This window comes from Streptomyces sp. NPDC047108, assembly GCF_040643575.1.
Taxonomy (GTDB): Bacteria; Actinomycetota; Actinomycetes; order Streptomycetales; family Streptomycetaceae; genus Streptomyces.
In genome coordinates, this window is the sequence record NZ_JBEYUP010000001.1 from 469,087 (window position 1) to 515,901 (window position 46,815).

Genomic DNA, 46,815 nt, shown 5'->3' on the forward strand with positions numbered 1-46,815 from the left:
GACGACCGTCGATCCGTCGCGCAGCGTCGCCCGGTGCACCTGCGCGATCGAGGCCGCGGCGAGCGGCTCCCGGTCGAACTCCGCGAACACCTCGGCGAGCGGCGCGCCCAGCTCCTCGCGCAGGACGGTCTCGACCTCGTCCCAGGGCGCGGGCGGTACGTCGCTCTGCAGCCGGCTCAACTCGTCGACGAAGTGCGGGGGCAGGAGGTCGCGCCGCGTGGACAGCAGCTGGCCGAGCTTGATGAACGTGCCGCCGCACTCTTCGAGCGCGAGGCGCAGCGAGAGAGCGGCCTCGCGGCCCGCCGTGTCGGCGCCGACGGCCCGGTCGAGGCTGGTGCGGCCGCGGACGTACCGGCCGAGGCCGTGCCGCATGAAGATCCGGCTGATCTGGGAGTAGCGGCGGGCGTGGGTGAGCCGGCGCCGTACGGCGCGCGTCCACTGCACCGGACGCGGCCAACTCCCGGACGGGATCAGCAGCTCGACGACGACGAGGACGGCCATCGCGGCGAGGAGGGAGACGGTGATCGAGACCGTGGAGAGCGCGGTGCGGCTGTCGGTGTCGTGCAGGGACCGGTTGAACAACTGGAACGCGCTCATCCCGGCCGCGCACGCAACGAGCGTGCGCAGCACGCCGATACGGATCCCGAGCAGGCGCCGGGCGCCGACCGAGATGCCGGTGAAGAAGATGCCGACGGTCGCGAGGACGACGGCCCCGGTGAGGAACCAGTGGGCGGCCTGGTCGAAGGCGGTGGTGGCGGCGGTGGCGGTCGCATCGCCGCTCAGGGCGGCGGTCACGGCGCGATCCCGGCGGCCGTGGTGGGCTTGGTGCTGTCAGTGGTGTCGGGCGCGGTGTCACCCGCGGCGGCGTACGGGAATCCGTACCCAACGTTGACCTCGTGCGGGAGCGGCGCGCGGTGCGGCCATGAGCACATGACCGGGAGTTCCCGCGCGTACGGGAGCGCCTGCGGCAGCGGCGACAAGGGCAGCGGCAGCGGCGGCATGGTTGAGGTCCCCCTCCGGGGGAGGCAGCGGCGGCGGTGTCGGGTCCGCGGCCAGGGCCTCCGCGACGTCGGAATGCTCCCGAACCCTAGGGCATCGCTCGCGCCTCCCGTGCACCCCGCGCACGCCAGGCGCTGTGTGATGGACGGCCGGCGCGCTCGGTGCGAGCTCCACCCCGCGCAGCAACGGCTCGGTGGTGTCGTGGGTGTTGGTGTCGCGCGGGGCGGTTCATTGACGCGGACGCAGTGCCGTTCGGTCGCCCCCGTGACGTGCCCGGGGCTCTCGCGGTGGGCAGCCCGACAGACCCGGGTACGGCGGCAGGGGGCGCGAGCGGTGTCGAGACCCACGAGCCATCAGCAAGCACGCGGGTACGGGCCGCCTGCCGCGCCACCCGCGGAACCGCCGCTCGTCCAGCAACCGACGGACTGCCGTTCAGGCGCAACGCACCGCCCGCACGAGCCGATGCGGTCGGACGCGTTCCGGAGGGCCGTCCCTTCCCCGGGCGTTGCGGCCGTCCGCGCCGCCCCCGCCCGCGACGATCCGCCCGCCCGGCCGACGCGACCGATGCGCCCGCCCGGCCGGCGGTCCGATGCCCCCGATGCCCTCGATGCCCCGACGCGCCCGATGCGGCGGGCGGGCCGCGTTCAGGTGCGCAGGGCCGCTCGCAGGAACGGTTCCAGGGCCGTGCGCCACGACTCGGGCTGGTCGTAGTGGATCAGGTGGCCCGCTTCGGGGATCTCCGCGTACTCGCCGCGTGGGAGGACGCGGACCATCTCCTGGGCCTCCGCGCGGCCCAGTTCCCCCTCGATGCCGCGGACCACGAGGGACGGGCACTGGACCAGGGCCAGCTCCTCCCAGTGCGCATCGTGCACCCACGTCTCGCGGGCCATCAGCATCTGGCGCGGGGAGAACACCGGGCGCCAGCCGTCGGCCCGTTCGGCCATGACCTCGGCGTAGAACTCGCCGCGGGAGGGGCGCGGGCGTTCCAGCCAGGGGTCGTCCTCGCCGAACCACTTGCGGACGTCCGCGAGCGTGGCGAACGGCAGCGGCCACGTCGTGAACCACTCCGTCCACTCGCGCTGCGACTGCGCGCCCAGCGCCGAGGCCCGCATGTCGCAGATGACCAGGGCCTGGACGAGATCGGGGCGGGCGGCGGCGAGTTGCCAGGCGGTGAGGGCGCCCATGGAGTGGCCGATGAGGATGACCGGGGCGAGGTCGAGCTGCTCGATGGCGGCGACGGCGTCGGCGACGTACGCCTCGCGGGAGTACGGGCCGTCGGAGGGCTTCTCGCTGCGCCCGTGGCCGCGTTGGTCGAGGGCGACGGCGCGGTGGCGTGCGGAGAGCCAGCGGGCGGTGCCGGCCCAGTGGGAGGCCCGGCCCATCAGGCCGTGCAGTAACAGCACTCCGGGCGCCTTCGGCTCCTCCCTCCCGTCCTTGGGAGGGTCGGCGAACTCCCAGGCGGCGAGCCGCACGCCGTCGGCTCCGGTCACGTCGATGCGCCGCACCATGTGTCCTCGCACCCCCATTCCTTCCGGCCGCTCCGCGTCGTCGGCTGCAGGGTCCTCGCGCACGTGCTTCCGTACGTGTTGCTCGCGTACGGGGTGGTACACCGCCACATTATCGAACCCCTATTCGAACCACTGCAGTTGGCGCGTAACACCCCTCGTTCGAGTGACCACGCTCAAGGATTGACGATCCGCGCCGAGGGGAGACAGAGACCGGGAGACGGGCCCTGTGGGGAAGGGGGCTCGTGAGGAACGACCCGGAGAGCTCGGGGCTCCGGGTCACCTCGGGGGGACCAGGGGAGGCGGGGCCCCGGATGCCGGTCGGAGCGATCGCGCCGGGGCCCCTGCCATGGGCCCGACCAGCGCGTACGGCGACACCGACGCGAGAGGAACAGTCGGCATGGGGGACATGCCCGATGACCCCGCGTCGCGTCATCCGGACCCCCCTCCCCGACCGCCCGACTGCACAAGCACCCCCCATCGAAAGCCCGCGCGCCATATGCCGCAGCACCAGCGTCGCACGCCCCGCGCGCGAGCGCTGCCCTTCCGGCACGTTTGGCCGGTAAACCGGAGGATTCCGGCCCGCCTTCACGCCCCGGGCCTAAGCCTGTGCGTCAACTTGCCGCCCTCAAACGGGAGTTCAAGGGAGAGGGTGCGCAAGGGAGGCGGTACGGAGGGCAGTACGGAGGACGAGGCCGCGCCCCGGTGACGGCACGCCGGAGCCGCCCCCGGCGCAGCCGGAACGGCGTCGGGGATATCCGCGGTGCGTCTCCATGTCTGAGCGCGTCGGCCCCGTCACGGCAGCGCCAGGACGGTGGCCTGACCAACCGCCGTGACAGCCTCGGCAGTCACGGCGGCCCGACGGCATCGGCGAGCGGAACGCCGTGCCGGCCGCCGCTACGGCGTCAGCGCTTCGCGACGAACACGTGCGACGCGATGTCCGACGCCAACTCCGCCGCCTCGCCGCTGCTTCCGACCAGCACACCGCCAGCCGACTCCGTCACGCTCACCACCGCGCCCGGCTGCACACCGGCCCGCCGCAGCGTGTACATGAGCTGCGCGTCCGTCTGGATCGGCTCGCCGATCCGGCGCACGATGGCCGTCGCACCGTCCGAACCCGGCTCGAGGTCCATGAGGCTCACCATGCCCTCGTCGAGGAACGGGTCCGCCTCGGCCTTCTCCCCCAGCTCGTCCAGGCCCGGGATCGGGTTCCCGTACGGCGATTCGGTCGGGTGGCGCAGCAGCTCCAGCACGCGGCGCTCCACGGCCTCGCTCATCACATGCTCCCAGCGGCAGGCCTCGGCGTGCACCTGCTCCCACTCCAGGCCGATCACGTCGACGAGCAGGCACTCCGCGAGGCGGTGCTTGCGCATCACCCGGGTCGCCAGCCGCCGGCCCTCCTCGGTGAGCTCCAGGTGCCGGTCGCCCGCGACGTGGAGCAGGCCGTCGCGCTCCATGCGCGCCACGGTCTGGCTGACCGTCGGGCCGCTCTGGTCGAGCCGCTCGGCGATCCGGGCGCGCATCGGGACCACGCCTTCTTCCTCGAGCTCCAGAATGGTGCGGAGATACATCTCCGTGGTGTCGATGAGTCCGGACATGCGTGCCCCTCGGTATGTCGTGCCGTGGCCCTGAACTCAATTCTGACGCATCCCACCGACAACCGGGCCCGCCCTGCACGGCAGCACACCCCGGCGCCGGGCCGTACGTGACGAGCCGGGCACCCCCCGGTCCCCGGCCGCCGCACCGTGACCGGGCCTCCACCGGCGCCGAGACCCCGCCCGCCGCACCCCGCGGACGGCCGGGAGGCGGTATTGACAGGGCACCGGCGATGGCCCCAACGTGATCGGCGCCACTCTGGTACGTACCTATGGCGGTCCATACCTGTGCTGCGCCGGTTCCGCGTGCGACACCGCGCGCCCTCCGGACATCCGGGCCATCCCCCGGAGCCGTCACCGACTCACGAGAAAGGCCCCCGCGGCGATGAGCGAGAGCAAGCTGGCCGGGCAGTTCTTCGACGCCGCCATCGAGCTGCTGCGGCTGGTCCGCGACGAGGAGGCCGCGAACATCGCCGCCGCCGGGGAGATGGTCGCCGACACCGTGGCCGACGGCGGGCGGCTCTTCGCGTTCGGCGCCGGGCACTCCTCGCTGCCCGCCCAGGACGTCGTCTATCGCGCCGGCGGCCTCGGCCTGATGAACCTGCTCACCGTGCCGGGCGCCGTCGGCGTGGACGTCGTGCCCGCCACGCTGGGCAGTGCCCTGGAGCGCGTCGAGGGCCTGGCGTCGGCGGTCCTGGAGAACAGTCCGGCCCGGTCCGGGGACCTCCTGGTGATCATCTCGCTGTCCGGGCGCAACCAGCTCCCGGTGGAGATGGCCCTCAAGGCCCGGGAGACGGGCATCTCGGTGATCGGCCTGACCTCGGTCGCGTACGCGGACGGCACCGGCTCCCGGCATCCGTCCGGCACGTTCCTGAAGGACCACTGCGACCTCGTCATCGACAGCAGGATCGCGGTCGGCGACGCCGAGTTGAGCGCCGAGGGGATCGACGCGCCCTTCGCCCCCGCGTCGACCGTCGTCACCAGCGCCGTGATGCAGGCCGTCATGGCCACGGCGGCGGGTGAACTGTCGAGCCGGGGCATCGCGCCGCCCCTGCTGCGCTCGGGCAACGTGGACGGCGGGCACGAGTGGAACCGGCGGGTGTTCGCCGAGTACGCGGACCGGATCTTCTTCCGGCAGACGTGACCCGAGAAGGCGACGCGAGAGGCGGGCGCGTACGCGTACGAGCCCGCTCGCGCACAGCGGACGAGCCCGTACGGGATCCCGTGCGCGCCCGTCAGTCCCGCTCGCGCCCCTTGCGCACGTGGTCCGACAGGTCGAGCGCTCCGGCCACACGCGACGCGACGTCCTCCGCGTACGCCGCGTCGGCCCGGTCGAAGGAGCGCCGCCCCGTCGAGCGCAGGAACGTGAGGACACCCAGCGTCCGGCCGCGGCTGCGCAGCACCACGCACAGGGCGTGCAGCGAGTCCTCCGGCCACTGCCGCTCCCGCGCCCAGCGGCGGGCCCGCTCGGCCGCCGAACCGTCGTCCGGCGCGTCGCCGCGCCCCGGATCCGTACGGCCCTGGCGCCGCCCCCCGCCCCCGTACAGCGGGTCGGCGCTCGCCCGCACCGCCCCCGTGCGCTCCACCGCCTGCAGTGCGGGGTGTCCCTCGTCGTAGCGGACGGGGATACCGCCGTGCGTGATCGGGGAGCAGGGGCCGCCTGAGCCCGCGGGGGTGGCCGCGGCGCGGACGAGCCGGACCGGCTCGTCCTCCGTGGCCGCGAGGTCGAGCAGCGCGTGGTCGGCGAAGCCCGCGAGTGCGAAGTCGACGAAGACGGTGGCGGCCTCCCTGGGGTCCTCGCAGTCGGCGGCGGTACGGGCCGCGCGCTGCATCTGGTTGGCCCGGAAGCGGACGACCGAGTTCTCCTGCTCGAGGTGCTTGGCCTCGGTGACGTCCTGGAAGAACCAGCTCACGCCCAGCGGCACCGGTTCCTCCGCGAGCGGCGACGCCAGCCTCAGGAACCCGCTGCGCCAGCACCGGCGCTCCCCCTCGCCCTGCCCGTCGGGACCGCGCAGCGTGACCCATACGTCGGCGGGCGCGGCCGGGGCGCCCTCGGCCATGACGTGCTGGAACGCGCTCTCCAGCTCCTCGAGCCCCTGCGACAGCAGCTCGCCCAGGGGGCGCCCGAGGACCGCCGTACGCCCCACGCGCAGGGCGCGCGCCGCGTACGCGTTGGCGACGGCCGGGCGCAGATCGGCGTCGATGAGGACGGCGCCCCAGGGCGCGGCGTCGAAGAGGGCCTCGCTGAGCGCGATGGACCGCTCCAGGTCGATCTGGGCGTGCACCTCGCTGAAGGCGCAGTAGACGCCGGCCGCTCGTCCGTCGGCGCTGTGCACGCCCGCGAACTGGGTGCGGACGAGGACCCGGCCGCCGTCCTTGGTGACCAGCGCGAAGTCGTGGACCTGGCGCCCTGGGGCCGTCATCGCCGAGAACAGCCGGCTCTGGACCTCGTCGGCGTCGGCCGTCCGGACCGCCCAGCCGGAGAGGCCGTCGCGGCCGATCGCCTCCGCGGCGCTCCAGCCGAGGATGCGCTGCGCCTCGCGGTTCCAGTGGGTGACGACGCCCTCCGCGTCGAACGCGCAGAGGGCCGCGTCCATGCCGTCCAGCAGCGCGGTGAGCAGATCGGTGTCCTCGGAGTGCCGTGGGTGCGCGGGGGGCTGCTGCGCCGGTTCGGCGGGGTCGGCGGGCGCCGGGCCACCGTCGGGGGCGGCCGGCGGGCCGTCGGCGGCGGTCGCGTCGGGCGCCGCGGCGGGGTCCTGGGAGGGCCCGGCCGCATCGGCCGTGCCCGCGGTTTCCCCCTGGCCCGAAGCACCGGACGGGCCCGGGCCTGAGGACCCGGACGAGCCCTGGCCCGGCGAGCCGGAACCCCCGCCGGCCGGGTGCGTGGGGCCGGGAGGCCGGGAAGCGTTCACCTGGCACCTCCTGCTCGACGTGGCTGCGTGTGCTGCACGTCGGATCATTCAAGTGGAACGTGATGCAGCACACACCGTGTTCCTGGAAATTGTTGCGCGCCGGAAATGGGTTGTCGCGGGGCGGGGGGCCTGCCTAGCGTGTGGAGCACACGAGAAGGGAGGTGGTTCGGCAGATGTATGAAATCCGGACGCGTGAGGTGACTGCGGGCTAGCAGTCCGTCGTCGCGCTCAGCGCACCGCCGGACAGCGCGGAGATATCCGTGCATGCCGGCCTGATCCCAACGCAGTCACCCGACCCGCGGGCTGCCGGTACGTCCGACCGGCCTCCTGGCGCCTTACGGCGCAGGAGAAGAAGCCCGCGGGTCGTCTGCGTCTCCGGGCGGGGCGGGGCCGGTCGGGTCGGGTCGGGTCCGTACAGGGTCCTGTGGCGACTCCGAGCCGGCTGCTGCGGGCTTCGGCCCGGGCCGCGCCCCACGGACAGAGGCACCCCACGGACAGAGGCACCCCACAGGCAGAGGCGCCCTACGGGCAGAGGCGCTCCACGCGCCATGCGCCATCCGGCGTACGGATGTAGCGCAGGCGGTCGTGGAGGCGGTTCGCGCGGCCCTGCCAGAACTCGACGGTCTCGGGACGGACGCGGTAGCCGCCCCACTCCGGCGGCACCGGGACCTGGGCGTCCTCCGGGTAGCGGTCGGCGAGGTCGCCGTAGAGCCGGTCGAGTTCCTCGCGGGACGCGACGACCGAGGACTGCGTGCTCGCCCAGGCGCCGAGCTGCGATCCGTGCGGCCGGGTACGGAAGTACGCGGCCGTCTCGTCGCGGCCCGTGCGCTCCACGGTGCCGCCGACGATCACCTGGCGGGCGATCGGGTGCCAGGGGAAGAGCAGCGAGATCTGGGCGTTCGCGGTGAGTTCGCGGCCCTTGCGGGAGCCGTAGTTCGTGTAGAAGACGAAGCCGCGCTCGTCGAACTGCTTCAGCAGCACCGTGCGCGAACTGGGCCGCAGCGTGGTGGGGTCCGACGTCGAGACGATCATGGCGTTCGGCTCGAAGATCCCGCTCGCCGCCGTCTCCTCGAACCAGCGGCCGAACTGTTCCATCGGGCCCGCGGTGACATCCGATTCAGCCAGCCCCTCCGCCCGGTAGTGCTCCCGCATGGCGGCCGGGTCGAGTGACCGCCTGGTCGGGGGTGACTGGTCCAGCCTGATCGGGTGTTCCGGGTCGACGTGTGCCACGCACATATCTTGCAGCATCGGCCCGGACGGCCACCGGGCGGGCACCGCCCTCGGGCCCGCCCTCAGGCCCCGCCTCGGGCTGCCCACGGGCCCGCGCCCGGGCTCACGCTCAGGCTCCGGGCCCGCGCTCAGGCCCCGTCCTCTCGGGCCGCGCCGCCCCGCCAGCGGTGGATCGCGCAGCGTGCCCGCCCGCGGCACTCCGTGCACCGGCTCGTACTGCCGCACGGGCTGCGGCACGCACCTCCGCATCCGCGTCTGCACATGCGCCCGCCCGTGCACCGGCGGAGTTTGCCCGCCACGGGCCCGCGTGAACCCTCCTGGGCCGCTGCGGCACGGTGTGCCGCTTCTCACGCTTCCCCGTGCCCGCCCGACGCGCCAGACTCTCGGCTGGACCACTATCGCCGGTCGGAGACCCGAGCGATGGCGGGTCCGGCATGTACTGACGTGTACTGATTCATAAGGACCTGTAAGGACGCTCCATCGACCGGTGAACCGACCCGCCCGCCCTGGCCGGGATGAGCAGCATCCTCGCGGGGCATCACCGGGGTGACCGTACGGACCGCGAGCCGCCGCCGAGGCCGCGTACCCGCCCGGCGCCGACGACCCGGAGCCCGAACCCAGACCCCACCGAACCGGCCCCCTCCCGACCCCGGACGACCCCCGATCCGGACGACACCGAACCCGGACCCCTCCGAGCCCGTATCACCCCGAGCCGGGACATCCCCGGCCCGGGGCCACCCGATTCCAGACCGCCAGACCGCCTGGTCGCACCGCGCCGCACGCCACGAGCGAGCCCGGCCCGTGTGCCGGCCACACCACGAGGAGCCGCCAGATGTCCGACTTCGTACCCGGACTCGAGGGAGTCGTCGCGTTCGAAACGGAGATCGCCGAACCCGACAAGGAAGGCGGCGCGCTCCGCTACCGAGGCGTGGACATCGAGGATCTGGTGGGCCACGTCTCGTTCGGGAACGTCTGGGGCCTGCTGGTCGACGGCAGCTTCAACCCCGGCCTTCCCCCCGCGGAGCCGTTCCCGATCCCCGTCCACTCCGGCGACATCCGGGTGGACGTGCAGTCGGCGCTCGCGATGCTCGCCCCCGTGTGGGGCCTGAAACCGCTGCTCGACATCGACGAGGCCCAGGCGCGGGAAGACCTTGCCCGGGCCGCGGTCATGGCGCTGTCCTACGTCGCGCAGTCCGCGCGCGGCCAGGGCCTGCCGATGGTCCCGCAGAGCGAGATCGACAAGGCCGACACGGTCGTCGAGCGCTTCATGAAGCGCTGGCGCGGCGAGCCGGACCCGCGGCACGTCAAGGCCGTCGACGCCTACTGGACCTCCGCGGCCGAGCACGGCATGAACGCCTCCACCTTCACCGCCCGCGTCATCGCCTCGACCGGCGCGGACGTCGCCGCGGCCCTGTCCGGCGCCGTGGGTGCCATGTCCGGCCCGCTGCACGGCGGGGCCCCGTCCCGCGTCCTCGGCATGATCGAGGAGATCGAGCGGACGGGCGACGCCGAGGCGTACGTGAAGCAGGCGCTGGACAAGGGCGAGCGGCTCATGGGCTTCGGCCACCGCGTCTACCGCGCGGAGGACCCGCGGGCGCGCGTCCTGCGCCGTACGGCCAAGGAGCTGGCCGCGCCGCGCTTCGAGGTCGCCGAGGCCCTGGAGCGGGCCGCGCTGGAGGAGCTGCACAACCGGCGCCCCGACCGCGTCCTGGCCACGAACGTCGAGTTCTGGGCGGCGATCGTGCTGGACTTCGCGGAGGTCCCGGCGCACATGTTCACGTCGATGTTCACCTGCGCCCGTACGGCCGGGTGGAGCGCGCACATCCTGGAGCAGAAGCGGACGGGGCGGCTCGTGCGGCCCTCGGCCCGCTATGTCGGCCCCGCGGCGCGCGACCCGCGCGCCATCGAGGGCTACGAGGACCTCGCCCGCTGACCCCCTGACCCGTCCGGTCCGTTCGCTCACCCGCCTCCGCTCCCGGGGGCGGGTGAGCGCGTTCACGGCGGCTCCTCGCGGTGGCCCGGCGGCCCCTCCCGGTGTCCCGGCGGCTCCTCGCGCTGTGTCCCAGCGGCCCCTCGCGGTGTCCCAGCGGCCCCTCAGCACGGGCCCTGCCGGCCCCGGGCCGAATCAGAGGCCCCTCAGGCCGCCCCGGTCCAGCGCCCCGTCGAGGATCCCCGCCCACTGCTCGACGACGCGGGCCCGGCGCGCCGCGTCGTCCGTCAGCAGGTTCGCCAGGCCCAGGCCGCGCGCCATGTCCAGCAGTCCCTGCACGGTCTCCCGTACGCCGGGCCGGCTCTCGTCCGCGCCCAGCAGCTCCACGGCCATCCGGTGCGTCTCGCGGCCCACGCGGGCCTCCAGCGCGGTCACCCGCTTCTTCAGCGGCTCGCCGCCCGCCTCCGCCGGGGAGTCGTCCGGCAGCGTCGAGGCGGCCACCCAGAGCTGGAGCGCGGCGCGGAACAGCGGACCGGTGTAGAGGTCGACGAGCTGCTCGACGATCATCAGGGTGCGGGTGGGCGTCCCCGGCTCCGGCAGGTCCCTGGTGAACTCGCGCAGCGCGCCCGACCGCATCTCCGCCACGTGCCCGACGGCCGCCGTGAACAGGTCCTCGCGGGTCGGGAAGTGGTGCTGGGCCGCGCCCCGGGAGACCCCGGCCCGCTCGGCGACGACCATGACCGTGCTGCCGCTCCAGCCGTGCTCGGCCAGGCAGGCCACCGCGGCCTCCAGCAGGCGCTGCCGGGTGGCCCGGCTGCGGTCCTGCTTGGGGTCGCGTACGGCTGCCCGGCCGGTCACCGCGCCCATACCGGGCTCCGCCGCTCCAGGAAGGCCGTCATGCCCTCGCGGGCCTCCTCCGAGGTGAACAACCGGGCGGAGGTCTCGGCCAGTTCCTCGGTGTCCCGGTCGAAGGCGCGCAGCACCCCGGCGGTCGCGAGCTTCTTCGACTCGGCCAGGCCTTGCGGGGAGCCCTTGCGCAAGCCCTCGAGGACCGGTTCCAGCGCCGCGTCCACGTCGTCGGCGACCAGCGTCAGCAGGCCGATACGGGCCGCCTCGGCCGCGTCGAACTTCTCGCCTGTGAGGTAGTAGCGGCCCACCGCCCGCGCGTCGAGCCGGGGCAGCAGCGGCAGCGAGATCACGGCGGGGGCGAGCCCCAGCCGCGCCTCGGTGAACGCGAAGCGGGCGCCATCCGCCGCCACGGTGATGTCGCAGGAGCCCAGGAGGCCCATGCCGCCGGCCATCGCGTGGCCGGTCAGCCGGGCGACGACGGGCTTCGGCAGCTCCACGATGGTGCGCATGAGCCGGGCGAGGCCGAGCGGTGCGGCCGTCCCGGCCGCGCCCGACGTCGCCTCGCTGAGGTCGGCGCCCGCGCAGAAGGTGGTGCCGGTGTGGGTCAGGACGACGGCCCGCGTCTCCTCGTCGGCTGCGGCCGCCTCCAGGCCCGCGTACAGCTCGGTCACCAGGCGGGAGGAGAGCGCGTTGCGGTTGCGCGGCGAGTCGAGGGTCAGGGTGGTGATGCCGCGCTCGCGGGAGATGTGGACCAGCGGCCGGTCCGCATCGTCCGCGGGCACGGCCTGCTCCGCCGCGTCCTCCGGCCTGTTCGCCGCATCCGTCTTCCGTGTCATGAGGGCGCTGAACTCCTTTCCCGGTCCCGCAGTTCGCGCCGGAGCACCTTGCCGCTCACGGCGCGGGGCACCGTGTCGAGGAACTCGACCCGGCGCACCTTCTTGTACGGCGCGACCCGCTCGGCAACGTACGCCATGACCTCCTCGTCGGTGATCGCCGCCCCCTGCTGGGGCACGACGTACGCCTTGGGGATCTCGTTGCCGTCGCCGTCCGTCACCCCGATCACGGCAGCGTCCGCGATCCGGTCGTGGGTGAGCAGGACGGCCTCCAGGTCAGCGGGCGCGACCTGGTAGCCCTTGTACTTGATCAGCTCCTTGACGCGGTCGACGACGAAGAGCCAGCCGTCGTCGTCCACGCGGCCCACGTCGCCGGTGTGCAGCCAGCCGTCCTCGTCGACCATCGCGGCGGTGGCCTCCTGCCGCCCGAGGTAGCCCTTCATCACCTGGGGGCCCTTGATGACGATCTCGCCCTCCTCGCCGGGCCCGGCGTCCTGCCCGGGGTCGTCGAGGGAGACCAGCCGCATCCGCGTGCTCGGGATCAGCTTGCCGACGGTTCCGGGCGGGGCGTCGCGCGCGTGGCGGGGGACGACGTGGGTGCCCGGGGAGAGTTCGGTCATCCCGTACGCCTGCATGACCGGGGGGAGCCCCAGGCGGCGCGAGCAGGCCGTGGCCAGTTCGGCGTCGAGCGGTGCCGCCGAGCAGACGATGTACTCCAGCGACGACAGGTCGTGGCGGTCGACGGCCGGGTGCTTGGCGAGCGCGAGCACGATGGGCGGGGCGACGTAGAGGGCGTTGACCCGGTGCTTCTCGATGGCGGCCAGGAACTGGTCGAGGTCGAAGCGGGGCAGGACGACGACCGTGGCGCCGGTGCGCAGCGGTGCGTTGAGGAGGGCCGTGAGGCCGTAGATGTGGAAGAACGGGAGGACGGCCAGGGCCCGGTCGCCGGGTCCGCTGGGGACCAGCGCGCCGAGCTGGGTGAGGTTGGTGGCGATGTTGCGGTGGGTCAGCATCACGCCCTTGGGGATGCCGGTCGTCCCGGAGGAGTACGGCAGGGCGGCCAGGTCCTCGGCCGGGTCGATCGTGATCTCGGGCTCGGGCGCCGTCGAGGAGAGCATGTCGAGGACGGAGCGGTGTCCGTCGGCGGTGTCGCAGACGAAGATCTCCCGTACGCCGCCCGCCGCCTCGGCCGCCCGGCGGGCGGTCTCCAGGAGCGGCGAGACGGTGACGATCCACCGCGCCCGGCTGTCGCGGAGCTGGCGGGCGAACTCCTCGGCGGTGGCCAGGGGATGGACGGTGGTGACGGCGGCGCCGGCGCGCGTGGCCCCGTAGAAGACCGCGGGGAAGGCGATGGTGTTGGGACTGTGCAGGGCCAGGACGTCGCCCTTGCGCACGCCGGTCTCGGCGAAGGCGGCCGCTATGCGGCGGGTGAAGCGGTCGAGCCGGGCATGGCTGAGGGTGGTGCCGTCGACGCCGTCGATCAGCGCGGGCAGCTCGCCGAACTCGGCGGCCCGGCCGAGGACGGCGTCGTGGATGGGCTGGTCGAGAGGCGGGACATCGGCGTACTCACTGCGGAACACCATGGCGATCCCTTTCGACGTCGGTGCGGGACGAGGGGTGGGCGGGACCCGGGCCTCGTGACGGACGAGTACCGGGTCCGGCGCCGGGAGCGTGGTGCCGGGCGGTGCGGCGGCGGGGGCCCCGCCGTCCCCTGGGTCAGTACGACTTGGGGAGACCGAGGGTCTGGTGGGACACGAAGTTGAGGATCATCTCCCGGCTGACGGGGGCGATCCGGGCCACGCGGGACGCGGTGATCAGCTTGGCGAGGCCGTACTCGCGGGTGAGGCCGTTGCCGCCGAGGGTGTGCACGGCCTGGTCGACGGCGCGGGCGGCGGCCTCGGCGGCCGCGTACTTGGCCATGTTGGCGGCCTCGCCCGCGCCCATGTCGTCGCCCGCGTCGTAGAGATGGGCCGCCTTCTGCGTCATGAGGCGGGCCAGCTCGATCTCGATGTGCGCCTGGGCGAGGGGGTGGGCGATGGCCTGGTGGGCGCCGATCGGGTCCTTCCAGACCGTACGGGTCCTGGCGTAGTCGAGGGCCCGGGCGAGCGCGTTGCGGCCCATGCCGAGGGCGAAGGCGGCGGTCATGATGCGCTCGGGGTTGAGCCCGGCGAAGAGCTGCAGGAGCCCCGCGTCCTCGTCGCCGACAAGCGCGTCGGCGGGCAGCCGGACGTCGTCCAGCACCAGCTCGAACTGCTTCTCCGGCGCGGAGAGTTCCATGTCGATGGGGTTGTACCGGAAGCCCGGAGTGTCGCGGTCCACGATGAAGAGGCAGGGCTTGAGCTTGCCGGTGCGGGCGTCCTCGGTGCGGCCCACGATCAGCGTGGCGTCGGCGAAGTCGACCCCGGAGATGAAGACCTTGCGGCCGGTGAGCAGCCAGTCGGTCCCGTCGCGGCGGGCGGTGGTGACGATGCGGTGGGAGTTGGAGCCGGCGTCGGGCTCGGTGATGCCGAACGCCATCAGCTTGCTGCCGTCGGCGAGCCCGGGCAGCCACTTCCGCTTCTGCTCATCGGTGCCGAAGCGGGCGATGACGGTGCCGCAGATGGCCGGGGAGACGACCATCATCAGCAGCGGGCAGCCGGCGGCGCCCAGCTCCTCCAGGACGATGGACAGCTCGACGATGCCGCGGCCCCCGCCGCCGTACTCCTCGGGGAGGTTGACGCCGAGGTAGCCCAGTTTGGCGGCCTCGGCCCAGAGTTCGTCGGTGTGCCGGCCCTCGCGGGTGACGGTGCTGAAGTAGTCGTGTCCGTAGCGGGCGCCGAGTGCGGCGACGGCGGCGCGGAGGTCCTGGTGCTCGGCGGACTCGATGACGGCGGTCATGCGGGACTCCTCCTCGGTCGGGGTGACGGGGTGGGGCGGCGCTGTGCATGAGGGGTGCGGGACACGGGAGTTCGGGGGTCGGCCGCCGTGACGGAGGCTGACGTCCCGGCCGGGACGTACGGCTTACGTCCCGGCGGGCCGGGCGGTGTCGTCGGGCCGAGGGGTGTCGTCGGACCGCGCGGTGTCATCCGGCGGGGCTGCGCCGTCGGGTGCTTCGGTGACGACGGCGAGGAGCGCACCGACCTCGACCTGGCGGCCCGGTACGGCCTGGAGTTCGGTGAGCGTTCCGGCGGTGGGTGCCGAGACCTTGTGCTCCATCTTCATCGCCTCCAGCCACAGCAGCGGCTGACCGGCGGCGACGGTGTCCCCGACCGCGACCTCCGCCACGCGGATCACCGTGCCCGGCATCGGCGCGAGCAGTGACCCGGGCTCGGTACGGGCAGTGGGTTCGGGGAAGCGGGACAGGGCGGTGAAGGCGAAGGAACCGACGGCGGAGTCGACGTGCACGCGCGTGCCGTAGGAGGCGACGCGGAACTCCCGCCGTACGCCGTCGGCTTCGAGCACGACCCGGTCCGGTGCCGAGGCGAGCAGCCGTACGCCGGGGCAGTCGTCCGCAGTCAGGCCGTCGCGGGTGAGGCGGTAGCGGACCTCGTGCTCGGTGCCGTCGGGCTCGCCGCGGTACCGCTTGGTCTGGGGCCGGGAGGAGACGTTGCGCCAGCCGCCGAGGCGGGAGGCGACGGTCGTGGTCGGGGCAGCGGCCGCGGGCGCGGCGGCCGTGGGCGGGGCAACGGCCGTGGGTGCGGCGGCGGTCGTGGGCGCGGCGACGGTTCCGCCCGGCTCCCCCGACCGCGCCGCGGCGTCCGCGAGCGCTGCGGCCAGGGCGGCGAGCCGTGCGGGCGACGACGGGCCCGGCGCGGACGGGCCGGTGCCGTCCTCGGTGAGCCCGGACAGCTTCCGCTCCAGCCAGCCGGTGTCGAACCCGACGTCGCCGAAGTCCGGGTGGCGCAGGGAGCGGACGAGCAGGTCGCGGTTGGTGACGGGCCCGTGGACGTGGGCACGCTCCAGGGCACGGGCGAGCTTGCGCACCGCCTCGGCGCGCGTCGGGGCCCAGGCGATGACCTTGGCGATCATCGGGTCGTAGTGGACGCCGATCTCGTCGCCGTCCGCGTAGCCGGAGTCGACGCGCAGACCGCCGTTCCCGCCCGCGGGCTGCTCGACGGCGAAGCGGTGCAGCACGCCCGTCTGCGGCTGCCATCCGCGCGCGGGGTCCTCCGCGTACAGCCGTGCCTCGATGGCGTGGCCCGAGGGCTGCGGCGGCACCTCGGCCAGCAGCCCGCCCTCGGCGACCCGGAGCTGCAGGGCGACGAGGTCGAGCCCGAACACCTCCTCCGTCACCGGGTGTTCGACCTGGAGGCGCGTGTTCATCTCCAGGAAGTACGGGCGCCCGTCGGCGGAGACCAGGAACTCGACCGTGCCGGCGCCGGTGTAGCCGATGGCGCGCGCGGCCTCGGCGGCCGACGTGTGCAGGCTGTGCCGCAGTGCGTCGTCCAGACCGGGGGCGGGGGCCTCCTCGATCACCTTCTGGTGGCGACGCTGGAGCGAGCAGTCGCGGGTGCCCAGCGCCCACACGGTGCCGTCGCCGTCGGCGAGGATCTGCACCTCGACGTGGCGGCCGCGCTCGACGTACGGCTCGGCGAAGACCTCGCCGTCGCCGAAGGCGGACGCGGCCTCGGCGGCAGCCGCCTTCAACTCCTCGGGCAGAGCGCCGAGTTCGCGGACGACGCGCATACCGCGCCCGCCGCCTCCCGCCGCCGCCTTCACCAGCAGCGGCAGATCGGCCTCGGTGGCGGCGTCCGGGTCGACGGGCGCGAGCAGCGGGACGCCCGCCTCGCGCATCAGCTCCTTGGCGCGCGTCTTGGAGGCCATGGCCTCGATGGCCTCCGGCGACGGGCCGATCCACGTCAGGCCCGCGTCGAGGACGGCCCGGGCGAACCCGGCGTTCTCCGACAGGAATCCGTAGCCGGGGTGGACGGCGTCCGCGCCCGCGGCCAGGGCGGCCTTCACGATCAGGTCACCGCGCAGATAGGTCTCGGTCGGCGCGCTGCCGGGCAGCCGTACGGCCGCGTCCGCCTCCTGCACGTGCGGAGCGCCGGCGTCCGGGTCGGCGTACACGGCCACGGTGGCGACGCCCAGTTCGCGGCAGGTGCGGAAGACGCGGCGGGCGATCTCGCCACGGTTGGCGACGAGGACGGACTGGATCACCTGGGCCCCTCGGGTCGATGCGGTCGTCGCATGGCTCGTCATCAGCTGCCTCACATCCGGAAGACGCCGAAGCCGCGGGCGCCTTCGACGGGGGCGGTGTGGATGGCCGACAGGCAGAGGCCGAGGACGGTGCGGGTGTCGCGTGGATCGATGACCCCGTCGTCGTACAGCCGGCCGGACAGGAACATGGGCAGCGACTCCGACTCGATCTGCTGCTCCACCATGGCGCGCAGCGCCGCGTCCGCCTCGTCGTCGTACGGCTGCCCCTTGGCCGCCGCCGACTCCCGCGCGACGATCGACAGCACACCGGCGAGCTGCTGCGGTCCCATGACGGCCGACTTGGCGCTGGGCCAGGCGAAAAGGAATCGCGGGTCGTAGGCGCGGCCGCACATGCCGTAGTGGCCGGCGCCGTAGCTCGCGCCCATCAGCACGGACAGATGCGGGACCTTCGAGTTGGACACCGCGTTGATCATCATCGAGCCGTGCTTGATGATGCCGCCCTGCTCGTATTCCCGGCCGACCATGTAGCCGGTGGTGTTGTGCAGGAAGACCAGCGGGATGTCGCGCTGGTTGGCGAGCTGGATGAACTGGGCGGCCTTCTGGGACTCCTCGCTGAACAGCACGCCCTGCGCGTTGGCGAGGATGCCGACCGGATAGCCGTGGAGCGCGGCCCAGCCCGTCACCAGGCTCGGCCCGTAGAGCGGCTTGAACTCGTCGAAGTCGGAGCCGTCGGCGACTCGGGCGATGACCTCTCGCGGGTCGAAGGGCACCTTCAGGTCGCCGGGGACGATGCCGAGGAGTTCGTCCTCGTCGTACTTCGGCGGCTCGGCGACCGGCGGACTGCCGTACGTCTTGCGCCAGTTGAGGCGGGCGACGACGCGCCGGGCCTGGCGCAGCGCGTCGGGCTCGTCCACGGCGAAGTAGTCGGCGAGGCCGGAGGTACGGGCGTGCATCTCCGCGCCGCCCAGCGACTCGTCGTCACTCTCCTCACCGGTCGCCATCTTGACCAGCGGCGGCCCGCCGAGGAAGACCTTCGACCGCTCCTTGACCATGATCACGTGGTCGGACATGCCGGGCACGTACGCGCCCCCGGCCGTCGAGTTGCCGAACACCACCGCGATCGTGGGGATCCCGGCCGCCGAGAGCCGGGTCAGGTCCCGGAACACCGCCCCGCCCGGAATGAAGATCTCCTTCTGGCTCGGCAGGTCGGCGCCGCCGGACTCCACGAGGCTGACGAGCGGGAGCCGGTTGGCGAACGCGACCTCGTGCGCGCGCAGCGCCTTCTTCAGCGTCCACGGGTTGCTGGCCCCGCCGCGTACGGTCGGGTCGCTCGCCGTCACCACGCATTCGACGCCCTCGACGACGCCGATGCCGGTGACCATGGAGGCGCCGACCTTGTAGTCGCTGCCCCAGGCGGCGAGCGGCGACAGCTCCAGGAACGGCGTGTCCGGGTCGAGCAGCAGCTCGATGCGCTCGCGCGCCAGCAGCTTCCCGCGCTTGCGGTGACGGGCGACGTACTTCTCGCCGCCTCCCTCCACCGCCTTGGCGTGCTCGGTCTCCAGCTCGGCGAGCTTGGCGAGCATCGCCTCGCGGTGCGCGGTGTGGTCGGCGCCCGTCGGGTCGAGGGCGGACGCGAGGACGGTCACAGCAATACCTCCGGGATGTCCAGGTGGCGTGAGCGCAGCCACTCCCCCAGCGCCTTGGCCTGCGGGTCGAAGCGGGCCTGGGAGGCGACGCCTTCGCCGAGGAGCCCGTCGACGGTGAAGTTGAGTGCGCGGAGGTTGGGCAGGGCGTGGCGGGTGACGGGCAGGTCCCGTGTCTCGGGCAGCAGTGCGCGGAAGCGTTCCTCGGTGAGGGTGTGCGCGAGCCAGCGCCACGCCTCCTCCGATCGTGCCCACACCCCGACGTTGGCGCTGCCGCCCTTGTCGCCGCTGCGGGCACCGGCGACCAGGCCGAGCGCGGCGCGGCGCACCGGTCCTGGCGGCAACGGCTCGGGCAGGGAGGGCTGTTCGGGTTCGGCGAGGTCCCGGGTCTCCTGGGCGGGGAGCAGGGTCATGCGCTGCCCGTCCGGCAGCACCGCCGTGTGGGGGACCTCCGCGGCGTCGACGAAGACCGCCTCGAAGACCCCGTACGGGGAGCCCTTGCCGGGCGGAGCGGTGACGTGGAAGCCGGGGTAACCGGCCAGGCCCAGTTCGATGGCGGCGCCGCTCACCGCCCGGCCGACGGCGTCCGCGTCGGGGTCGCGGACCACCAGCCGCAGCAGGGCGCTGGCTTCCTCCTCCACGTCCGCGTCGGCCCGGTCCGTACGGGCGAGGGTCCAGCGCACCTCGGCGGGGCGCCGTTCGGCGAGGGCCGCCTCCATCTGGTCCTTCACGAGCGCGGCCTTGTCCTCGACGGCGAGGCCGGTGAGGACGAACACGACCTCGTTGCGCCAGCCGCCGATCCGGGTGAGGCCGGTCTTGAGCGTCGGCGGCGGCGCCTCCCCGCGCACTCCGTCGATCCGGACCCGGTCCGGGCCCTCCTGCGTGAGCCGTACGGAGTCCAGGCGCGCGGTCACGTCGGGTCCGGCGTAGCGGGGGCCCGCTGTCTCGTAGAGGAGCTGCGCGGTGACGGTGCCGGTGGTCACGGCGCCCCCGGTGCCCGGGTGCTTGGTGATGACGGACGAGCCGTCCGCGTGGATCTCGGCGAGCGGGAACCCGGGGCGGCGTACGTCGTGCTCGGTGAAGAACGCGTAGTTGCCGCCGGTGGCCTGCGTACCGCACTCCAGGACGTGGCCCGCGACGACGGCGCCCGCGAGGGCGTCGACGTCGTCGGCCGACCAGCCGAAGTGAGCGGCGGCGGGGCCGGTGACGAGGGCGGCGTCGGTGACGCGGCCGGTGACGACGACGTCTGCTCCCGCGCGCAGGCACGCGGCGATGCCGGCGCCGCCGAGATAGGCGTTGGCGGTCAGCACGCCGGGGCCCCAGTCGCGGGCCTCGCGCAGATCGTCACCCTCGACGTGGGCGACGCGTACGGGGATCCCGACGCGGTCGGCCAACTCCCTTACGGCGTCCGCCAGTCCGGCCGGGTTGAGCCCGCCCGCGTTGGTGACGATCCGCACGCCGCGGTCGACGGCCAGGCCGAGCCCTTCCTCGAGTTGCCGCAGGAAGGTCTTGGCGTAGCCGAGGTTCGGGTCCTTCATGCGGTCGCGGCCGAGGATGAGCATGGTCAGCTCGGCGAGGTAGTCCCCGGTGAGAATGTCGAGCGAGCCGCCGGTGAGCATCTCGCGGACGGCGTCGAACCGGTCTCCGTAGAAGCCGGAGGCGTTGCCGATCCGGAGGGGTGCGGCGGCCGGGTCGCCGAGGGCCGGGCCGTTGGAGGTCACGCCGCGCCTCCGCCCTGCCCGCCGGGGCCGGACCGTCCCGGCTCGCGGCCCTGTCCCGGCGGTCCCGCGAAGGCCTGGGCGATGTCGAGCCAGTGGTCGGCGTCCGCCCCTTCGGCGCGCAGGGCGAGGTCGGCGCGGTGCGCGCGCTGCGTGGCGAGCAGACAGAAGTCGAGCGCGGTGCCGGTGACGCGCTGCGCGGCATCCTCCGGTCCGTAGGTCCACAACGTCCCGTCGGGGGCGGTGAGTTCGACGCGGAACTCTTCGGCGGGCGGGGTCTCGCCGCGCATGAAGTAGCCGTAGTCGCGGGCGCGGACGCCGATCCTGGCGACATGGCGCAGCCGGTCCGTCGGGGTGCGGCGGACACCCAGCGCGTCGGCGATGTCCTGCCCGTGGGCCCAGGTCTCCATCAGCCGGCCGGTCGCCATCGACGCGACGCTCATCCTGGTGAGGAACCAGGGCATCCGTACGTCCGTCGGGTGCGCGGAGAGCGCGGCCCGCACGGCCGCACGGCCCGCGCGCCAGCGCTTCAGCAGTTCCGCGGGCGGGTCCTGGGCTCCGCGCGCCGCGGCCTCGTCGACGAAGGTGTCCGGTGCGGCCATCGCCTTCTCGGCCTCGCGGGCGAAGGCCTCGGGCTCGGTTGCGGACTTCACGGCCTGCTCGTCGGTCCAGGCGAGGTGCGCGATCTGGTGCGCGACGGTCCAGCCGGGGGCAGGAGTGGGGGTGGCCCACTGCTCGGGGCCGAGCCCCGCCACGAGCCGGTCGAGGTCCTCCCCCTCGGCGTGCAGATCGTCGACCACGGCTCCCGGATCGGCCACGGTGCGCTCCCCTCGTCGGCTCGCGCCGACTCGTCGAATACCGGTGTTCTGCGGGACAGCACGGTGACGCCGTGTCAGCGGGCAGCCCGCGGCGGCGTCGGTGAGCAGCAGCGTGGCAGGACCCGGAGAAACAAGCAAGCACGCTTGCATTTTCTTTGCCGAGCAAGGGCGTACGGAGAGGCATCAGGAGGGGTCAAGCGCCGCCCGTCTCCGGCCGGTTGCCGCGTACGGCGCCATATCGGGCGTATCGGACTACGGGCTCGAGGCCCGCTTTCGACCGGTCCGCGCTCGGCGTGGACGCCCCCCGCTCAGGCGGGCGGTTCCCGCGGCCAGCCCGATGCGCCCGATGGCCCCGCGCTCAGGCCGACGGTTCCGTGGTCCGCCCGATGGCCCGCGCTCGGCCGACGGTTCCGCGCTCAGCCGTCGACGATCCGGTCGTCGCGATGCGCCCCGTAGAAGGCGGACTGCAGCGCCATGATCTCGCGCATGGGGGTCCCGCGCGGCACCCCCTGGACCGTCACCGGGAAGTCGAGCTCGCGCTGCACCTCCCACAGCTCCTCGTGCCGTTCGGGCGGGAAGAGTTGCGCGGGGTCGCCCGCGGCGATCCAGCCGATGGGCACGACGGTGCCGGGCGCGAGGCGGGAGTTGACGTGGAGCACGCTGTGGATGCGGAGTTCGGCGCCGGCGCCCGCGACCGCGCCGGGGAACAGCGAGGCGCCCGTCGCGACGAAGACCTCGTCCTCCACGGCGGCGCCGTTGACGTGGGCGTGCGGCCCGATCAGGACGGCGTCGCCCAGCGCGGCCGGGTGACCTGCGCGCCCGCGCACGAGCGCGTTCTCCATGACGACGACGTCCGCCCCGGTCCGGATCTCGCCGTCCTCGGCGGTGAGCACCGCCCCGTGCAGCACCCGCGCCCGCTCCCCGAGGACGACCGCCCCGCACAGCACGGCCGAGGGCGCGACGTAGGCCGACTCCGGTACGACGGGCCGCTCACCACGGTGCTCCAGCAACATGGGCCGCAGCCTAGGCTCTGCGGTCCGCCGCGTGCCGGGGCCACGCCTGTCCGCACGCCTCGCGTGCGTTGCGCGGAGCATCCGACGCGGCGGGGAGGACCTGACCGTGTGATCGTCGAACGCGGGCGGGACGCCGACGAACGGTGCCACATGCACGAACCACGCCGACGTGCCCGCCGGTGGCGGGTTACGTGAGCATCGGAGCGGGCAGGGGCTCGGCTCGCCTCGGCTTTCACAGGAACGTCCGGCGTCAGGTTGCGCGACAGGCCGGGTCGTCGATACGGGACGGCACCCGGCGGCCCGTTTTCGGAATGCTTGACCGGAAGCAAGCATCAGGGCAAGCGATTTCACCACAGGTGCCGGAGGGAGCGGCACGTCGAGCGAGCCCGCCGCGACCTCGGCCGATCGCCCACCGCAGTGCGGACGTCCGGCCTCAGCCGGGCTCCTCCAACCCCGATGCTCGATCTCTGCGCCGCAGGCGCGGGACGAACGACGGCGGGGCAACGGCAGAAGACCGACCGAGCGACCCGAACCAGAACCCCATCGGCACAGCGCATGCGGGGAGGCGCGCGCTGTGCCGATGGACCGATGGGCCGATGGCCTTCGGGCTGGTGATCCGGTCAACCGGTCGGACGGTCAGCCGGGTTGCTCACGGGGGCCGGGTCAGCGGCCGCGGCCGAGCTTCGCCGCGATCTTCTTGCCCTCGGGCGACTCGGACAGCGTGTCCCAGAGCTTGGCGGAGCTGACCGAGGTGTAGACGCCCGGGGCGCCCTGCGCGGCGCAGCCGTCACCGTAGGAGACGATGCCGATCTGGAACGGCTGCTCGCGGCCCGGAACGTTGCGGAACATCGGGCCGCCGCTGTCGCCCTGGCAGGAGTCCTTGCCCTCGACGCCGGCGCAGATGTTGACCTTGCTGTTGTAGCTGTCGTAGCTCACCTTGCACTCGTCGTGCGAGAGCAGCGGCACCTTCACCTCGCGCAGCCGGTCCGGGAAGTGCGGCATGTCGGTGTCGGTGTTGCCCCATCCGGTGACCGTGGCTTTGGCGCCCGGACGGATCAGGGCGTCGGTGCCCGGGGTGGGGAGCTTGACGGGGGCGATGCCCTTCACCGGCTTGGCCAGCTCGATGAAGGCCATGTCGTAGGCCGCGTCGCCCTTGGTGTAGCGGGGGTGGACGGTGATGCCGCCGGGGTCGCCCTCGCCCGTGGACTTACGGGCGTTGCGGATCTGGCCCTGGTCGGAGTCGGAGAGCTGGGTGCGGCCTACGGCCACCTGCAGGTCCTTTGCGTCCATGCCCTCGACGCAGTGGGCCGCGGTCATCACGACGCTCTGGTTGATGAGGCTGCCGCCGCAGAACTGCCGCTTGAGCGCGTTGCCGGAGCCCTTCTCGAGGAGGGCCGTCATGAAGGGGTACGCGTCGTTGGACACGTCGCCGCCGCCGATGATGCGGGCGCTCGGCTTGGAGCGCTCACCGTCCGAGGACGTGCCGGCCTGCGCCGCGGGGGCGGCGGCGGCGAGCAGAGCCGCCGCGGCGGCCGATGCCAGACCCGCGGCGGCTATGCGCTGGGCACCGCGACGCGAAAACGCAATTCTCATGGGGGGTGACTCCACTTCTGCGGGAAAGAATTCGAGCAGGCCTGAAAAGGGCATACGAGCGCATGCGTCCATGCCTCGGTCCGAGAGCCCAACTGGCTTGCGGAGATGCGATGTCGGGAAACGCTAGAACGCTGCCCGCCCCCGCGTCAAAGAATTCCCCGGAGAAATATGGGTTGTTCAGATCTGCACGAACGGAAAATAGGCGGGACGTTCGTCCCGCCTATTCCTCAGACGTTGTACCGGGCCGTCGGGTTCAGTCGTTCCGTGAATTTCTCAGACCGTCCGCCAGCACCTCGGCGAGATGGCGTCCGGGCCGGGCTCCGAGTCCGGTGAGCTGTGTCCGGCAGGAGAAGCCGTCGGCGAGGATCTCTGTCCCGGGTGCGGCCGACCGCACGGCGGGGAGGAGTTGTTCCTCGGCGCAGGCGCGTGACACGTCGTAATGTCCGCTTTCGAAGCCGAAGTTGCCCGCGAGGCCGCAGCAGCCGCCGCTCAACTCGCCGGTGAGACCGGCGCGTCGGCGGAGCGTGCGGTCGGCCTCGTCACCGAGGACCGCGTGCTGGTGGCAGTGGGTCTGTCCGGCGACGGGGCGGTCGATACGGGGCGGATCCCAGTCGGGGGCGAGCTGGTCCAGCGCCTGCGCGAAGGTGATGACGGACGAGGCGAGCCGTTCCGCCCGGGGGTCCTCCCCGCCCACCAGCTCCGGCAGGTCGGTCCGCAGGGCCGCCGTGCAGCTCGGTTCGAGCCCCACGACGGGGAGTCCCGCGTCGAGGGCGGGAGCGATGGCGTCGAGCGTGCGCCGCATGACCTTGCGGGCCCGGTCGAGCTGTCCGGTCGAGACCCAGGTCAGCCCGCAGCACACGCCCTTCTGCGGCAGGACGACCCGGAGACCGGCCGCTTCGAGTACGGCGACGGCGTCGCTGCCGACGGACGGGGAGAGGTAGTTGGTGAAGGTGTCGGGCCACAGCAGGACGGTGGGCCGCCCGTCCGGGGAGGCGCCGGGCGCGGCCGTCTCCGCCGCCGTCCGGGCCCGCCACCACCGCGTGAACGGCTCGGGGGCCAGTTCCGGGATCGTCCGCTCGGGGGCGATGCCGCCGAGCCGCTTCGCCAGACCCGCCAACGGCCCTGTCCGCGCGGCCGCGTTGGCCACCCCGCTCAGCCGCAGCGCGGCCGCCGAGCGCAGCCAGACCGGAAGCCACCCCATCGCGTAGTGTGCCGCGGGCCGCACCCGGCCCTCGTAGTGGTGGTGCAGGAACTCGGCCTTGTACGTGGCCATGTCGACGCCCACCGGGCAGTCGGACCGGCAGCCCTTGCACGACAGGCACAGGTCCAGCGCCTCCCGGACCTCCTCCGAGCGCCAGCCGCCCGTGACGACCTCGCCGCCGAGCATCTCGTGCAGCAGCCTCGCCCGCCCGCGCGTGGAGTGCTGCTCCTCGCCGGTCGCCCGGAACGACGGGCACATCACCGCCGCCCCGCTCACCGACGTCGTACGGCACTTGGCGACGCCGACGCAGCGGCGCACCGCCGCCGAGAAGTCCCCGCCGTCGTGCGGGTATCCGAAGGTGACGTCGACGGGCTCGCGCGGCAGGACCTCGAAGCGGAGGTTCTCGTCGAGCCGGTGGGGGCGAGCGAGGATTCCGGGGTTCAGCCCGTTCGCCGGGTCCCACAGATCCTTGAACTCCTCGAAGGCGCCGACCAGTTCGTCCCCGTACATCCGCGGCAGCAGTTCCGCGCGCGCCTGCCCGTCGCCGTGCTCGCCGGAGAGGGAGCCCCCGTGCGTGACGACGAGGTCGGCGAGGTCCACGGAGAACGCCCGGAAACGCCGCTTGCCCTCCTCGCTGAGCAGGTCGAAGTCGATCCGGATGTGGATGCAGCCGTCGCCGAAGTGCCCGTACGGGGTGCCGCGCAGGCCGTGCTGGGTCATCAGCTCCCGGAAGTCCCGCAGATACCCGCCGAGCCGGGCGGGCGGGACCGCGCAGTCCTCCCAGCCCGGCCACGCCTCACTGCCGTCCGGCATCCGCGTCGCCGTGCCCGACGCGTCCTCGCGGATGCGCCACAGCGCCCGCTGCCCGGCCGGGTCGGTGACGAGCGCATGGTCCGTGGTGGCCACGGCCGCCGTCCGGCACAGCTCCTCGGCGCGCGCCCGAGCCTCCTCCGCCGTATCGCCGCCGACCTCGGCGAAGAGCCACGCCCCGCCCTTCGGCAGGCGGGCCCCGGCCGCCCCGGGCACGAGGTCGGAGGCCATGCCCTCGACGGTCAGGGGGCCGTACGGGAGGAGGGTGTGCGCCGCGTCGGCCGCCGCGCCCTCGTCCTCGTACGCCAGCACGGCCAGCACGCGCGCGCCGGGCGCGGGCACGAGCTTCACCACCGCCTCGGTCAGCACCCCGAGCGTGCCCTCGCTGCCCGTGAAGGCGCGCGCCCAGTCGGTGCCGTTCTCGGGCAGGAGCGCGTCGAGGGCGTAGCCGGAGATACGGCGGGGGAGGTCGGGGAAGCCGGTACGCAGCCGGGCGAGATGGCGGTCCACGATCCGCGCGGCCCCCTCGCGGAGGCGGTCGGGGACCTCGGCGGGACCCGTGCCTCCGCGCCGTTCCGGGGCGAGGCGGGCGCGCTCCCCGGCATAGGTGAGGACGTCCAGCGCGTGCACGTTGTCGGCGGTCGTGCCCCAGGCCACCGAGTGGGAGCCGCACGAGTTGTTGCCGATCATGCCGCCGATCGTGCAGCGGTTGTGGGTGGAGGGATCGGGGCCGAACGTCAGCCCGTGCGGTCCCGCGGCGCGGCGCACGTCGTCGCAGATGACGCCGGGCTGGACGACCGCCGTGCGGGCGTCCGGGTCAACGGCCAGGATCCGGTTCATATGGCGGGTGAAGTCGAGCACCACGCCGGTGCCCGTCGCCTGCCCGGCGATCGAGGTGCCCGCACCCCGCGCGACGACCGGCACTTCGTGCTCGCGGCAGACGGCGAGCGTCGCGGCGACGTCGTCGGCGTCGCGGGGCACGACGACCGCGTCCGGCACCCGCCGGTAGTTCGACGCGTCCATGGTCATCAGCGCCCGGCTCGCGACGGCGGAGGAGACCTCGCCGCGTACCGCCTCCCGTAGCGCTCCTGCCAGATTCCGAGGATCGCTCATGCGATCAAGCCTGCCCGAAACGTGGCCGCGCGCACCTGACGATGACGGTGTTCCGCCGCGCGGCGGGTCGCGGGCTGGGCGGGGCGCGCCGCTGCGCCGTGGCCGCGCGGGTCAGGCAGGGGCGGCCGCCGCGCCGTCGGGCTCCTCGTCCGGCTCCTCGTCCTCCAGGCGCCAGGCGAGGACGGCCGTGGGCATCCAGACCATCATCAACAGGACCAGGTAACCGCCCATGAAGAACATCCGGAGCGGATGGGGCTGGTCCGTGAGGGCGATGAGGGGGAAGGCACCGAAGATGACGAGCGCCTGAGCGGCCGTCGTGACGCCGTAGGCACGCCGGTACGCGCTGTGCACCTGCTGGAGCTGCAGCTCGTCGAGCAGGTGGGTGGGGGCGAGCGTCAGCCCCCTGGTGCCCCGCCAGGCGAGCCACCGGAACGTCCCCTGCAGGACGATCAGGCCGATCAGCACCGGGAATCCGAGGCGCAGGTCGTACCTCAACGCGACGAACAGCAGGGCGGGCACCGCGAGCGCCAGGACGACGAGCATGATGCGCCGGGTGCGGCGGCGCAGCTGCGGCTCCGGGGCCGTCTGCCCGAGCAGGAAGAGGCGGTCGTTGCGCAGCAGGGTGTTGAACCTCATGGTGTGTTCCCCTCCGTGGAGGCTGGTATGGCGTGGGGAGTCGCGGCGGCCGGGGAGTCGCCGGAGGTGAGGGCGTCCCCGGAGAGCCGGGGGAAGGGACGCGGGGAGAAGACGGCCTCGACGGGCAGCCCGAAGATGCCGCAGATGCGGAAGACCAGTTCGAGGCTCGGGTTGTAGTCGCCTCGCTCCAGATAGCCGATCGTCTGGTAGTTGACGCCGGTGGCCTCGGCGAGTTCGCGCCGCGACCAGCCCCGCTCGGCCCGCAGCATCGCGAGCCGGTTGTGGATCCGGATCCCCTGATCCTCGGACGTACGCGCTTTCCTCATGCAGCAGAGTGTTGCATTTATACAACACACCGGTCAATCAAAACAGCAGAAGTTCTCACACCACCGTCAACAGCTACCGGAACAGCGGCTGTTGGGACCATGCCGTGCCCGCGTCTCGCCCCACGTCTCGGTCCATGGACCGCACCCCCGGCGACCGGCCGGAACGGATTAGGCTTCGGACCGTGGCTGAGATCCGGATTCCCACTGACATCAAGCCCGCCGACGGTCGCTTCGGCTCGGGCCCGTCCAAGGTGCGGACGGAGGCGCTCAGCGCCCTCGCCGCCACCGGCGATTCCCTGCTGGGCACCTCGCACCGCCAGGCTCCGGTGAAGAACCTGGTCGGCCGGGTGCGGGACGGCGTACGCGCCCTGTTCTCGCTGCCCGACGACTACGAGGTCGTCCTCGGCAACGGGGGCTCGACCGCCTTCTGGGACATCGCCACCCACGGCCTGATCGAGCGCAAGTCGCAGCACCTCTCCTTCGGCGAGTTCTCCTCCAAGTTCGCCAAGGCCGCGAAGCTCGCGCCCTGGCTGGAGGACCCGACGGTCATCGCCTCCGAGCCCGGCACGCACCCGCAGCCGCAGGCCGAGGCCGGTGTCGACGTGTACGCCCTCACGCACAACGAGACCTCGACCGGCGTGGCCGTACCCCTGAAGCGGGTGGCCGGGGCCGACGAGGGTTCACTCGTCCTGGTGGACGCGACCTCCGGCGCCGGCGGCCTGCCCGTCGACATCCGCGAGACCGACGTCTACTACTTCGCCCCGCAGAAGTCCTTCGCCGCCGACGGCGGTCTGTGGCTGGCGGCCTTCTCGCCCGCCGCCCTGGAGCGCGCCGCCCGCGTCCACTCCTCGGGCCGGCACGTGCCGGAGTTCTTCTCGCTGCCGACGGCGATCGACAACTCCAGGAAGAACCAGACGTACAACACCCCCGCCCTCGCGACGCTGTTCCTGCTGGCAGACCAGCTCGACTGGCTGAACGGGAACGGCGGTCTGTCCTGGGCCACCGAGCGGACCGCGGACTCCTCCTCGCGGCTGTACGGGTGGGCCGAGAAGGTCGCGTACGCCACCCCGTTCGTCACCGACCCGGCCCAGCGGTCGCAGGTCGTCGGCACGATCGACTTCAACGACGGCATCGACGCGTCCGCCATCGCCAAGACGCTGCGCGCCAACGGGATCGTGGACACCGACCCGTACCGCAAGCTGGGCCGCAACCAGCTGCGGGTCGCGATGTTCCCGGCCGTCGAACCGGCCGACGTGGAGGCGCTGACCGCCTGCATCGACTACGTGGTCGACAAGCTCTAGCCATACGTGGTGGAGGGCCCCTGGTGCGCACCAGGGGCCCCTTCGCGTCCGCGCCCGGCCCCTCCGCGCAATGGACGGTCCCCGGGTGACGGCGGGCCCGCCCTGTGTCTCCATGGAGTCATGGCCACTCCACCACTCGCCCGCTTCGTCCGGCAGGGCTGCGTCCTGCTCACCACGCGCAAGCGCGACGGCACGACCGTCGGGACGCCCGTGCACATCGCCGTCGAGGGCGACCACGCGTACATCCGGACCTTCGGCAAGGCGGGCAAGGCGAAGCGGATGCGGAACTTTCCGGACGTGGAGATCGCACCCTCCACCCGCCGCGGCAAGCCGACCGGACCGGCCCTCAAGGCGCACGTCCGGCTGCTGGAGCAGGGCAGCGAGGAGAACGCACACGCCGCCGGGCTCATCGAGCGGAAGTACCCGGTGGTGCAGCGCTACCTGGTCCCCACGGTCCACCGGCTCCAGCGTGACACGACCCTGCACTACGAGCTGCTGCCGGAGGACGAAGGCACCTCGGCATAGCCCCCGCAGCGCTGACCCTCACTCCGCCCACCGCCTCAGCGGCGGCGGATCAGCCGCCGCAGGCCCAGCACGATCACCGCGGCCGCCGCGAAGGTCAGCGCGCCGACGACCAGATTGCGGTCCTGGTCGCCGTCCGCTCCCCCGCCCGTGCCGTTCGTGCCGTCCGCGCCGTCCTGCTCGCCCTCGTCCTTCCCGGCCGCCGAGACCGGCAGCATCTTCCCGTGCAGCGCCACCCGCGTGACCCGGCTCTGCGCGCCCTCCGTGCCGTACATCAGCGCCGTGCCGTCCGGTGTGAAGGACACCGACTCGCCCTGGCGCTGCATGGGCAGGCTGGGACGGCCCACCGGCTCGACCTTGCCGTCCGACGACCAGCTGTAGGCGCGCGCCTCGAAGTAGCTGCGCACCACCAGCCGCGTACCGTCGGGTGAGAACGCGCCGTCCGTCGCCCAGAGGTCGATCCCGGCGATGCGCTTGAAGGTGTTCACGCCCGAGGCGGACAGCTCGGCCGGGCCCTCGTACAGCCCGCCGCCCTCCTCGTTCTTGCTGACGATGTACACCCGGCCGGTCTTCGGATGGACCATCAGGGACTCGGCGTCGCGCGGCCCTCCGTCGTAGCGGACGGTGTACCGGACCGGTGTGACCGTGGTGTCCTTCAGCTTCTTCGGCTCGGGGAAGCGGTAGATCCACACCTCCGGCCAGGTGCCGCCGAGGTTGTCGCCGATGTCACCGACGTAGACCTGGCCGTCGCGGCCGACCGACACCGCCTCGACGTCGCGCGGATCGATGCCTTTCAGCGTGACGGTCGCGACCGTACGGCCGGTGGCGCTGTCCACGGCGTAGACGTACGGCCCGTCGTCGCTGTCGTTGTGCGTCCAGAACACCCCGGGGTGCGCGCGGCTCGCGGCCAGCCCGCTCGATTCCGTTATCCGCTCGTCCTCGATGGTGAACGACTGCGGTGACCCTGCGTCCGCCGCGGCCGGAACGGCGGCGGGGAACACCAGGGCGACGGCGGCCAGGACGGCGGCGCCGAGGCCGCGAGCAAGCGAAGGCATGCCCCAAGATTGCCATCCGGGCCGCGCGGCCGGTCGGCACGGTCACGCCCGGGCCGTGTCCCTGCCCGGGCTCGCGCCCCCGCCGCGCCCTCGGTGCCCCTCGGCGCCAAGCCCCGGGCCGGGCGCGGACGGTGGCCCGTACGGCGGAGCGGCGGGCGGGTGGCCAGCGTCACGTCGCAGGTCGGGGGGCGATCCGCGATGATGTTCGCGTGCGGATGATGCTCGTCGGCGACTCGATGACGATCGGCAGCGCGGGTGAGCACACCTGGCGCCACCGGCTGTGGCAGCACTTGGGGCGCGCGCCGGGCGGCCCGTACCCCTTCGTCGGACCACGGACCGGCCTCCACGACCCCGTCGCCGGTGCCCCGGTCTCCCACGCCTACGCCGACCCGGACTTCCCCGAGGACGCGCGGCGCCATCTCGCCGGCTGGGGCGAGGGGTGGCTGCACATGGCCCCGGTGATCCGGGAGGCGGTCACCGGGCACCGCGCCGAACTGCTGCTCGTCTCGCTCGGCCTCATCGACCTCGGCTTCTACACCGACGCCGACCGGACCGCGGCCAACGCGCGCCGCTTCGTGGAGGAGGCGCGGGCCGCCAACCCCCGCATCCGGGTCGTCGCCCTCCCCGTCATCCCCAACGTCCGGGCCCGCACCGACGCGCCGTTCGGTGTCACCTGCGCACACTTCAACAGGCTGCTGGCCACGGCGTTCGCCGACCTCGCCACCCCGGCCTCACCGCTCCTCCTGGCGTCGCCGCCCACCGACTGGGACCTGGAGCGGGACACGTACGACGGGACGCACCCCAGCGCCTCCGGGGAGCACAAACTCGCGGCCGCCTTCGCCGACGCGATGCACCGGGCGTGGCGGCTCGGCGCGCCCTACCGCACGGACAGCCTGGCGTTGGCCGAGCCGGCCTGACGCCGGCACTGCGCGTCCGGCCACGCTCACCGGATCCCGCTGATCCCGCTGATCCCGCCGATCCCGCGGGCACGGGCAGCACCGACCGACCACCAAAGGGGAGGGACGCGGATGCCGTCGGCGTTCGACGTGTACGAGCGGCAGATGTGGGCCGGGCGGGCCGACGCCTACGGACGGACGTTCGCGCGGCTGTGCGCGCACCTCGTCCCCGCGCTGCTCGACGCCGCAGGGGTCACGGCGGAGGTGGACGTGCTCGACGTCGGCACGGGCACCGGCAGTGCCGCGGCCGCCGCGGCCGGCCGCGGAGCCCGGGTGACCGCCGTCGACGCCGACGCCCACATGGTCGAGGCGGCGCGGCGCACCCTGCCCGAAGCCGACGTCCGGCAGGCGACGCTGCCCCGACTGCCGTTCGCGGACGGGACGTTCGACGCGGTGACAGGGAACTTCGTGGTCAACCACGTCGGCGACCCGGGAGCGGCCCTCGCGGAGATGCGCCGCGTCCTGCGCCCCGGCGGTCGCCTCGCCGTGACCATCTGGCGTCACCCGGGCGAGGCCGGAGCGGCGCTGCTGTGGCGGGCCGTGGAGGAGGCGGGCGTCGGGAAGCCCGAACTCCCGCGCGTCGAGGCCGACTTCCCGCGCACCGAGGAGGGCTTCGCGGAGCTGGTGACGGGAGCCGGGCTGCGTGCGGTGTCCTGCTCCTCGGTGGTCTGGGACCACCGGGAGGACCCGGAGACGTGGTGGTCGGGCGCCGCAGAGGGGATCGCGACCATCGGACTCGTCCTCGGCCGCCTCTCCCCGGACGCCCGCGCGGCCGTCAAGGACCACTACGCGCGGCTGGCCACCGGGTTCGCCCGCCCCGACGGCACCCTCGCACTCCCGCACGCCGCGCTGCTCGCCCACGGCACCCGCTGAGTCCGGCCCCCTCCCGGCAGTGGTCGCCGGGGCCGGGGGCGACCGGCGCGCCCGCGCGCCCGGGTGGGGCACGCTTGCTTCGAGCGCGCTCCAAGGCGTTGGCTTGTCTCCCATGGAGTACACGCAGCTCGGACGCACCGGACTGAAGGTCAGCCGCCTGGTCCTCGGCACGATGAACTTCGGGCCCGTCACGGACGAGGCCGAGAGCCACACGATCATGGACGCCGCCCTCGACGCGGGCGTCAACTTCTACGACACCGCCAACGTCTACGGCTGGGGCGAGAACAAGGGCCGCACCGAGGAGATCCTCGGCTCCTGGTTCGCGCAGGGCGGCGGGCGCCGCGACAAGGTCGTGCTCGCCACCAAGGTGTACGGGAACATGGGCGCCGGCTCCCCCTGGCCCAACGACGACAAGCTCTCCGCCCTCAACATCCGCCGCGCCGTCGACGCCAGCCTCAAGCGGCTGGGCACCGACCACATCGACCTCTACCAGTTCCACCACATCGACCGGGACACGCCCTGGGACGAGATCTGGCAGGCGATCGACGTCCTGATCCAGCAGGGCAAGATCCTCTACGCCGGGTCGAGCAACTTCGCCGGGTGGAACATCGCCCAGGCCAACGAGACCGCCCGCCGCCGCGCCACCACGTACGGCCTGGTCAGCGAGCAGTGCCTGTACAACCTCGCCGAGCGCCGCGCCGAGATGGAGGTCGTCCCGGCGGCCCGGGCGTACGGCCTCGGCGTCATCGCCTGGTCGCCGCTGCACGGCGGCCTGCTGGGCGGGGCGATCCGCAAGGAGAACGCCGGCGGCGCCTCGCGCAGCGGGACGGGCCGGTCGGCCGACGCGCTGAAGAACACCCAGCAGCGCGAGCAGATCCAGGCGTACGAGGACCTGCTCGACAAGCACGGTCTGGAGCCCGGCGAGGTCGCGCTCGCCTGGCTGCTGACCCGGCCCGGCGTGACCGGCCCGATCGTCGGCCCCAGGACCACCGCGCAGCTCGAATCGGCGCTGCGGGCGGTCGAACTGGACCTGTCGGACGAGGTGCTGGCCTCGCTCGACGAGATCTTCCCCGGGCCGGGCGCATCGCCGGAGGCGTTCGCCTGGTAGGAGCGGCGAGGGCTTCGTGGCGACCGGGCCGGTCCCCGCATCCCGGGGGCGCGGCCCGGTTCCGCGTGCGGTGCGGAGGCGGGTCCGGGGGCGGTGAAGTCCCGGTGGCGGTAGGGCACGGTGGCGTACGTCCCGGTGGCGGCGGATCCGCGGGCGGCGGATCCGCGGGCGGTGACGTCCCGGTGGCCCGCGGCTCGCTCAGCCGAGTGCGGCCGCCAGGATGACCACGACAAGTATCACGACGAGGGCACCGCTCACGATCCGGCTTCTGGTCTTGGCATCCACGCTTCGAGACTAACGGGAGGCGCGGCGGCCCCCGCACCCAGGTACGGGACCGCTCCCGGCCCATAACGGCCGCCCCGAGGACGGAGCCCCCGGCGCGCGTGACGCGGCGGTGGTCAGCCGCCGAGCGTCCACGCCCCCACCGTCTCGTAGCGCGGCCGCTCGCCCGGACGGCCGCCGGCCGGCAGATTGCTGCGGACCAGGCACAGCTCCTCCACCGTCCACGGCGTGCCCTCGAACTCCGCGAGCGCGCCGACGAACGGCCGCAGATCCGTATCCGCGCGGTTGCGCGCGATCGTCAGGTGCGGGGTGTACGAGCGGTGCTCCTCCACGGAGAGTCCCGCGCGGCGCCCCGCCGCCAGGGACGCACCGGCCAGCCGGCTCATCTCCGCGACGTCGCCCTCGGCGCCCGCCCACAGGGCGCGCTGCCCGAACCGCCCGCCGTGCAGGAGCCGCAGCCCGAACGCCGCGCGCCGGGCGGCGGCGCGGCCGAGGCGCGTCTGAAGTTCCGGCACCAGTCCGTCGTCGACCTCGCCGTAGAAGGCGAGCGTGAAGTGCCAGCCGGCCTCCCCGGTCCAGCTGAGCCGGTCGGCCCCCGGCAGGTCCCGCAACGTCCGCACCCCTTCGGCCAGTTCGGCGACGGCACGGTCCGGGGGGAGCACGGCTGCGAAGAGTCTCATCCGGCTAGTCTCACCCGGATGGAGATCCGACAGGGCGGGACCGACGACGTCCCCGCGATACTCGCGATGCTCGACCGTGCCGTCGCATGGCTCGTCGAGGAAGGCCGGACCGGTCAGTGGGGCACCGAGCCGTGGTCGGCCCGGCCGCAGGGCGCGGAGAAGGTCACGGCGACCGTGCGCTCGGGCGCCGCCTGGCTGGCCGAGGTGGACGGCAGTCCCGTGGGCGCCCTCGTCCTCGCGCCGCATCCGTCCGAGGACGTGCCGCGGGTCGCCGAGCCCGAGGTGTTCGTCCGTCTGCTGGTCACCGACCGGCGCCACGCGGGGCACGGCGTGGGGAGCGCACTGCTCGCGCATGCCGTGGCGGAGGCGCGGCGGCAGGGCATCGGCCTGGTGCGCGTGGACTGCTACGCGGGCGGGGGCGGCCGCCTGGTCGACTACTACCGGGGGAACGGCTTCACGCCGACCGAGACGTTCAGGGTCGGGGAGTGGCCCGGCCAGGTCCTGGAGCAACGGCTCTCCTGACGACTCCTGGCGCAGGCGACGACCAGCAGGATCAGATGGAGAACCCCCGGCCGGGAGGGTCCGGCCGGGGGGTTCTTCCGCGGGCGCGTAAGAGGCTGCCGGCGCGGCGCCCGCCGGAGGGCTGACGCGGGCCTACGCGGCGGGCGCCATCCGGTTCCCCGGCCCCTGCTCGGCCTCCCGCTCCATGTGCTCCACGCGCGGCACGAACGTCAGATGCCGGTGGCCGCGCCGCAGGTCCACCTTCAGCCGCAGACCGCCGACGCGGGCCAGCATCAGGCCCACCGCCAGGGCCGCGACCGCCGAGATCAGACCGCCGGCGAGGAAGCCGGTCCGGGCGCCGTGGACGTCGGTGATCCAGCCGACGAGCGGTGCGCCCAGCGGCGTACCGCCCATGAAGACCATCATGAACAGGCTCATCACGCGTCCGCGCATGGCCGGGTCGGTCGCGAGCTGCACGCTCGAGTTGGCGGTGACGTTGATCGTCAGGCCGACCATGCCGATGGGCACCAGCAGCGCGGCGAAGATCCAGAAGGCGGGCGCGAGGGCCGCCGTGATCTCCAGGACGCCGAAGAGCAGGGCCGCACCGACCAGCAGCCGCAGGCGCGAGGTGCGGCGGCGGGCGGCGAGCAGGGCCCCGACGAGGGAGCCGCCGGCCATCAGGGTGTTGAGCAGGCCGTACGTACCGGCGCCCGCGTGGAAGACGTCGTCCACGAACGCGGTCAGCCAGATCGGGAAGTTGAAGCCGAAGGTGCCGATGAAGCCGACGAGCACGATGGGCCAGAGCAGCTCGGGCCGTCCGGCGACGTAGTGCAGCCCCTCGCGCAACTGGCCCTTCCCGCGCGGCACCCGCTCGACCGGGTGCAGCTCGCCCGTCCGCATCAACAGCAGACCGGCGATCGGGGCGAGGAACGACAGACCGTTGAGCAGGAAGGCCCAGCCGCTGCCGACGGCCGTGATGAGGACACCGGCGACCGCGGGCCCGACCAGGCGGGCGGACTGGAAGTTGGCGGAGTTGAGGCTGACGGCGTTGCGCAGCTCGCGCGGTCCCACCATCTCGGCGACGAACGCCTGCCGGGCGGGGTTGTCGACGACCGTGATCATGCCGAGCAGGAACGCCATCAGATAGACGTGCCAGACCTGCACCTGGCCGCTCAGTGTCAGAACGGCGAGGGCGAGTCCGGTCAGGCCCATCGCGGCCTGGGTGATCAGCAGGAGCCGCCGCCGGCCGAAGCGGTCGGCGATCACGCCCCCGTAGAGCCCGAACAGCAGCATGGGCAGGAACTGCAGTGCCGTGGTGATACCGACCGCGGTGGACGATCCGGTGAGCGTGAGCACCAGCCAGTCCTGGGCGATGCGCTGCATCCAGGTGCCGGTGTTGGAGACCACCTGTCCGGTGGCGAAGAGCCGGTAGTTGCGCACCTTCAGCGAGCGGAAGGTGCCCCCGCGCGGCTCGGGCGGGGCATCGGGGGCGGCGCAGCTCTCCTGCGGGGCGCCCGCGGCGTCGTGGCGTGGTTCAGGTGCGGGGGCGGAGTCTGCTCCGGGTCCCGTACTCAAAGTGGGTTCGCCTCCTCGTCGTGGCGTGGTCCGGTCGTCCTTCGTCCGGTCGTCCTTCGTCTCGATCGGCTGTCTGCGGTCTCGTGTTCGTTCCGTCCGGCCGCGGGGCCGTGATCATCCGGTCCGGTGGTGTCCGGGGGGCGGGGCCGGGGCCGCCTTGTGTCCCGCGCTACAACTGCGCGAGTTTCTCCAGTACGGGCGCGGCGGCGCGCAGCGCGGCCCATTCGTCATCATCGAGGCCCCCCGCGAGCTCGGCGAGCCAGGCATTCCGCCTGCGCCGGCTCTCCTCGAGCATGCTCTCCGCCCGCTCGGTCTGCCGTACGACCTTCTGGCGGCGGTCGTCCGGATGCGGTTCGAGCCGCACCAGCCCCTTCGCCTCCAGCATGGCCACGATGCGCGTCATCGACGGCGGCTGGACGTGCTCCTTGCGGGCCAGCTCACCGGGGGTGGCGGAGCCGCAGCGCGCGAGCGTGCCGAGCACCGACATCTCCGTGGGGCTGAGCGATTCGTCGACCCTCTGGTGCTTCAGCCGGCGCGACAGGCGCATGACGGAGGACCGCAGCGCGTTGATGGCGGCGGCGTCGGCAGCACTGCTCGATTCCGGCATGTCTTTAGCCTAACTCATTACCCAAGCTAAAGACCAATGGATATGACGGCCGTCTCACGAGGTCCGGGGACCCGGCGCGCTGGACCCGCGTGCGGGTGTCCAGCAAACCCCCGATCACCCGTATGAGTGAGATGGCTCCGGAAAGTGACGCGCGGAGCGATCCGGCGCCGGGACCGTACTCGTATGGGATCGATGGGATCGGATGTGCTCAGTCTTCGGATAGATCGTGACCTTCTCGACCGGATCCGGCGGCATGCGGCGAAGCGCGGGATGAGCGTCCAGGACTACGTGGTACGGACACTCGTGCGCGACGACTTCGACGAACGCTTCCACGCGGCGGTCGACGAGACGGAGAAGTTCTACGGGGTGCGGTGAGGCGCCGACGGGGCAGGACCCGCCGGCGCCGGTCCGTCAGGAGACGCCCAGCGCCTGCTCGATCGGGCCGAGCAGGAAGTAGACGAGGAAGCAGGCGCCGACGGCGTTCAGCAGCCACGGCACCGTACGGAACCTGCCGGTGGCCGCGCGCAGCAGGATGAAGGACAGCACGCCGATGCCGATGCCGTTGGTGATGCTGTAGGTGAACGGCATCGAGACCATGGTCAGGAAGGCGGGGGCGGCGACCGTCGGGTCGCTCCAGTCGATCTCCCGGACGTTGCCCGCCATGATCAGGTAGCCGACCACGACGAGCGCCGGGGTCGCCGCCTGGGACGGGACGACCGTCGCCAGCGGCGTGAACACCAGGGCCAGCAGGAACACGGCGCCGGTCACCAGGTTCGCCAGCCCCGTCCGGGCACCTTCGCCCACGCCCGCCGTGGACTCGACGAAACAGGTGGTGGCCGAGGCCGAGCCGAACCCGCCGGCCGCGACGGCGGCGCCGTCCACCATCAGTACCCGCCCCATGCGGGGCAGTTGGCCGTCCTCGTCGGTGAGCCCCGCCTCCTCGCCGACGCCGATGATCGTGCCCATCGCGTCGAAGAAACCGGACAGCAGGACGGTGAAGACGAACAGGCAGCCGGTGAGCAGACCTACTTCGTGGAAGCCGCCGAAGAGGCTGACCTCCCCGATCAGCCCGAAGTCGGGGGTGTCCACGATCTTGTCGGGCACGGTGGGGACGGTCAGACCCCATGCCTGGTCGGGGATGGTCGCGACGGCGTTGATGACGATCGCGAGCACCGTCATCGCCACGATGCTGATCAGGATCGCGCCCTTGGCCTTCCGGATGACCAGCACGAACGTCAGCGCGAGACCGATGACGAACACCAGGACCGGCCAGCCCTCGAGACGGCCCGCGATGCCGAGTCCGAGCGGGACGGTGGTGTGGGCGGAGTCCGGGTTACGGGTGACGAACCCGGCGTCGACCAGGCCGATCAGCGTGATGAACATGCCGATGCCGATCGCGATCGACCGCCGGAGCCCGGGCGGGATCGCGTCCAGCACGCGCTGCCGCAGTCCGGAGGCGACGAGGAGCATGAGGACGAGTCCGGCGAGGACCACCATGCCCATCGCGTCGGGCCAGCTCATCTTCGGCGCGAGCTGGAGCGACACCACGGCGTTGATGCCGAGACCGGCGGCGAGGGCGATGGGGACGTTGCCGATCAGGCCCATGAGGATCGTCGTCAGACCGGCCAGCAGGGCGGTGGCCGTGACGAGCTGGGCGGTGTCGAGCTGATGGCCGAACTTGTCGGTTCCCGAACCCAGGATGATCGGGTTCAGCACGACGATGTACGCCATGGCGAAGAACGTGGCCAGTCCGCCGCGGATCTCCCGGGGGACGGTCGACCCCCGCTCGGAGATCTTGAAGAACCGGTCGACCGCGCTCGGCGGCGGATGGTGCGGCGGCTGCGGAGCGTCGACCTGGGCGGTGGCCGGGGAGGGCATAGGGGACCTCGGTGGTGCGGTGGTACTGGCCTCGGCGGAAGGGTTTCCGGGCGGCGTCGCGCGGGGCGCCGCCGGGCCGGATGCCCCGGGAGACCGACGAGGCCCCGAACACAGAACGACTGGGCTGACCTCGGACGATTCTTCGAACGAATCCGGTCACACCCAGACCGGCTCAGTATGAATGCGGACGAGGGAGATCACCATCTCCGCGCGTAGACGGTCGCGTCCCCGGTCCCCCGCCCTTATGCCGTGCCCCGCTCCCCGGCCCGCGCCCCGGCCCGCGCCCGCTCCCCGCGCCCGCTCCCCGCGTCCGTGCGCGAGGCCCGTGAAGGGGGCGTACGGCGCGGTGCATAAGCTTGGGGCGACGACGACGAACCGAAAGGCGCCCCGACGATGGCGAAGTGGACACCGCGGCACGAAGCCCCGGAGCCCCTCGAGGGCAACGTCGTCGCCACGGCCACGGGTGGCACCATCCTCTGGTTCGTGGTCTTCCTGGTGCAGCTGCCCTTCTACGGCTGGTTCGAGGACCACGGGCACCTGTGGTGGCTGTGGACCTGCCTCACCGGTGGCGGACTCGGCCTCCTCGGCATCGTGTACGTGCGCCGCCGCGACGCCGCGCTCCGGCGGGATGCCGCGGCGGACGCCGGCGAGCCCGGCCCCCGGTAGGCCTGCGCTCCACCGCCGCACCCTCTGCCTTCTGTCTCGCAGGACGGTGAGCGGGGCGGGCGCTGTGCCCCGTCCCGACGGGTGAGGCGGGCGTTCCGCCCGTACCGTCGAACCCATGAGGCAGCGGCCGTCGAGCCACTCCGGGGAGCCCCCGCCGCGGGGCGGCTCCGGAGCAGGGCCGCGGCAGGCCGTCGACGCGGGCGCGGAACTCGACCCCGTCCACCCCGTCAGTCCCCCGGCACCGGGCGCCGCCGCCTCCCCGGAGCCCGGTCCCGGCACCCGTACCGCCCCGCACACCGAGTCCGGCCCGCACACCCGACCGGCCGCCGCGACCGGGCTGACCGCCTCCGAGGTCGCCGAGCGCGTGGCGCGCGGCGAGGTCAACGACGTCCCCGTACGGTCCTCGCGCTCCACGTCCGAGATCGTCCGCGCCAACGTCTTCACCCGGTTCAACGCGATCATCGGGGTGCTCTTCCTGATCATCCTCGTCGTCGGCCCGATCCAGGACGGCCTCTTCGGCTTCGTCATCGTCGCCAACACCGCGATCGGCATCATCCAGGAGCTGCGCGCCAAGAAGACCCTGGACAGCCTCGCGCTCATCGGCGAGGTCCGCCCCACCGTGCGCCGCGACGGCGCCTCCACCGAGATCGCCACCTCCCGGATCGTGCTCGGCGACCTCATCGAGCTGGGGCCGGGGGACAAGGTCGTCGTCGACGGCGACGTGGCCGAAGCCGACGGCCTGGAGATCGACGAATCACTGCTCACCGGTGAGGCGGACCCGGTCCTGAAGCACCCAGGCGACCCCGTGATGTCGGGCAGCTTCGTCGTCGCGGGCGGCGGCACGTTCACCGCGGCGAAGGTCGGCCGCGAGGCCTACGCCGCACAACTCGCCGAGGAGGCCTCCCGCTTCACCCTCGTCGCCTCCGAACTGCGCAGCGGCATCAGCCGGATCCTCAAGTACGTGACGTGGATGATGATCCCGACCGCGATCGGCCTCATCGTCAGCCAGTCCGTCGTCCAGGACCACGACTGGAAGGAAGCCGTACGGCGCATGGTCGCCGGGATCGTGCCCATGGTCCCCGAAGGGCTGGTGCTGCTCACCTCGGTCGCCTTCGCGATCGGCGTCATCCGGCTCGGCCGCAAGCAGTGCCTCGTACAGGAACTGCCCGCGATCGAGGGCCTGGCGCGGGTCGACGTCGTCTGCCTCGACAAGACCGGCACGCTCACCGAGGGCGGCATGGACGTGTCCGAACTGCGCCCGCTGGGCGGCGCGGACGCGAGGTACCTGCGCACGGTCCTCGGCGCGCTCGGCGAGTCCGACCCGCGCCCCAACGCCAGCCTGCGCGCGATCATCGAGGCGTACCCGGACGGGGCGGGATGGCGGGTCACGGGGTCGCTGCCGTTCTCCTCCGCCCGCAAGTACAGCGGCGCGAGCCTCCAGGAGCCGGACGCCTCCGCCACCAGCACCTGGCTTCTCGGCGCGCCCGACGTCCTCCTTGCCTCCGGCGACCCCGCCCTCGCCGACACCGACCGCCTCAACGCGCAGGGCCTGCGCGTCCTCCTCCTCGCCCGGACCGACCGCCCCCTCGACGACCCCGAGGTGTCCCGCGACGCCGCGCCCGTCGCCTTGGTCGTCCTGGAGCAGCGGCTGCGCCCGGACGCGTCCGACACCCTGCACTACTTCGCGGACCAGAACGTCGCCGCGAAGGTCATCTCCGGTGACAACGCGGTCTCCGTCGGCGCGGTCGCCGCCAAGCTCCGGCTCCCCGGCGCCGATCACCCCGTGGACGCCCGTACGCTCCCCGCCGAGCGGGACCGGATGGCCGAAGGGCTCGACGCGGGCGCGGTGTTCGGGCGGGTCACGCCGCAGCAGAAACGGGACATGGTGGCCGCGCTGCAGGCGCACCGCCACACGGTCGCGATGACCGGCGACGGGGTGAACGACGTCCTCGCCCTCAAGGACGCCGACATCGGCGTCTCCATGGGCTCCGGCTCGGAGGCGACCCGCGCCGTCGCCCAGATCGTGCTGCTGAACAACAGCTTCGCCACGCTGCCGTCCGTGGTCGCCGAGGGCCGCCGGGTCATCGGCAACATCACCCGCGTCGCGACCCTCTTCCTCACCAAGACCGTCTACTCGGTGCTGCTGGCGATCCTGGTCGTCTGCTCGCAGGTGCCCTATCCGTTCCTCCCCCGCCACCTCACGCTGCTGTCGGTGCTGACGATCGGGGTCCCGGCCTTCTTCCTGGCGCTCGCACCCAACAAGGAGCGCGCGAAGCCGCACTTCGTACGGCGCGTGATGCGGTACGCGGTCCCGGCCGGGGTCATCGCCGGGTTCACGACCTTCGCCACCTATCTGCTGGCGCGCCATTACTACACCGGGCCGCGCTCGCTGGAGGCCGAGACGAGCGTGGCGACGCTGGCGCTGTTCCTCATCGCGCTGTGGGTGCTGGCGATCGTCGCCCGCCCGTACACGTGGTGGCGCATCGTCCTGGTCCTGACGATGCTCGCCTGCTTCCTGGTCGTCCTGATCACGCCCTGGCTGCAGACCTTCTTCCAGCTGCGGCTGGTGGGCACGGCCATGCCGTGGACGGCGGTCGTCATCGCGGGGATCGCCGGGGTCGTGCTGGAGGCCACCTGGTGGTGGGTGCACCACAAGTACCCCGACGACAAGGACGGTTGACCACCCACCGGCGGTTCGCCTCCGCCTACTGGTCGAACCAGCGGTCGCGGGCCAGCTCCTCCGTCCGCGACGGGTCCTCCAGGAGCGCCGCGACCTCGAAGCGCCGCTGCCACGCGCCGGCCGCCCACGCCAGGCCCGCCGCCACACCCTCCAGCGTCGCCGCGTGCAGGACGCCGTCGGAGGTCAGCCGCCAGTCCGCCTCCACCCCGTCGACCAGCAGCTCCTCGTACTCGACATAGGTGGCCGGGGTCCGGGAGCCGAGCAACGTCCGTACGGAGTCGGGGACTTCGTACGTCTCGCCCTGTCCCTCACCGTCGCCCCCGGGCGTGGTGACCCGGCCCTCGTACACCTCTCCCAGCCGCGGGACCTGCAGCAGCTCGGCCAGGTCCGCGGCCCGTCCGGGCGGTACGGGCAGCAGGGCGCGGCCCGCCGCGAGGGGCAGCAGGTCGGGGGCGTCCGCGACGAGGGCTTCGGAGGCGTCCACGACCCGCATCTCGCCGTCGACGACCGCGCGCAACTCGTCGGGCAGCGTGACCTGTTCGGGGTCGAGCAGGGCCAACGCGCCATAGAGAGCGTGTAGTTGAGCATGGGTGACCGGGCGGTCGGGGTCGGCGAGGCGGGCGAGAAGTTCGGCGGAGCCGCCCGGCTCGTCGAGCAGCGCGGCGACGGACGTCCGCACGCCGAGGGCGCGGAGCACCTGCTCGTCGTCAAAGCCCTGCGCGTCCACCGGGTCGTAGAGGCCGGCCAGCAGCGGGTCGCCTGCCGCGGAGCGCAGACCGGCCGGTCGGCGACCTTCGAGGACGGGATTGCCGCGCAGCCACCAGGCGGTGTACGGGCGGACGGTCTCCGTCGTGCCGTCCGGCAGCAGCACCCGCACCCGCGAGGTCAGCGCCTCCCGCAGAGGAGGCTGCGCCAGCAGGGCGAGCGCTTCGGGCCAGGCTTCGTCGTCGACCAGGTCGAGGTCGCGGACGCCGATGACCTCGTCGGCGACCGGCGGTACCGGCGTCTCGGGCAGCCGGTCGAGCACGTCCTCGCACCACACGTCGACCGAGTCGCACAGCCCGACGTCGTCCGGCTCGGCGAAGTCGCCGTCGTGCGGCTCCAGTTCGTCGGGGTCGAGGACCACGTCGGTGGCACGGACGAGGGCGAAGGTCGCCAGGACCCCCACCGCCGTCAGCGGCTGCTCGCCCCAGCGCTCGGCCAGCTCGGCGTCGCACGCGGCCAGCTCGCCCTCGCGGATGACGCGCTCGAACGGGCTGCCTGGGAGGACGAGTTCACCGGCCGGGGCGAGTTCACCGTCCTCGTCGGGGAGAGCGAGGGCGGCGAGCCACGGCTCGTCGCCGGGTTCGAGCCGGGCGTCCCGTACGAGCGCGAGGACGGCGTCCGCCAGCTCCTCCGCGTCGAGCGAGCCCCCGTCCTCGTCCCAGATCTCCCCGCTGTCCAGGGAGTTGGCCACGGCGGCCCGCACCTGAGGGGTGGTCAGCACGGCGCGCGGCGTGGCAGGCGTCGCACCCAGCTTCTCGAGCAGGGGGTGCACGGCGTCGGGGTGAGCGACCTTGAGCCCGAGGCGGGCCAGCGTCTCCGGACCGGCCGACGTGCGGCCGGGGGCGCGCTCACCGGCGGGTGCGGGGATGCGGGTGGCGCCGGCGTCCGCGGCGCGCTGCTCCGCCGCGCTGTCTCCGGGGACCGGCAGCAGGATCTGACGGGGGCCGATGGTCGTCCGGTGGTCCGCCAGCGGGACGGGCAGGCCGCTGAGGCGGTCCGGGTCGACGCCGGTGAGGGAGTCGTAGAGCCGCCACCACCAGGCCGGGTCACGCTCGACACCGGCGAGCCGGTCGATGATCTCGCCGAGCGGGACGCGCGGCACCCCGAGCGCGCGCAGTCCGGAGCGGCGCTCCAGCCCGGCGGGCAGGAGGTTGGGGAACAGGTCGGCCAGGACCCGTACGGTCTCGGCACCCGCTCCCTCGACGATCTCGGCGTCGACGGGGCGCAGCGCGCCGGTGGCCGCAGCGGGCGCGCTGGTGACGGCGGCTTCGGTGACGGCGGGGTCGATCGCGGAGGGGTCGATCGCGGAGGGCTCGGTGGCGGCGGGCTCGGTCGCGCGTTCTGTGGCGGGCTCGGTGGCGGCGGGCTCGGTCGCGCGTTCTGTGGCGGGTTCGGTGGCGGTCCGGGGCGTCGTCTCGGCGTCCTCCGCAGGGGCGACGGCCCGGGGCAGGAACGCGACGCGCGGCAGGAGGCGCAGGATCTCGCCCCGCAGGCGGCCGTCCAGTTCGCCCTTGCCGAGCGGTCCGGGCACGAGGCCGATGGAGCCGGTGCCGACGGGCCGCCAGTCGCGGACGAGGGCGGCGTACGACTCCGCGGCCCGCTGCACGAGGAAGTCCGTCAGCGGCCCGGGGGCCGCGTGGCGGCGGGTCGGCTCCAGCGGGAACGAGGCGATCAGCAGCGCGGGAAGGTCGAGCGGTTCGTCGGTCGGCGTCGGCGCGTGGACGACGGGTGCGGTGCCGGGACGCGCGGGCGCGCCGTCCTCCGCCTCGTCGACGGGCACCGCCCACGTCACCGACCAGACCGGGCGCAGCCGCTCCTCCACGGGCCGGTCGGCGAGGAGTTGAGGTTCCAAGGCACCGCCCGCGGTGGCGGTGCGCCAGCGCGTCGTACCGTGCGCGCTGTCCTCGACGACGGTGCAGGAACCGTCCTGACGTCGCGTCAGAGTCCGTACGCCGTCCGGGGTTTCCACGACGACCTCGGACAGGCCGGGGAGGGCGAGGAGCAGCGCGTCGTCGACGCCTTCGAGGAGCCGGGAGGCGAGGTCGGCCGCGGCACCGTCGCGCAGGGGCAGCACGACGGCGGTGTCGTACCCGGCGGGGGGCGTGCCCTGCGCGGGGAGCGGCAGGCGCAGCAGGGGCACATGACCGTCACGACGGCGCAGTTCGTCCGCGAGCCCGGTGCCGGTGCCGGTGCCGGAGCCCGAGCCCGAGCCGGTGCCGGTGCCGGAGCCCGAGCCGGAGTCGGAGTCGGAGTCGGCAGCGGAATCAGCGGTCTCGGCGGTCCCGCGGGCGAGGTCACGGGCCTCGGCGAGGGACCAGCGGACACCGCCCGTACGCCCCACGACCGCGGGTTCGTCGCTGACCGCGAGGACGGCCGCGAAGCCGACGCCGAAGCGGCCGACGGCCTGCCCTGCCTCGTCGTCGCGCTTCGCGGAGGCGCGGAGCGTGGACAGCGATTCCACACCCGCGGCGTCCAGGGGAGCGCCGGTGTTGGACGAGACGAGGACGGCAGGGGTGCTCTCGGACGGCGTCCCGCCCGGCCCGGAGGGGTGGAGGGTGAGCCGGAGACGTCCGGGAACACCGGCACGGGCCGCGGCGTCGGCGGCGTTCTGGGCCAGTTCGACGACGAGCCGGTCGCGGTAGCCGCCGAGCGCGAGGTCCTCCTCGGCGTTGGCGTCCTCACGGAAGCGGGCGGGGGACGCGGCCCATGCGTCCAGCACGCCGCGCCGCAGTCGCGCCGTCCCGAACGGGTCCTCCCCGTCGGTCGTCGCCCGCACCATCGCCGTGCCGCTCACGTATCGTCTCCCTGTCGCCGCGCCACCGGTTGTCAGCGCAGAACGTACCGCTTGCGCGGCGCTGCCGGTTGCCCGCCCCAGCGCACAACCGGAACGGCCGCCCCGGGCGCAACCCCGCACCACGTGTCCGGTTGCCCGCGAGGCGGGACACGAACCAACGCGCAACCGCCGATCCCCGGCCCGCGAACCGGAACCCCGCCCGCACGCCGACGCCATGAGCCCTGACCGCGGACGCCCGGGGGTCTCCCGCCGCGGACACGCATCGGCCGCGCGCGGGGGCACGCATCGGCCGCGCGCCGGGGCACGCATCGGCTGCACGCTGTTACGTCCGCGGGCCCTTACGGTCACCGGCCCGATCACCTGCGGTCACCGGCCCGATCGCCGATCGAGGGGCTGGTGGGCAGGAACCGGCCGGTCCGCGCGCGGGACACCACAGCGGATGCCGTCGAATCGGCCGACTACCGGTTTCGTCTCGCGCCTCCGGCGCAAAGCCGAGCATCCGGGCAACGCACAGGACGGCAGAGGTCGCAGTCCCGCCCACAGCCCGGTGACGGCCGAGCACACAACCCGCCCACCCTCACGGATGCCGGTCCGACCGCCCGACTGCGGCTCTCGTCTCGCGCCTCCGGCGCAAAGCCGAGCATCCGGGCAACGCACAGGACGGCAGAGGTCGCAGTCCCGCCCACAGCCCGGTGACGGCCGAGCACAC

The 46,815-nt window shown here is 73.4% G+C and carries 36 protein-coding genes (1 of these 36 only partly in view); 11 read left to right on the plus strand and 25 right to left on the minus strand.

Features of this window, described 5'->3' with window-relative positions; genetic code table 11:
• The 4 genes from ABZ822_RS02025 to ABZ822_RS02040 form a co-directional block, all read right to left on the minus strand.
• Positions 1–795: the start of an AarF/UbiB family protein gene (locus ABZ822_RS02025; protein WP_360845760.1), read on the minus strand. The gene continues 1,395 nt to the left of window position 1, outside the view; only the first 795 of its 2,190 coding nucleotides appear in the window; it begins with the start codon at positions 793–795; the stop codon falls past the left edge of the window.
• Positions 792–1,001, minus strand: coding sequence for a hypothetical protein (locus ABZ822_RS02030; RefSeq protein ID WP_360845762.1), 210 nt, complete (start codon positions 999–1,001; stop codon positions 792–794). The genes ABZ822_RS02025 and ABZ822_RS02030 overlap by 4 nt, the downstream gene beginning before the upstream one ends.
• 642 nt (positions 1,002–1,643) lie before the next feature.
• Complete coding sequence (locus tag ABZ822_RS02035; protein ID WP_360846938.1) at positions 1,644–2,507, minus strand: alpha/beta hydrolase; 864 nt, start codon at positions 2,505–2,507, stop codon at positions 1,644–1,646.
• A 902-nt stretch (positions 2,508–3,409) separates the two neighbouring features.
• Positions 3,410–4,102 carry a metal-dependent transcriptional regulator gene (locus ABZ822_RS02040; protein WP_360845764.1) on the minus strand — a complete coding sequence of 231 codons (693 nt, stop codon included), beginning with the start codon at positions 4,100–4,102 and terminating at the stop codon, positions 3,410–3,412.
• A 382-nt stretch (positions 4,103–4,484) separates the two neighbouring features.
• On the opposite strand from ABZ822_RS02040, the gene ABZ822_RS02045 reads away from it, so the two are divergent.
• Positions 4,485–5,243, plus strand: coding sequence for an SIS domain-containing protein (locus ABZ822_RS02045; RefSeq protein ID WP_360845766.1), 759 nt, complete (start codon positions 4,485–4,487; stop codon positions 5,241–5,243).
• Positions 5,244–5,334: 91 nt separating this feature from the next.
• On the opposite strand, the gene ABZ822_RS02050 is transcribed toward ABZ822_RS02045, so the two are convergent.
• Both ABZ822_RS02050 and pdxH read right to left on the minus strand, forming a co-directional pair.
• Positions 5,335–7,011, minus strand: coding sequence for a PAS domain-containing protein (locus tag ABZ822_RS02050; RefSeq protein ID WP_360845768.1), 1,677 nt, complete (start codon positions 7,009–7,011; stop codon positions 5,335–5,337).
• A gap of 522 nt (positions 7,012–7,533) precedes the next feature.
• A complete protein-coding gene (gene pdxH, locus ABZ822_RS02055; RefSeq protein ID WP_360846940.1) occupies positions 7,534–8,163 on the minus strand; it encodes a pyridoxamine 5'-phosphate oxidase in 630 nt (209 codons plus the stop codon).
• A gap of 910 nt (positions 8,164–9,073) precedes the next feature.
• Between pdxH and ABZ822_RS02060 the strand changes: the two genes are divergently transcribed.
• A complete protein-coding gene (locus ABZ822_RS02060) occupies positions 9,074–10,174 on the plus strand; it encodes a citrate synthase 2 (RefSeq protein WP_360845770.1) in 1,101 nt (366 codons plus the stop codon).
• Positions 10,175–10,366: 192 nt separating this feature from the next.
• On the opposite strand, the gene ABZ822_RS02065 is transcribed toward ABZ822_RS02060, so the two are convergent.
• The 13 genes from ABZ822_RS02065 to ABZ822_RS02125 form a co-directional block, all read right to left on the minus strand.
• Positions 10,367–11,038, minus strand: coding sequence for a TetR/AcrR family transcriptional regulator (locus ABZ822_RS02065; RefSeq protein ID WP_360845772.1), 672 nt, complete (start codon positions 11,036–11,038; stop codon positions 10,367–10,369).
• On the minus strand, positions 11,026–11,856 hold the full coding sequence (locus ABZ822_RS02070) for an enoyl-CoA hydratase family protein (RefSeq protein ID WP_360845774.1): 831 nt from the start codon (positions 11,854–11,856) through the stop codon (positions 11,026–11,028). The genes ABZ822_RS02065 and ABZ822_RS02070 overlap by 13 nt, the downstream gene beginning before the upstream one ends.
• Complete coding sequence (locus ABZ822_RS02075; RefSeq protein ID WP_360845776.1) at positions 11,853–13,436, minus strand: 4-coumarate--CoA ligase family protein; 1,584 nt, start codon at positions 13,434–13,436, stop codon at positions 11,853–11,855. Before ABZ822_RS02075 ends, ABZ822_RS02070 begins: the two co-directional genes overlap by 4 nt.
• Positions 13,437–13,569: 133 nt before the next feature.
• Positions 13,570–14,730 carry an acyl-CoA dehydrogenase family protein gene (locus tag ABZ822_RS02080; protein ID WP_360845778.1) on the minus strand — a complete coding sequence of 387 codons (1,161 nt, stop codon included), beginning with the start codon at positions 14,728–14,730 and terminating at the stop codon, positions 13,570–13,572.
• A gap of 123 nt (positions 14,731–14,853) precedes the next feature.
• On the minus strand, positions 14,854–16,992 hold the full coding sequence (locus ABZ822_RS02085) for a biotin carboxylase N-terminal domain-containing protein (protein ID WP_360845780.1): 2,139 nt from the start codon (positions 16,990–16,992) through the stop codon (positions 14,854–14,856).
• Positions 16,993–17,042: 50 nt separating this feature from the next.
• Positions 17,043–18,638 (minus strand): carboxyl transferase domain-containing protein, encoded by a 1,596-nt coding sequence (locus ABZ822_RS02090; protein WP_360845782.1) that lies wholly within the window; start codon positions 18,636–18,638, stop codon positions 17,043–17,045.
• Complete coding sequence (locus ABZ822_RS02095; RefSeq protein WP_360845784.1) at positions 18,635–20,356, minus strand: acyclic terpene utilization AtuA family protein; 1,722 nt, start codon at positions 20,354–20,356, stop codon at positions 18,635–18,637. Before ABZ822_RS02095 ends, ABZ822_RS02090 begins: the two co-directional genes overlap by 4 nt.
• The gene (locus tag ABZ822_RS02100; RefSeq protein ID WP_360845786.1) at positions 20,353–21,171 is read right to left on the minus strand and encodes a TIGR03084 family metal-binding protein; all 819 of its coding nucleotides are present in this window, start codon (positions 21,169–21,171) and stop codon (positions 20,353–20,355) included. Before ABZ822_RS02100 ends, ABZ822_RS02095 begins: the two co-directional genes overlap by 4 nt.
• Before the next feature lie 416 nt (positions 21,172–21,587).
• Positions 21,588–22,184 (minus strand): gamma carbonic anhydrase family protein, encoded by a 597-nt coding sequence (locus ABZ822_RS02105; RefSeq protein ID WP_360845788.1) that lies wholly within the window; start codon positions 22,182–22,184, stop codon positions 21,588–21,590.
• Between the two features lie 663 nt (positions 22,185–22,847).
• Positions 22,848–23,777, minus strand: coding sequence for a serine protease (locus ABZ822_RS02110; RefSeq protein ID WP_360845790.1), 930 nt, complete (start codon positions 23,775–23,777; stop codon positions 22,848–22,850).
• Positions 23,778–24,030: 253 nt separating this feature from the next.
• Positions 24,031–26,901 carry an FAD-binding and (Fe-S)-binding domain-containing protein gene (locus tag ABZ822_RS02115; protein WP_360845792.1) on the minus strand — a complete coding sequence of 957 codons (2,871 nt, stop codon included), beginning with the start codon at positions 26,899–26,901 and terminating at the stop codon, positions 24,031–24,033.
• A 111-nt stretch (positions 26,902–27,012) separates the two neighbouring features.
• On the minus strand, positions 27,013–27,537 hold the full coding sequence (locus ABZ822_RS02120) for a hypothetical protein (protein ID WP_360845794.1): 525 nt from the start codon (positions 27,535–27,537) through the stop codon (positions 27,013–27,015).
• Positions 27,534–27,863, minus strand: coding sequence for a helix-turn-helix transcriptional regulator (locus tag ABZ822_RS02125; protein ID WP_360845796.1), 330 nt, complete (start codon positions 27,861–27,863; stop codon positions 27,534–27,536). The genes ABZ822_RS02120 and ABZ822_RS02125 overlap by 4 nt, the downstream gene beginning before the upstream one ends.
• 182 nt (positions 27,864–28,045) lie before the next feature.
• On the opposite strand from ABZ822_RS02125, the gene serC reads away from it, so the two are divergent.
• A complete protein-coding gene (serC, locus tag ABZ822_RS02130) occupies positions 28,046–29,164 on the plus strand; it encodes a phosphoserine transaminase (RefSeq protein WP_360845798.1) in 1,119 nt (372 codons plus the stop codon).
• A 120-nt stretch (positions 29,165–29,284) separates the two neighbouring features.
• Positions 29,285–29,689, plus strand: a complete 405-nt coding sequence (locus tag ABZ822_RS02135; RefSeq protein ID WP_360845800.1) for a PPOX class F420-dependent oxidoreductase — start codon at positions 29,285–29,287, stop codon at positions 29,687–29,689.
• A gap of 35 nt (positions 29,690–29,724) precedes the next feature.
• On the opposite strand, the gene ABZ822_RS02140 is transcribed toward ABZ822_RS02135, so the two are convergent.
• Positions 29,725–30,741: a hypothetical protein gene (locus tag ABZ822_RS02140; RefSeq protein WP_360845802.1), complete on the minus strand. Its 1,017-nt coding sequence runs from the start codon at positions 30,739–30,741 to the stop codon at positions 29,725–29,727.
• Positions 30,742–30,950: 209 nt separating this feature from the next.
• Here ABZ822_RS02140 and ABZ822_RS02145 point away from each other — a divergent pair, with 209 nt between their 5' ends.
• The 3 genes from ABZ822_RS02145 to ABZ822_RS02155 all read left to right on the plus strand — a co-directional run bounded on the left by ABZ822_RS02145 (position 30,951) and on the right by ABZ822_RS02155 (position 33,678).
• On the plus strand, positions 30,951–31,658 hold the full coding sequence (locus tag ABZ822_RS02145; RefSeq protein WP_360845804.1) for a GDSL-type esterase/lipase family protein: 708 nt from the start codon (positions 30,951–30,953) through the stop codon (positions 31,656–31,658).
• 111 nt (positions 31,659–31,769) lie between these two features.
• Entirely contained in the window at positions 31,770–32,570 is an 801-nt protein-coding gene (locus tag ABZ822_RS02150; RefSeq protein WP_360845806.1) for a methyltransferase domain-containing protein, read from the plus strand.
• 112 nt (positions 32,571–32,682) lie between these two features.
• Positions 32,683–33,678, plus strand: coding sequence for an aldo/keto reductase (locus tag ABZ822_RS02155; RefSeq protein WP_360845808.1), 996 nt, complete (start codon positions 32,683–32,685; stop codon positions 33,676–33,678).
• Positions 33,679–34,076: 398 nt separating this feature from the next.
• Here the strand turns inward: ABZ822_RS02155 and thpR are convergent, their stop codons facing one another.
• Positions 34,077–34,640, minus strand: a complete 564-nt coding sequence (gene thpR, locus ABZ822_RS02160) for an RNA 2',3'-cyclic phosphodiesterase (protein WP_360845810.1) — start codon at positions 34,638–34,640, stop codon at positions 34,077–34,079.
• A gap of 18 nt (positions 34,641–34,658) precedes the next feature.
• On the opposite strand from thpR, the gene ABZ822_RS02165 reads away from it, so the two are divergent.
• The gene (locus ABZ822_RS02165; RefSeq protein WP_360845812.1) at positions 34,659–35,162 is read left to right on the plus strand and encodes a GNAT family N-acetyltransferase; all 504 of its coding nucleotides are present in this window, start codon (positions 34,659–34,661) and stop codon (positions 35,160–35,162) included.
• Positions 35,163–35,294: 132 nt separating this feature from the next.
• Here the strand turns inward: ABZ822_RS02165 and ABZ822_RS02170 are convergent, their stop codons facing one another.
• Complete coding sequence (locus ABZ822_RS02170) at positions 35,295–36,716, minus strand: MFS transporter (protein WP_360845814.1); 1,422 nt, start codon at positions 36,714–36,716, stop codon at positions 35,295–35,297.
• A gap of 169 nt (positions 36,717–36,885) precedes the next feature.
• A complete protein-coding gene (locus ABZ822_RS02175) occupies positions 36,886–37,323 on the minus strand; it encodes a MarR family transcriptional regulator (RefSeq protein ID WP_360845816.1) in 438 nt (145 codons plus the stop codon).
• A 192-nt stretch (positions 37,324–37,515) separates the two neighbouring features.
• Between ABZ822_RS02175 and ABZ822_RS02180 the strand changes: the two genes are divergently transcribed.
• Entirely contained in the window at positions 37,516–37,698 is a 183-nt protein-coding gene (locus ABZ822_RS02180; protein WP_360846943.1) for a ribbon-helix-helix protein, CopG family, read from the plus strand.
• A 36-nt stretch (positions 37,699–37,734) separates the two neighbouring features.
• On the opposite strand, the gene ABZ822_RS02185 is transcribed toward ABZ822_RS02180, so the two are convergent.
• A complete protein-coding gene (locus ABZ822_RS02185) occupies positions 37,735–39,201 on the minus strand; it encodes an NCS2 family permease (RefSeq protein ID WP_360845818.1) in 1,467 nt (488 codons plus the stop codon).
• A gap of 393 nt (positions 39,202–39,594) precedes the next feature.
• On the opposite strand from ABZ822_RS02185, the gene ABZ822_RS02190 reads away from it, so the two are divergent.
• Together ABZ822_RS02190 and ABZ822_RS02195 are read left to right on the plus strand one after the other, a co-directional pair.
• Positions 39,595–39,867: a DUF2530 domain-containing protein gene (locus tag ABZ822_RS02190; protein WP_360845820.1), complete on the plus strand. Its 273-nt coding sequence runs from the start codon at positions 39,595–39,597 to the stop codon at positions 39,865–39,867.
• Positions 39,868–39,982: 115 nt separating this feature from the next.
• Complete coding sequence (locus tag ABZ822_RS02195; protein ID WP_360845822.1) at positions 39,983–42,547, plus strand: cation-translocating P-type ATPase; 2,565 nt, start codon at positions 39,983–39,985, stop codon at positions 42,545–42,547.
• A 25-nt stretch (positions 42,548–42,572) separates the two neighbouring features.
• On the opposite strand, the gene ABZ822_RS02200 is transcribed toward ABZ822_RS02195, so the two are convergent.
• The gene (locus tag ABZ822_RS02200) at positions 42,573–46,091 is read right to left on the minus strand and encodes a molecular chaperone Hsp90 (protein ID WP_360846946.1); all 3,519 of its coding nucleotides are present in this window, start codon (positions 46,089–46,091) and stop codon (positions 42,573–42,575) included.
• Between the last annotated feature and the right edge of the window lie 724 nt (positions 46,092–46,815).

Bases quoted from the DNA above. Each gene is read 5' to 3' on its own strand.
- ABZ822_RS02060 (WP_360845770.1), top strand. From the start codon at position 9,074: ATGTCCGACTTCGTACCCGGACTCGAGGGAGTCGTCGCGTTCGAAACG.
- ABZ822_RS02120 (WP_360845794.1), bottom strand. From the start codon at position 27,537: ATGAGGTTCAACACCCTGCTGCGCAACGACCGCCTCTTCCTGCTCGGG.
- ABZ822_RS02075 (WP_360845776.1), bottom strand. From the start codon at position 13,436: ATGGTGTTCCGCAGTGAGTACGCCGATGTCCCGCCTCTCGACCAGCCC.
- ABZ822_RS02115 (WP_360845792.1), bottom strand. From the start codon at position 26,901: ATGAGCGATCCTCGGAATCTGGCAGGAGCGCTACGGGAGGCGGTACGC.
- ABZ822_RS02040 (WP_360845764.1), bottom strand. From the start codon at position 4,102: ATGTCCGGACTCATCGACACCACGGAGATGTATCTCCGCACCATTCTG.
- ABZ822_RS02180 (WP_360846943.1), top strand. From the start codon at position 37,516: ATGGGATCGGATGTGCTCAGTCTTCGGATAGATCGTGACCTTCTCGAC.
- ABZ822_RS02035 (WP_360846938.1), bottom strand. From the start codon at position 2,507: ATGGTGCGGCGCATCGACGTGACCGGAGCCGACGGCGTGCGGCTCGCC.
- ABZ822_RS02150 (WP_360845806.1), top strand. From the start codon at position 31,770: ATGCCGTCGGCGTTCGACGTGTACGAGCGGCAGATGTGGGCCGGGCGG.
- ABZ822_RS02030 (WP_360845762.1), bottom strand. From the start codon at position 1,001: ATGCCGCCGCTGCCGCTGCCCTTGTCGCCGCTGCCGCAGGCGCTCCCG.
- ABZ822_RS02070 (WP_360845774.1), bottom strand. From the start codon at position 11,856: ATGACACGGAAGACGGATGCGGCGAACAGGCCGGAGGACGCGGCGGAG.
- ABZ822_RS02155 (WP_360845808.1), top strand. From the start codon at position 32,683: ATGGAGTACACGCAGCTCGGACGCACCGGACTGAAGGTCAGCCGCCTG.
- ABZ822_RS02105 (WP_360845788.1), bottom strand. From the start codon at position 22,184: ATGTTGCTGGAGCACCGTGGTGAGCGGCCCGTCGTACCGGAGTCGGCC.
- ABZ822_RS02195 (WP_360845822.1), top strand. From the start codon at position 39,983: ATGAGGCAGCGGCCGTCGAGCCACTCCGGGGAGCCCCCGCCGCGGGGC.
- ABZ822_RS02200 (WP_360846946.1), bottom strand. From the start codon at position 46,091: ATGGTGCGGGCGACGACCGACGGGGAGGACCCGTTCGGGACGGCGCGA.
- ABZ822_RS02135 (WP_360845800.1), top strand. From the start codon at position 29,285: ATGGCCACTCCACCACTCGCCCGCTTCGTCCGGCAGGGCTGCGTCCTG.
- ABZ822_RS02110 (WP_360845790.1), bottom strand. From the start codon at position 23,777: ATGAGAATTGCGTTTTCGCGTCGCGGTGCCCAGCGCATAGCCGCCGCG.
- ABZ822_RS02140 (WP_360845802.1), bottom strand. From the start codon at position 30,741: ATGCCTTCGCTTGCTCGCGGCCTCGGCGCCGCCGTCCTGGCCGCCGTC.
- ABZ822_RS02175 (WP_360845816.1), bottom strand. From the start codon at position 37,323: ATGCCGGAATCGAGCAGTGCTGCCGACGCCGCCGCCATCAACGCGCTG.
- thpR (WP_360845810.1), bottom strand. From the start codon at position 34,640: ATGAGACTCTTCGCAGCCGTGCTCCCCCCGGACCGTGCCGTCGCCGAA.
- ABZ822_RS02045 (WP_360845766.1), top strand. From the start codon at position 4,485: ATGAGCGAGAGCAAGCTGGCCGGGCAGTTCTTCGACGCCGCCATCGAG.
- ABZ822_RS02185 (WP_360845818.1), bottom strand. From the start codon at position 39,201: ATGCCCTCCCCGGCCACCGCCCAGGTCGACGCTCCGCAGCCGCCGCAC.
- ABZ822_RS02165 (WP_360845812.1), top strand. From the start codon at position 34,659: ATGGAGATCCGACAGGGCGGGACCGACGACGTCCCCGCGATACTCGCG.
- pdxH (WP_360846940.1), bottom strand. From the start codon at position 8,163: ATGCGGGAGCACTACCGGGCGGAGGGGCTGGCTGAATCGGATGTCACC.
- ABZ822_RS02080 (WP_360845778.1), bottom strand. From the start codon at position 14,730: ATGACCGCCGTCATCGAGTCCGCCGAGCACCAGGACCTCCGCGCCGCC.
- ABZ822_RS02190 (WP_360845820.1), top strand. From the start codon at position 39,595: ATGGCGAAGTGGACACCGCGGCACGAAGCCCCGGAGCCCCTCGAGGGC.
- ABZ822_RS02125 (WP_360845796.1), bottom strand. From the start codon at position 27,863: ATGAGGAAAGCGCGTACGTCCGAGGATCAGGGGATCCGGATCCACAAC.
- ABZ822_RS02065 (WP_360845772.1), bottom strand. From the start codon at position 11,038: ATGGGCGCGGTGACCGGCCGGGCAGCCGTACGCGACCCCAAGCAGGAC.